The sequence below is a fragment of the Xanthomonas sp. WHRI 8932A genome (assembly GCF_035012785.1).
Taxonomy (GTDB): Bacteria; Pseudomonadota; Gammaproteobacteria; order Xanthomonadales; family Xanthomonadaceae; genus Xanthomonas.
On sequence record NZ_JAYGQQ010000006.1, the window covers coordinates 288358 to 346028 of the forward strand.

39 protein-coding genes, 1 tRNA gene, 4 other RNA genes and 1 pseudogene (1 of these 45 running past the window's edge) are annotated in these 57671 nt (G+C 65.1%); 26 read left to right on the top strand and 19 right to left on the bottom strand.

Translation table 11 applies throughout. The annotated features are described in order from the left end of the window. Positions 1 to 282 precede the first annotated feature (282 nt). The 3 genes from VC212_RS12025 to VC212_RS12035 form a co-directional block, all read right to left on the bottom strand. Positions 283 to 2076, bottom strand: coding sequence for an acyl-CoA dehydrogenase C-terminal domain-containing protein (locus tag VC212_RS12025; RefSeq protein ID WP_323514878.1), 1794 nt, complete (start codon positions 2074 to 2076; stop codon positions 283 to 285). Between the two features lie 37 nt (positions 2077 to 2113). Continuing rightward, a complete protein-coding gene (locus tag VC212_RS12030) occupies positions 2114 to 2587 on the bottom strand; it encodes an LEA type 2 family protein (protein ID WP_323514876.1) in 474 nt (157 codons plus the stop codon). 124 nt (positions 2588 to 2711) lie between these two features. Next, positions 2712 to 3248: a lipocalin family protein gene (locus VC212_RS12035; protein ID WP_115528325.1), complete on the bottom strand. Its 537-nt coding sequence runs from the start codon at positions 3246 to 3248 to the stop codon at positions 2712 to 2714. A gap of 180 nt (positions 3249 to 3428) precedes the next feature. Between VC212_RS12035 and VC212_RS12040 the strand changes: the two genes are divergently transcribed. Both VC212_RS12040 and VC212_RS12045 read left to right on the top strand, forming a co-directional pair. After that, positions 3429 to 3504: transfer RNA gene (locus VC212_RS12040), tRNA-Phe, on the top strand. Positions 3505 to 3777: 273 nt separating this feature from the next. Further along, positions 3778 to 4077 (top strand): hypothetical protein, encoded by a 300-nt coding sequence (locus tag VC212_RS12045; RefSeq protein WP_115554035.1) that lies wholly within the window; start codon positions 3778 to 3780, stop codon positions 4075 to 4077. A gap of 79 nt (positions 4078 to 4156) precedes the next feature. On the opposite strand, the pseudogene VC212_RS12050 reads toward VC212_RS12045, so the two are convergent. After that, positions 4157 to 4383: pseudogene (locus tag VC212_RS12050) on the bottom strand (endonuclease); the annotation flags it as partial. A gap of 310 nt (positions 4384 to 4693) precedes the next feature. Next, entirely contained in the window at positions 4694 to 6055 is a 1362-nt protein-coding gene (locus VC212_RS12055) for a S41 family peptidase (RefSeq protein ID WP_323514874.1), read from the bottom strand. A 521-nt stretch (positions 6056 to 6576) separates the two neighbouring features. Here VC212_RS12055 and VC212_RS12060 point away from each other — a divergent pair. Next, positions 6577 to 7140, top strand: coding sequence for a hypothetical protein (locus VC212_RS12060; RefSeq protein WP_323514981.1), 564 nt, complete (start codon positions 6577 to 6579; stop codon positions 7138 to 7140). A 13-nt stretch (positions 7141 to 7153) separates the two neighbouring features. On the opposite strand, the gene VC212_RS12065 is transcribed toward VC212_RS12060, so the two are convergent. Continuing rightward, positions 7154 to 7828, bottom strand: a complete 675-nt coding sequence (locus tag VC212_RS12065; protein WP_055851577.1) for a methyltransferase domain-containing protein — start codon at positions 7826 to 7828, stop codon at positions 7154 to 7156. Positions 7829 to 8143: 315 nt separating this feature from the next. Between VC212_RS12065 and VC212_RS12070 the strand changes: the two genes are divergently transcribed. Next, on the top strand, positions 8144 to 9766 hold the full coding sequence (locus VC212_RS12070; RefSeq protein ID WP_323514873.1) for a hybrid sensor histidine kinase/response regulator: 1623 nt from the start codon (positions 8144 to 8146) through the stop codon (positions 9764 to 9766). Between the two features lie 141 nt (positions 9767 to 9907). On the opposite strand, the gene VC212_RS12075 is transcribed toward VC212_RS12070, so the two are convergent. The 7 genes from VC212_RS12075 to VC212_RS12105 form a co-directional block, all read right to left on the bottom strand. Beyond that, positions 9908 to 9983, bottom strand: a non-coding RNA gene (locus VC212_RS12075) — sX9 sRNA. A gap of 160 nt (positions 9984 to 10143) precedes the next feature. Further along, positions 10144 to 10578 (bottom strand): DUF6691 family protein, encoded by a 435-nt coding sequence (locus tag VC212_RS12080; RefSeq protein WP_323514872.1) that lies wholly within the window; start codon positions 10576 to 10578, stop codon positions 10144 to 10146. Next, complete coding sequence (locus VC212_RS12085) at positions 10575 to 11015, bottom strand: YeeE/YedE thiosulfate transporter family protein (protein WP_323514871.1); 441 nt, start codon at positions 11013 to 11015, stop codon at positions 10575 to 10577. The genes VC212_RS12080 and VC212_RS12085 overlap by 4 nt, the downstream gene beginning before the upstream one ends. A gap of 1 nt (position 11016) precedes the next feature. Beyond that, on the bottom strand, positions 11017 to 11373 hold the full coding sequence (locus VC212_RS12090; RefSeq protein ID WP_311240433.1) for a metalloregulator ArsR/SmtB family transcription factor: 357 nt from the start codon (positions 11371 to 11373) through the stop codon (positions 11017 to 11019). A 212-nt stretch (positions 11374 to 11585) separates the two neighbouring features. Beyond that, positions 11586 to 11661, bottom strand: a non-coding RNA gene (locus VC212_RS12095) — sX9 sRNA. 112 nt (positions 11662 to 11773) lie between these two features. Beyond that, a complete protein-coding gene (locus tag VC212_RS12100; RefSeq protein ID WP_323514869.1) occupies positions 11774 to 12049 on the bottom strand; it encodes a DUF3658 domain-containing protein in 276 nt (91 codons plus the stop codon). 120 nt (positions 12050 to 12169) lie between these two features. Beyond that, positions 12170 to 12448, bottom strand: coding sequence for an oxidative damage protection protein (locus VC212_RS12105; RefSeq protein ID WP_055851591.1), 279 nt, complete (start codon positions 12446 to 12448; stop codon positions 12170 to 12172). An 85-nt stretch (positions 12449 to 12533) separates the two neighbouring features. Here VC212_RS12105 and VC212_RS12110 point away from each other — a divergent pair. Beyond that, a non-coding RNA gene (locus VC212_RS12110) (sX9 sRNA) lies at positions 12534 to 12609 on the top strand. A 3-nt stretch (positions 12610 to 12612) separates the two neighbouring features. Here VC212_RS12110 and mutY read toward each other — a convergent pair. The 4 genes from mutY to VC212_RS12130 form a co-directional block, all read right to left on the bottom strand. Then, positions 12613 to 13686 (bottom strand): A/G-specific adenine glycosylase, encoded by a 1074-nt coding sequence (gene mutY, locus VC212_RS12115; protein ID WP_323514868.1) that lies wholly within the window; start codon positions 13684 to 13686, stop codon positions 12613 to 12615. An 84-nt stretch (positions 13687 to 13770) separates the two neighbouring features. Beyond that, entirely contained in the window at positions 13771 to 14034 is a 264-nt protein-coding gene (locus VC212_RS12120) for a hypothetical protein (protein ID WP_323514866.1), read from the bottom strand. 1 nt (position 14035) lies between these two features. Continuing rightward, positions 14036 to 15673 carry a signal recognition particle-docking protein FtsY gene (gene ftsY / locus VC212_RS12125; protein WP_323514865.1) on the bottom strand — a complete coding sequence of 546 codons (1638 nt, stop codon included), beginning with the start codon at positions 15671 to 15673 and terminating at the stop codon, positions 14036 to 14038. Between the two features lie 185 nt (positions 15674 to 15858). Continuing rightward, on the bottom strand, positions 15859 to 16575 hold the full coding sequence (locus VC212_RS12130) for an AraC family transcriptional regulator (protein WP_082473564.1): 717 nt from the start codon (positions 16573 to 16575) through the stop codon (positions 15859 to 15861). Positions 16576 to 16735: 160 nt separating this feature from the next. Here VC212_RS12130 and VC212_RS12135 point away from each other — a divergent pair, with 160 nt between their 5' ends. From VC212_RS12135 to VC212_RS12195, 13 genes are all read left to right on the top strand, one after another. Beyond that, positions 16736 to 17674 (top strand): proline racemase family protein, encoded by a 939-nt coding sequence (locus tag VC212_RS12135; protein ID WP_323514864.1) that lies wholly within the window; start codon positions 16736 to 16738, stop codon positions 17672 to 17674. Further along, positions 17674 to 18903 carry an FAD-dependent oxidoreductase gene (locus tag VC212_RS12140; RefSeq protein ID WP_323514863.1) on the top strand — a complete coding sequence of 410 codons (1230 nt, stop codon included), beginning with the start codon at positions 17674 to 17676 and terminating at the stop codon, positions 18901 to 18903. Before VC212_RS12135 ends, VC212_RS12140 begins: the two co-directional genes overlap by 1 nt. Beyond that, entirely contained in the window at positions 18900 to 19145 is a 246-nt protein-coding gene (locus VC212_RS12145; protein WP_104616364.1) for a 2Fe-2S iron-sulfur cluster-binding protein, read from the top strand. Before VC212_RS12140 ends, VC212_RS12145 begins: the two co-directional genes overlap by 4 nt. After that, complete coding sequence (locus tag VC212_RS12150; RefSeq protein ID WP_323514862.1) at positions 19138 to 20451, top strand: FAD/NAD(P)-binding oxidoreductase; 1314 nt, start codon at positions 19138 to 19140, stop codon at positions 20449 to 20451. The genes VC212_RS12145 and VC212_RS12150 overlap by 8 nt, the downstream gene beginning before the upstream one ends. Then, positions 20448 to 21356: a dihydrodipicolinate synthase family protein gene (locus VC212_RS12155; protein ID WP_323514861.1), complete on the top strand. Its 909-nt coding sequence runs from the start codon at positions 20448 to 20450 to the stop codon at positions 21354 to 21356. The genes VC212_RS12150 and VC212_RS12155 overlap by 4 nt, the downstream gene beginning before the upstream one ends. A 191-nt stretch (positions 21357 to 21547) precedes the next feature. After that, positions 21548 to 23143 (top strand): aldehyde dehydrogenase family protein, encoded by a 1596-nt coding sequence (locus tag VC212_RS12160; RefSeq protein ID WP_323514859.1) that lies wholly within the window; start codon positions 21548 to 21550, stop codon positions 23141 to 23143. Then, a complete protein-coding gene (locus VC212_RS12165) occupies positions 23140 to 24339 on the top strand; it encodes a Xaa-Pro peptidase family protein (RefSeq protein ID WP_323514857.1) in 1200 nt (399 codons plus the stop codon). Before VC212_RS12160 ends, VC212_RS12165 begins: the two co-directional genes overlap by 4 nt. A 115-nt stretch (positions 24340 to 24454) precedes the next feature. Beyond that, a complete protein-coding gene (locus VC212_RS12170; protein ID WP_323514856.1) occupies positions 24455 to 26272 on the top strand; it encodes a DUF885 family protein in 1818 nt (605 codons plus the stop codon). After that, positions 26269 to 28134: a DUF885 family protein gene (locus tag VC212_RS12175; protein ID WP_323514855.1), complete on the top strand. Its 1866-nt coding sequence runs from the start codon at positions 26269 to 26271 to the stop codon at positions 28132 to 28134. Before VC212_RS12170 ends, VC212_RS12175 begins: the two co-directional genes overlap by 4 nt. 64 nt (positions 28135 to 28198) lie before the next feature. Further along, positions 28199 to 29785, top strand: a complete 1587-nt coding sequence (locus VC212_RS12180; protein ID WP_055851632.1) for an APC family permease — start codon at positions 28199 to 28201, stop codon at positions 29783 to 29785. Continuing rightward, positions 29775 to 32123, top strand: a complete 2349-nt coding sequence (locus VC212_RS12185; protein WP_323514854.1) for a DPP IV N-terminal domain-containing protein — start codon at positions 29775 to 29777, stop codon at positions 32121 to 32123. The genes VC212_RS12180 and VC212_RS12185 overlap by 11 nt, the downstream gene beginning before the upstream one ends. Before the next feature lie 83 nt (positions 32124 to 32206). Beyond that, positions 32207 to 33760 carry a DUF5597 domain-containing protein gene (locus VC212_RS12190; RefSeq protein ID WP_323514980.1) on the top strand — a complete coding sequence of 518 codons (1554 nt, stop codon included), beginning with the start codon at positions 32207 to 32209 and terminating at the stop codon, positions 33758 to 33760. 92 nt (positions 33761 to 33852) lie between these two features. After that, positions 33853 to 34149: a hypothetical protein gene (locus VC212_RS12195; protein ID WP_115513263.1), complete on the top strand. Its 297-nt coding sequence runs from the start codon at positions 33853 to 33855 to the stop codon at positions 34147 to 34149. Between the two features lie 520 nt (positions 34150 to 34669). On the opposite strand, the gene VC212_RS12200 is transcribed toward VC212_RS12195, so the two are convergent. Next, a complete protein-coding gene (locus VC212_RS12200; protein ID WP_323514853.1) occupies positions 34670 to 35764 on the bottom strand; it encodes a DUF5694 domain-containing protein in 1095 nt (364 codons plus the stop codon). Between the two features lie 326 nt (positions 35765 to 36090). After that, a non-coding RNA gene (locus VC212_RS12205) (sX9 sRNA) lies at positions 36091 to 36168 on the bottom strand. Between the two features lie 452 nt (positions 36169 to 36620). On the opposite strand from VC212_RS12205, the gene VC212_RS12210 reads away from it, so the two are divergent. The 8 genes from VC212_RS12210 to VC212_RS12245 form a co-directional block, all read left to right on the top strand. Continuing rightward, complete coding sequence (locus VC212_RS12210) at positions 36621 to 38978, top strand: Tat pathway signal protein (RefSeq protein ID WP_323514852.1); 2358 nt, start codon at positions 36621 to 36623, stop codon at positions 38976 to 38978. Positions 38979 to 39512: 534 nt separating this feature from the next. Then, the gene (locus VC212_RS12215) at positions 39513 to 42329 is read left to right on the top strand and encodes a TonB-dependent receptor (RefSeq protein WP_323514979.1); all 2817 of its coding nucleotides are present in this window, start codon (positions 39513 to 39515) and stop codon (positions 42327 to 42329) included. 459 nt (positions 42330 to 42788) lie between these two features. After that, a complete protein-coding gene (locus tag VC212_RS12220; protein WP_323514850.1) occupies positions 42789 to 47189 on the top strand; it encodes an Ig-like domain-containing protein in 4401 nt (1466 codons plus the stop codon). After that, on the top strand, positions 47186 to 48778 hold the full coding sequence (locus tag VC212_RS12225; protein ID WP_323514849.1) for a family 43 glycosylhydrolase: 1593 nt from the start codon (positions 47186 to 47188) through the stop codon (positions 48776 to 48778). The genes VC212_RS12220 and VC212_RS12225 overlap by 4 nt, the downstream gene beginning before the upstream one ends. Positions 48779 to 48941: 163 nt before the next feature. Next, the gene (locus VC212_RS12230; protein ID WP_323514847.1) at positions 48942 to 51236 is read left to right on the top strand and encodes a DPP IV N-terminal domain-containing protein; all 2295 of its coding nucleotides are present in this window, start codon (positions 48942 to 48944) and stop codon (positions 51234 to 51236) included. Positions 51237 to 51335: 99 nt separating this feature from the next. After that, on the top strand, positions 51336 to 53090 hold the full coding sequence (locus tag VC212_RS12235) for a DUF6055 domain-containing protein (RefSeq protein ID WP_323514846.1): 1755 nt from the start codon (positions 51336 to 51338) through the stop codon (positions 53088 to 53090). A gap of 598 nt (positions 53091 to 53688) precedes the next feature. Beyond that, positions 53689 to 56577, top strand: a complete 2889-nt coding sequence (locus VC212_RS12240) for a TonB-dependent receptor (protein WP_323514978.1) — start codon at positions 53689 to 53691, stop codon at positions 56575 to 56577. A gap of 160 nt (positions 56578 to 56737) precedes the next feature. Further along, a protein-coding gene (locus VC212_RS12245) for a glycoside hydrolase family 127 protein (RefSeq protein ID WP_323514845.1) crosses the window boundary here: on the top strand, positions 56738 to 57671 show its beginning. The gene runs 1442 nt beyond the window's last position; 934 of the gene's 2376 nt are visible here — the first part of the coding sequence; the start codon lies at positions 56738 to 56740; its stop codon lies off the right edge, out of view.

A 57671-nucleotide genomic window follows, 5' to 3' on the forward strand; every position in this document is an offset into this window, starting at 1 on the left:
GGCGCGACGCCTTGCTGATCGGTATCGACTCATCGCGGCCAGGTCCGCTCCTACGACAGCGGCAGAATCCCGCGATGTTTACTCGTAGGAGCGCGCCCGGGCGCGACGTCTTGCCGATCGGTACTACCTCGTCGCGGCCAGGTCCGCTCCTACGACAGCGGCAGAATCCTGCGCCTGTTTACCCGTAGGAGCGCACCTGGGCGCGACGCCTTGTCGATCGGTACCGCCTCATCGCGGCCAGGGCCGCTCCTACGACGGCTGCAGCCCTCGATGTGGCGTGGCTCAGGCTTCGCCGAACAGCTCCGCTTCCAGCGTCATCAGCGGGGCGGCACCGCTGCGAATGGTGGCGGCGTGGGTCAATGTGCGCGGCAGGATGCGGGCGAAGTAGAACCGCGCAGTCTCGCGCTTGGCACGCTTGAAAGCGTCGCTGTGTGCGGACGCATCGGCCGCCGCAACGCTGCGGGCCCACCAATACGCCAGCACCACGTAGCCGGAATAGAACAGATAGTCGTAGCTGGCGGCGCCCAGTTCGTCCGGATCACGTGCGGCGCGGTCCAGTACATCGCGGGTCAGCATGGCCCACTCGCTGCACTTGTCGCGCAAGGGCTTGATGAACTCGGCCAGTGCGGCATTGCCTTCCTGCGCATTGGCGAAGGTTTCCACATCGGCCAGGAATAACTTGAGCCCGGCGGCCTGGCTGGCGGCGGTCTTGCGGCCGATCAGATCCAGCGCCTGGATGCCGGTGGTGCCTTCGTAGATGGTGGTGATGCGCGCGTCGCGGGCCAGCTGCTCCATGCCGTATTCGCGGATATAGCCGTGGCCGCCGAAGCACTGCAGCGCGTGGTACGTATTTTCGATCGACCATTCGGTCTGGCAGGCCTTGGAGATCGGGGTGAGGAAGCTCACCAGGGTCTCGGCATCGGCGCGTTCCTGTTCGCTGCCGCCGCGGTGCGATACATCGACCAGGCTGGCCGCATGCAGCGCCAGCAGGCGGCTGCCTTCGGTCAGCGACTTGATGGTCAGCAGCATGCGCCGCACGTCCGGGTGCACGATGACCGGGTCGGCCGGCTTGTCGGGGAATTTGGCGCCACTGAGCGCGCGTGACTGCAGGCGCTCGCGGGTATAGCGCAGGGCGTTCTGATAGGCGCGCTCGGACAGGCCGATGCCCTGCAGGCCCACGCTCAGGCGCGCGGTGTTCATCATCGTAAACATGGCCTGCAGGCCTTTGTGCGGCTGGCCGACCAGATAGCCCTGCGCGCCTTCGAAGTTCATCACGCAGGTCACCGACCCCTTGATGCCCATCTTGTGTTCGATCGAGCCGCAATGCAGCGCATTACGCTCGCCCACGGTGCCGTTGCGGTCCACCTTGAACTTGGGGGTGACGAACAGCGAGATGCCCTTGGCACCGGGCGGGGCGTCGGGCAGTTTGGCCAGCACCAGATGCACGATGTTGTCGGTGAGGTCGTGCTCGCCGGCGGTGATGAAAATCTTGGTGCCGGTGATGGCGTAGCTGCGGTCGGCATTGGGCTCGGCGCGGGTCTTGAGCAGGCCCAGGTCGGTGCCGCAATGCGGCTCGGTCAGGCACATGGTGCCGGTCCAGCGGCCATCGATCAGCGGCTTGAGGAACACCTCCTGCTGCCAGGCTTCGCCATGCTGGCGCAGCGCCTCGGTAGCGCCGTGCGAGAGCAGCGGGAAGTTGCCCCAGGCCAGGTTGGCTGCGTTGATCATTTCGCTCAGCGGCACGCCCAGGGTGTGCGGCATGCCCTGGCCACCGAACTCCGGCTCGGCAGTCAGGCCGTTCCAGCCGCCTGCCACGAACTGGTCGTAGGCCGCGCGGAAGCCGGGCGGGGTGGTGACCGCGTGGGTGCTCTTGTCGAACGCGCAGCCGATTTCATCGCCGACGCTGTTGAGCGGCGCCAGCACCTGGGTGGTGAAGCGGCCGGCTTCTTCGAGCACCGCGTCGATGATGTCGGCGCTGGCGTCGCCATAGCCAAGCCGGGCGAACAAGGCTTCGGCGCCGAGCACGTCGTGCAGGGCGAAGCGGAAATCGGTCAGTGGGGCGTTGTAGCTGCTCATGCGGGATCCTTCGAAGCGGATGCGGGAGGCGTGCGCGTCAGCGCAGCACGCCGTTGAGGCCGGGGGCCGGGCTGAGCGTGTTGCGCGATTCGACCGCGAACTCGCGTTGTTTCTTGTCCTGCGGGGTGGCCCACACCGTGCCCTTGAGCGAGTACGGCAGCGAGCGGCCGCCGGCGAGCACATCGGCCACGGTGATGCGGCCCAATGACGTTGGCTGCAGGGTGACGGTCACCACGTCGGCGGTCTCCGGACCGATCGAAATCCCCACCGCCTGGTCGAGCTTGCCTGCGACTTGGTCGCTGGCGGAAATTTCCAGCGCCACGCGCTCAAACTGCATCGGGATGCTGCTGTAGTTCTGCAGGCGCAGATCCACCGACCAGGAGCCGTCGGCACGCACGGTCAGCTGCTGGATGCTGGCCGCCGGCTCGGACACGCGGCGGACCGCGCCACCGCAGGCGCTTAGCAGCAGGCCGCAGGCCAGCGACACGATCAGAAGGCGATAGGCACGCATGTAAGTGGGTCCTTGGCGGGTGTAAGGCGGCGCCAAGAATACTACGCAGTACGGACGCTGCCTCACGGCTGGCGTGGACGCTGCGCCGTCGGTCAGCCGGCGCGCCAGCTCACAGCAAGCCAGCTCACAGCAATGGCGCGGCAACGATCAGTGGCGACAGGTCGTAGCCCATCTGCGTGGCCTGCACCTTGAGCTGCTCGAACTGCGCGCGCGGCATCTGTGGCGAGCGCGACAGGATCCACAAGTATTTGCGATCCGGCTCGCCGACCACCGCCCATTGATAGTCCGGGTCGAGCGCGATCACCCAATAGTCGGCCCATACCAGCGGCAACCAGCTCAACCATTCGGGCGCAAAGCGCACCTGCAATTGTCCGGCGTGGCCGTCGACCGGCTTGGCTACGCCGTCGGCCTGGGTCAGGCTGCCATCGGCGGTGCGGCAGCCATTGCGCACGCCGATCAGGCCGTCGTCGCGCAAGGTGTAGCTGGCGGTGATGTCGCTGCGGCACTTCTTCTGGAACGACACCGGCAGGTGCGCGATTTCATGCCATTGCCCGGCATAGCGCGAGATATCCAGCTGTGCCACCGCACGCACCGGTTGCTGCGCAACCGCAGTCAGTGGCAGCAGGACGAGCAACGACAACAGCAGGCGGGGCAGGCGCATGACGATCTCCGGTTGACGCGCGCAGGCTAGGCCATCGCCCCCGCCGCGCGGCGTGAACCGGCGCAAGAAACGTAGCGCCCCACGCAGCGCTGCAACAAAGTTCGTCACAACGCTTGCCCAAACTGCGGCTGCTCGCTATGATGCGCGTCCTCGCAACGCTGGCAGCAGTGTTGGGTTAGTGGCCGAGTAGCTCAGTTGGTAGAGCAGGGGATTGAAAATCCCCGTGTCGGCGGTTCGATTCCGTCCTCGGCCACCATTTGTTCAGTCTCGCAGCGCAAGTGGGTTGTTCCTTCGCGCTGCTGGCGGCTCAAACGCCTTCTCTTCGATGTTATCCAGTGTGCACCGCGCGCCAATGGCCTGCCGTGTTGCTGTGTCGGTCGCCAACTGCTCCGGCGCTTTGCGAGCGAGTATTGGCATGCGTTGCTGACCTCTTTCTGCGCTTAGTGCAGCGGTGTTGCGTTGGCCTCTTACCGGCTGTCGGCGGATCTTTTCCACGTCATCTTCAACTCGGTGTGGCGATACTTCGCGCATGACGCACAAGACACTTCGACGCACCTTGATCCATGGGTATTGCGGTGAATTCCGCGTGGAGACGATGGAAAGTCAGGCGCCCGGTGAGACGCTGTGGCGGTCGACTGCATTCGTCTATCACCGCGACCGTGCGGCACCGATCGCCACCATCGAAGCGGCGGGCGAGGGCGACTATCGAGGCGATGCGCGCGAGCAGGCGTTGCGGGTGGGGTCCTGTCTGGCGGATTTTCTCGATCCGAAGGAGTACCGCGCCTGCGAAGTGGAGCTCACCAACGCGCCGTCAACCGGCGCGGGTTGATCCTGCCCAGTACCTGCAGCGCCCCGTCGCGTGACTGCCAGCTAGAGCAGCGCCTAGAGCAGTGCCACGCAACGCAACGCAGATGCGTTTCCAGCCCTTTGCGCAGAATCCTGTAGCGATCGTGGTCAAATTCGCCGGGCGCCGCCTTACAGGTTCGTGCGGCCTCCAGTGAGGCGGTGCTGCTCGGGTAGTGCCACTGCCGCAGCACATGAAACTGGGTCAGGTGCGCGGCGTGTTGCTTCAGTGCAACCGTCTCTGGAGTGGCCACGCCGCCTGTTCGAGATACTGAAGCGCCGCGCGCTGACGTTCTGTGTGATGGCGACGGCATGCATTCGGGTGCAAGTCATGTGGCCGCCGATTGATGGGTGCGTGCGCTTATGCCTGTCTCCCGTGCAACACACCCGCGTGCTTGTACGCGATCCCAGCGTCGCCAGGACGTCGTCAAGAACGCAGGCAGCGAAGCATTGGCAGTGGTTGGGCATCGTAGCCGCCGGTGAAGCATCCGCGGTTGTGTTGCTGCAGTCAGTTCATTGACTGCTCCCCGCGATCGATTCAACGCTGCATCATCGCCATCAGCGGTTATGTGCTTACCGGCGTGTATGGAAGAGGCGGGCAATCACTTGATTACTCCGGCGGCCACCAGGCCGCGCCGTAATAGACCATGGCCGCCATCGCTCAAGTCCGCCGCATCGATTACAAGCGGCACATCTGGCACCACGCCAATGGACTGGGTTGCGAAGGGATGCGTTCGGCTTGGGTGAAAACCGTCTGCCACCACGCGATCGACGAGTGTGGCTTCATCCATCTCGCCAGCGCGCAGGGTTTCCGTCGGATCGAAGATGTAGAAATTTTCGCTGACAAGCGCGCGATATCCGGAATCGCCCAACGCAACACCCTCGCTTTGCGAATCCCGGCCGCCGCCGGCACCGATGGTGCGCTCGCCCATGATCGTGGCGCCGCTGGCCCACAGGTAGGTGGCCAGCAATTCGCCGGCCGATCGGGTGCCTGCATCCACCAGCACAAGGAGCGGCTTGTGCGACGCGACGCTGCCGCAGCTGGCATCGTCCTGCAGCGCTTCCAGGCGCACGATTTCCGGCGTTCCCGACGCGCTCATCTCGTAGGTCTTCACTGGCTTGCGTCCGGTGAGTGCCCAGGCGAATCCGCGCACTTCGCGTGCGAATCCGCCCATGTTGCCGCGCAAGTCGATGAGCATGACATCCGAGCGCGCTGCAATGGCATCGTAGCGACCGATCAACTCCCGGGTCACTGCACAAAACCCCGCCAACATGGGCGCGTCCGGGTCGTTTGTCTCTGCAGTTGCAGCCTCCCTGGCTTCCGCCGCCGCAGTGAACGTAGCGTTGTACTGCGGCGCAAACGCACCCAGACGAATGCTTCCCACCCGGGTGCTTCCGACCTGCACAACCTCGGGCAGATCAGGCGCGTCGACTGCGGATGCCAGCGTGCGCGCCAGCTCCTGGGTCATGGGCTGATAGGGCAGTGCGACCTGGCGCGGCGCCTGCGCGGACCTCTGCACGCGCAGGGTAACTGTCTTGCCGGCACCGGCCACCTGATGCGCCGCCGGCGTGCCGAGTGCGAGCGACAGCGCAGCTTCCGCTTGTCGCGCGCGCGTGTTGCCGCCGAACGTCAGGTCCGCTGCGTTTTTCAGCCACGCCGACGTGGGTGTTCCGTCGATTTGCAGCACCTTGTCGCCTTGCGCAAGGCCGGTGATGCGCGCATCCAGGATGCGCCACACGATCATGTGACCATCGCTTGAGGTTCTGAACAGAACGCCCAAGGTCTCTGTCTTACCGGCCTTCGCCCCGGTGAGCGCGACGTGCTGATCCGCGAGGCCGACAAGCCGTCGCGAAACATCGCTGGCTGTCGTTTCCGGCGCAAGTCTGGCGCTTGCCGCCCATGCGTCAGCGCTGCCCTGCACATCTTCGGGATGCGTGGCGCGGTAGCGCTCGACGTACTTCAACGACGGGTAGTGGGCACGCAGATACGCATCGAGTTCTTCGGCCGACGCTGCGGCGCAAAGCAAGCATGTCGAGAGCGCGAGACAGGCGATGAGTCGTTTCATGGAGTTCCTGAAGTGCGGTGCACGGCTGCTGCCGGGCGGGGTGAAACCCGCTTTGCGCGCCTGCAGCCCGGCTTCGCCTGCGTCGATGATAAAGCGCTGATGCGTGGTGGAGGGGTGCTATCCGGCACCGTGACCTCTGGCGCGCGATGTCGGAGGCATCCAGGCAGCAACGTCTTGCAAGAATGCGGCTGAGCGCTGTCGTGCGGGAGTTGTGGCCGTCGGTGGCGTGGTAGGTACGCGTGACTGTCCGGTCCTGCGCGGTATCGATGCCGTCATCGTCATCGAGCGTGTGCTCGCACCGCATGCCATCGCGCGGCTGCAAGGATTGCCGGCTATGCTTGCGTGCTCGATGCAGACCAGATGAGGGAACGGCCATGACAACCCGATGCTGGTGGTGGGCGGCGGCAATGGCAATGGCAATGGCAATAGCGCTGCCAGCTGGCGCCGCCACGCTGCCCGCAGGTGCTGCCAAATGGGTGCCTGTCGGGCAGGCGGTCATTGCTGTGGCCAGTGCGGATCTGACTGGCGATGGGCAACAGGACTACGTGGTTGCCTTACGCGCCGCGACCGAAGATGCAACGCGCTCTGGCGATCGCGCTGCGCCGCCGCGCACGTTGCTGGTGCTGGTGGCGACCGCTAGCGGCTTCGTGGAGGCGGGGCGCAACACGCGGGTGATCTTCAAGGCCGACGAGGGTGGGCAGTGCGATCCCTTCCTGGATGCGGAAGATGGGTTGGTGGCGACCGGCAGATTTTTTACCGTGCAGAACGGCGTGTCGTGCGGGCAGCATTGGACCGACTACATCACCTTCCGCTACGACCGCACACGCCGTGCATTTCTGTTTCACAAGCGCGTGATCGAAGCCTGGGAATTGAATACCGACGACGCGCCCGACGCCGATGCGCTGCGCCTGAGCGAGCACAAGGAGATCAAAGCCGATCCGCGCAAGCCGGTGCTGTTGTCCGACTACACGCCTGCGCCGTGACGGTGCGCTGCCCTCACGCGTCTGCCGGCCACCAGTTGTCCATATTGCGGCGATAGACGAACAGACGCGGCGCCTTGGCCACCTGCGCCGATGCCTGGCGTTCCCCGGCGATCAGCGAGAACCCGATATCTGCCAGCATGCGCGAGAGCGCGTTGGCATTGCCGCGGCCAGGGTCGCTGATCACGATCTCGCAGGACGGCTTGGCCAGCCCCGGGATCAATTTGGCCAGCATGGTGGCGTGGCGGGTTTCGTAGAGCACGTCGCTGGCGATGATCATGTCGAACTGGCCCATGTTCGCTGCGCCCGCATCCCAATCTAGCCGGCGATAGGGCACCGATTCCAACGCGTTGAGCGCTGCGTTGTACGCCAGAAACACTTCTGCCAGCGGGTGATGATCGCTGGCCACCACGTCTGCGCCGCGTTTGCGCAACACCAGGCTCGCCAGGCCCAGGCCGCAGCCGAGTTCCAGAATGCGCTTGCCTTCCACCGGGCGCGTGGCCATCGCTTCGGCCAGCAACTGTCCTGCCGGCCACACCTGGCCGAACAGGCTCCACTGCGCCGAAGAAATGCCGGCGTCGGCGGCAGCGTCGTCGGGGTCGGCAAATTGTTGTTTGTCCGCCAATGCGCGGATGACGTAAGTCTGCTGCCCGAAGGTCAACTCGTGAATCTGGGTCTGATAGCCCGGCATGGTGGCGTCGCATGATCGCCAGGCGTGCGCGCCGGCGTGGGAGGAGGCGCGCACGACGCAACCGACACGGCGGGACGACGGCGCAAGAGCTGCAAACTGCCAGGGCATGCTACGGCAAAACAGCGTGGGCGCGTGCCCGTCTTGGCCGACATCGGCGTGCTGCGTTAAGCGGCTGCGTTGCCCGCCTACGCAGGGCCACTGCATTTGGTTGCATCGACGAGCGCAGCCGTACCGGAAAGGCTCATCGATGTGAGGGATTAGCTCACTGCGCCCAACTAAACTATCCCCCGGGAATGGCCCCGCGGAGACCATCACTTGAACGATACCCGTCACGGAGAGCTACGGGCGCCTCATATCAGCGAATCTCGCAGCCTGCCTGTAGAGAAGCATCGCTCGGATATCTTTTTTGCCGCCGTGGAAACCACGCGGATGCCGATGACGGTCACCGACCCGCATTTGCCTGACAATCCGATCGTGTTCGCCAACCGGGCGTTCCTGGAAATGACCGGGTATTCGGCCGAGGAGATCATCGGCAACAACTGCCGTTTTCTGCAGGGCCCGGAGACCGATCCGGCCAGCGTGCAGGACGTGCGCGAATCCATCCAGCACCGCCGCGAATTCGCCACCGAGGTGCTGAATTACCGCAAGGATGGTTCGTCGTTCTGGAACGCCTTGTTCGTCTCGCCGGTGTTCGACGACAAGGGCAACCTGGTGTATTTCTTCGGCTCGCAGCTGGACGTGAGCCGTCGCCGCGACGCCGAGGACGCCTTGCGCCAGGCGCAGAAGATGGAAGCGCTGGGGCAGTTGACCGGCGGCATCGCGCACGATTTCAACAACCTGCTGCAGGTGATGTCCGGGCATCTGGAAGTGATTCAGATGATGGCATCCAAAGCGGGCGCCAACGCCGAGCGTATCGCCTTCAGTGCCGAACATGCCGCGACCGCAGCGTCCAAGGCAGCCATGTTGACCCAGCAATTGCTGGCGTTTTCGCGCAAGCAGAAACTGCGTGGCCGGGTGGTCAATCTCAATGGGCTGGTGTCGGGCATGAACAACATGGCCGAGCGCGCGCTGGGTGGCGGCATCAGCCTGCGGCAGTCGCTCGAAGACAGGCTGTGGAATTGCCAGATCGACACCACGCAGGCCGAAGTGGCGTTGTTGAACGTGCTGATCAATGCGCGCGATGCGATGGCGCAGTCCGAGCGCAAAGAAGTGACCGTGCAGACCCAGAACGTGGAGGTCACCAGCCACGATCTGGCCATGTATCACCAATTGGCGCCGGGCCGCTATGTGAGCATCGCCGTCAGCGACACCGGTGCGGGCATGCCGCCTGACGTGGCCAGCCGCGTCATGGAACCGTTTTTCACCACCAAGGACGAGGGGCAGGGCACGGGGCTGGGGTTGTCGACGGTGTACGGCTTCGTCAAACAGTCCGGCGGCACGGTGCGCATCTACAGCGAAGTCGGCGAAGGCACCACGGTGCGGCTGTATTTCCCGGCATCCAGCGAGTTCGAGAACGACCTGCAGTCAGTCAAGAGCCGTGCCATCGACAAAGGCGGCAACGAGACCATCCTGGTGGTGGAAGACAAGCAGGACGTGGCGGTGGTGGCCAAGATGTTCCTGGAAAATGCCGGTTATCGCATTCTGTCCGCCTCGAGCGGGCGCGAGGCGATCGAGTTGCTGGAACAGCACCCGGATGTGGATGCGCTGTTTACCGATCTGATCATGCCCGGTGGCATGAACGGTGTGGTGCTCGCACGCGAAGCGCGCCGGATGTTGCCCAAGATCAAGGTGCTGCTCACTACGGGCTATGCCGATGCCAGCATTCAGCGCACCGATGTCGGCGGCGCAGAGTTCGACGTGGTCAACAAGCCGTACACGCAGAAGGAATTGCTCAAGCGCATCCGCATGTTGCTGGATGGGCCGACTGGCGTGGGCTGAGCGCGTTGTCGTATCGGGTGGCGCTGCTGTTTTGCGGTGGCGTCACCGATGCGCGATTGGGATTGCCGATTGGCTGCTGCTTGAAGGCCGCGATTGCTCTGGCAGCGTCACCGTGGAAACTGCGCGGACGCCAATAAGAGCGGCTAACAAAACGTAGCGAGCAGTCGTCAGGTGGGTGTGGACGGCGCGGAGGAACCGGAGTGTACGGGTGGTACATGAGGATTCCGAGCACCGGCCGCGCCCGCCTGGCGGCTGCACAGTAGTTTTGTTAGCTGCTCTAAGCGTGCCTTGAATCGCGGGCGCCAATGCATGCAAGCGCGGGCAGTGGTTTGCATCGCGAATGGCCGGCGATACAGCCGCAGCGGCGAGCGGTGCGATCAGCGATGCAGATCAGGCTCGGCGTGCCGTCGATAGAGCAGGTGCAGGCGCATGCCGATCAGCATCGCCAGCACGAACGCCAGGCTGGACGGCTGTAATGCAGCCGCGCCGAGCAGTGCGGGCGCCGGGCAGAGCCCGACCAGCCCCCAGCCGATGCCAAACAGCGCGCTGCCCCACAGCAGTGAAGTGTCGATCTGCCGCTGGGCGGGCAACTGCAGCGATGCACCGCGCAGTGTTCGACCACGCCGACGCGCCCACCAGAACGCAGGTGCCGCGACACCGATGGCGCCGAGCATCACCAGCGCAAGCGATGGGTCCCAACGACCGGCGACATCGAGAAAGCCCAGCACCTTGTCCGGATTGGCCATGCCTGAGAGCAGCAGACCGATCCCGAAGATCAGCCCGGCGATCGCGCTGCTGACAACCCGATTCACCAAACGCCCCGCAACGTGGCGAGCAAGGCATGCGTGGCGATTGCCATGCCCATGAACACGGCGGTGGCGACCAGCGAGCGGCGGGCGCCGCGTGCGATGCCGCACACCCCGTGCCCGCTGGTACAGCCGCCGCCAAGACGCGCACCGAACCCCACCAGCAGGCCTGCGCCGAGCAACAGCCACCATGCCGCCTGCGGCTGCATCGAAGGCAGCGGCCGCACGATGGCCCACAGCGGCACGGCACTCAGCAACCCGACCACGAAGGCGCCGCGCCAGCTGCGTTCGTCGTGGTTCTGGCGTTGCAGCAGGGCGCCGACGATGCCGCTGACGCCGGCGATGCGTCCTTCGAATAGCATCAGCCAAGCAGCAGCCAGGCCGATCAAGCCGCCGCCGGCCAATGCGCTCAACGGGGTGAAGTTGCTCCAATCGACGACCATGTCAGTTTGGCTCCGCGGCGCCGCAGACGCTGGCATACAGGGCCTGCATGACCGCCAGCACGTCAGTGCTGGCGAGGTGGTAGTAGATGTATTTGCCCTCGCGACGGGTACTGACCAGGCCTTCGTCGCGCAACACGCCCAATTGCTGCGAAAGCGTGGGCTGCACGATGGCAGTGGCCGCATGCAGCTCGCCGACATTGCGTTCGCCCTGGGCCAGTTGGCAGAGCAACAACAGGCGATCTTCGTTGGCCATGGCCTTGAGCAAGGTGCAGGCGCGCCCAGCCGACGCACGTAGGCGCTGCATGCTGTCGGGATCGGCGCGGAAGCGTGGCAATGCGGGCGTGGCGTGGGTCGGCATGTCTGACAATATATGTAAAAATATAATGTCTGGCAATAGATTGTGAGGGTCTAACGGCGTCGCAGGCCGCGTTCCAGAGTCCCGAAACCCCGAGGTGCCGGACCAGCAGAGGTCGGCAATGCATGCAGGCCGCGCCTACACCGCCAGTTGGCACGCGCGCGGCGCCAGGGGCGAGCGACCTTTGCGGCACCTCGGTCTTGGGGATTTGGAGCTGCTCGCAGAACATCGCGGGCAGTCGTCAGGTGGGTGTGGACGACGCGCAGGAGCTGCGGTGGACGCGTGGGACATGCCGCATCGCGCACTGGGTGCGCCCGCTTGGCGGTGAGCGCAGGCGTGCTGCTAGCTACTCTTGGATACCTGAAGCAGCGCGCTGCACGACGCATTGCCTAACACGGACGCCTCAGCGTGCGTGCGGCGAATGCGCAGCAAGGCGCACCTCGCTATGTCGCCAGTCGGTGATATCGCCCGCAGCCTCAAGCCGACCGCTGCGAACAAGGTAGGCAATGCGCTGCGCAACGTGGTCTGCCGCGTCCTCGACATCGGCCAACTTCAACTGCGCGTCAGTGAGCGCTCTGGCAATGATCATCGCGACCTTCTGCCACTGCGCGTCGATAGCGTCGGTGACAAAGGCATCGATTGCGTGCAGCTCAATGCTGGATGGGCCAGTGCGTGTCATTGCGAATCACCATTGCAGATGTCCGGAGCATCGCCGCAGGATGCGTGATCACGCATTCCGGCGATCGACTGCCGACATCACTGCCAATCTCCAATCCCAAATTCCCAATCTCGGAACCAACTATTCCTCGCCAAGCGGCGCCACATACCCTTCGGGCTTGTCGGCATTGCGCTCGAACAGGAACTTCTGCAGCTCGGTTTCGAGAAAGGCGCGATGCTTTGGGTCGCGCGGCGAGAGCCGGTTTTCGTTGATCAGCATGGTCTGGTGCGCCAGCCATGCCTGCCACGCGGTCTTGCCGATCTGCGCGAAGATGCGCTGGCCGAGTTCGCCGGGATACGGCACAAAATCCAGGCCGTCGGTGTCGCATTGCTGGTACTGGCAGAACACGGTGCGGGACATGCGAATTCCTTTGAGGCGTGCTTAAGAGTAGCTAACAAAACTGCTGTGAAGCCGCCAGGCGGGCGCGGCCGGTGCTCGGTGCGGCATTTACCACTCGTACACTCCGGTTTCTCCGCGCCGTCCACACCCACCTGACGAGTGCTCGCTACGTTTTGTCAGCCACTCTAAAGCGTGTCGAGCAACTTGCGGATCGGCGCCGGCAAGCCCAGCGAGCCGAGATCGGCGCGGGCGACCCAACGCAGATCGTCATTGTCGCGCACCGCCGCGCGCAGTGCGACCTTGCGCAAGCGCAACGGCTGCAGATGCAGGCGGTAATGGCTGAAGGTGTGCACGATCGGCGCCATCTCTTCGGCGCGTTCGTAGTCGCCATCCAGATGCGTGGCGAACCAGGCGCGCATGCCGCTGTCGGTCTCGGCTTGCGGCAGCGTCCATAGCGAGGCCCAGATGCCGGTGGGCGGGCGGCGCTGCAGCAGGATCTCGCCGTGCGCGTTTTCCAGCAGCAGGGCGGTCGCTTCGCGCTCGGGCAGCACCTTGCCCGGTTTGGGCGTGGGCAGCGCCTCCACCAGACCCTCGCGGCGGGCAACGCAGGCATCCTGCAACGGGCACAACACGCAGGCTGGTTTGGCACGCGTGCAAAGCGTGGCGCCGAAATCCATCTGCGCCTGGGTGTAGTCGGCCAGGCGGCCGTCGGGGACCTGCGCAACATGCGTTGTCGCCAGCTGCCATAGCTGCTTTTCGACCGCCGGCAGGCCGGGGTAGCCGGCAATGCCATGGAAGCGCGTCATGACGCGTTTGACGTTGCCATCCATGATGGGAAAACGGTCGTTCCACGCCTGACTCAGGATCGCACCGGCGGTGCTGCGGCCGATGCCGGGCAGCGCGAGCAATGCATCGAAGTCGCGCGGCAGCTCGCCAGCGTGCAAGGCGACGCACTGTTTGGCGGCGGCATGCAGATTGCGCGCCCGTGCGTAGTAGCCCAGCCCGGCCCAGTGCGCCATGACCGTGTCGTTGTCGGCTGCTGCCAGATCGGCAAGGGTCGGAAAACGTGCAACAAACTTCTGGAAGTACGGAATGACCACCGCAACCTGGGTCTGCTGCAACATGATTTCCGACAGCCACACGCGATACGGCGCGCGTGGATGTTGCCAGGGCAGATCGTGGCGCCCGTGGCCGTCGAACCAGTGCAACAACGGGGCGACGAAAGCGTCAGCGGATGAAGCGGCGAGATCTGCGGGCATGAGGTCTGCTGGCAAAGGGAGGCGATGAACGGCAATGGTGTCAGCACGGACACCGGGACGACCGTACGCTGTGGTGGGGCCCGATCACTGCAGCGGAAACGCAAGTCCGACCAGGCATTGCTCGCAGAAGAAGCCTTCATCGCCAGGCCAGTGCGGTTCTGCTGGTGCATGGTAAGCAACCACCGGTGCATCGACGTGGGCTTGTGCGCGTAACGTCGCAGGCAAGGGCTGGGCGAACTCCAGCACCTGTTTGGCGCGCGACCAGCCGTGCGACACCTGCTGCACCGTGCAACCTGCCTGCAGTGCCTGTGCGCACAGTGCTTGCAGATGCGGGCAGGGGTCTTCCAACTCAGCTGCCCAGCGCTTCCGGCAACAGTGCGTCGACGAAGGCGACCGGGTCGAACACGCGCAGATCTTCCGGGCGTTCGCCGATGCCGGCAAAACGGATCGGAATATTGAACTCGCGCGCCAGCGCGAACACCACGCCGCCCTTTGCGGTGCCATCGAGCTTGGTCACGACCAGGCCGGTGACGCCGACTGCCGCATGGAACTGACGCAGCTGCGAAATGGCGTTCTGGCCGGTGGTGCCGTCGATCACCATCAGCACTTCGTGCGGCGCGGCGGCGTCGATCTTGCCGAGGACGCGGCGGATCTTGCCCAGCTCGTTCATCAGGCCGGTCTGGGTGTGCAGGCGGCCGGCGGTGTCGGCGATCAAGACATCGGTGCCGCGTGCCTTGGCGGCCTGCAGGGCGTCGAACGCCACCGAGGCGGCATCGGCGTTTTGCCCCTGCGCAATCACCGCCACGCCATTGCGATCGCCCCAGGCCTGCAACTGCGCCACGGCAGCGGCGCGGAAGGTGTCGCCGGCGGCCAGCATCAGGCTGTTGCCTTCGTCCTTGAAACGCTTGGCCAGCTTGCCGATTGTGGTGGTCTTGCCAACGCCGTTGACGCCGACGGTGAGCACCACGAACGGTTTGACCGAACGGTCGATCACCAGCGGTTTGGACACCGGCTGCAGCAACGCGATGAGATCGGCGCGCAGCGCCTTGAACATGGCCTGGGCATCGGCGAATTCGCGCGACTTCATGCGCTTGCGCAGGCCTTCGATCAAGGCGGTGGTGGCGCCGATGCCGACATCGGCGGTGATCAGCGCGGTTTCGATCTCGTCGAGCAGATCGTCATCGAGCTTGGGATTGCGCGAAAACAGGCCGCCGAAGCTGCGTGCGAAGGTGCTGTTGCGCAGCCGCTCGCGCCAACCCGGCTTGCCGGCCGGTGCGGCAGGCAATGCGTCGTGCTGGCCGACGATGCTGTCGGTGTCCTGCGTCGCTGGCGCCGGCCTGCTGACGATGACCGGTGCAGTCACCAGCGGCGCAGCGCTTGCGGCAAGAGGCGTGGACGCAGTGGGTGTTGCGGCGGGCGGCACCACCACGGGCGGCGCCGCGACCGGCAGGGCGGCAGCGGGTGTCGCAACAACAGGAGCCGCAACAACCGGTGCCGAGACCGAGGGTGTGGCACTCGGCGACAGCGTCGCAGGTTGCGCCGGGGCAGCGACAGGCGGCGTTGGTGCAGACTGCGGTGGCACAACGACAGGCACCACTACCACCGGGGTCGGCGCGGCGGGCGCGGCAGCCGGTGCCGGGTCCGGCAACGCCTGCAGGGCGGACGGCGCAGGAGGCGTGGGCGCGGCGGGCGCGCTCGGCACAGCGGCAATGCTCTGCGCCTGGCCGGTGCGGGCGGCGATATCGCGTGCAAGCGCCTCAGTCGGTGTCGCTGGCGTGGTGGTTTCGGCTATCGGTGCAGGCACGACCGGCGGCGCGGCGGCAGGCACTGTGCCGGACTGCGCAGGCGGCATGGCCTCGATCGGCGATGCGGGCGTGGCGGCCGATGGCGCGGCGGGGAATGCGGCTGCCAGTTCTTCCAGGCTATAGCGCGAGGTCCGCGAGCTGTCGGGCGTGGTGGGCTTGTTGCGGCGGAAAAAGCTGGCCATTGGCAACGCAGTAGGGGAAACCCGGAATTCTATCATCCGGGTCCCGGCTCACCTTGACGCGCCCTTCAGCGCCGCCCTGTTTCAAGGGGACCAAAATGCGCTGCGGCGGGGCGCTCAATCCTGCCGAATTCTGCATTTGTGCCAGCTGTGTGTCAGCACCCGATTACAGCCTGCAACCGGCGCTCTTACAACTGGCCCTTGAGCGCGCGGTAATCGCGCGGGGTCATGCCGACGGTGGCCTTGAACTGGCGGGCGAATGCGCTCTGGTCGGCAAATCCGCAGCGTTGGCCGATGCTGGCGATGCTGTCGTCGCCGTACAGCAGGCGCATGGCCGATTCGATGCGCAGCTTGGTCAGCAGTTGCTGCGGGGTGACCTGGAACACGCGACGGAAGTGCCGCTCCAGCTGCGCCACCGAGAGCCCGGCCAGATCGGCCAGCGCCTGCACGCGCAGGTTGTCGCCGAAGTTGGCCTGCATGTGTTCCATCACCTGGCTCAGGCGCTCGTAGGCCGAATGCCGGCTATCGGGCTGGCCCAGATCGCGCGAAATCCCCACCACGCCGATCACTTCGTTCGCCTCGCACAGCGGGCGTTTGAAGGTCAGGCACCAGCCGGGCAAGCGGTTGGGATACAGATGCACTTCGAGCTGGTTGTCGATGAGTTCGCCCAGCAGCACGCGACGGTCCTGCATCATGTAACTGCCGCCCAGCGGCAACGGAAACACTTCCAGCGGCGAACGGCCGATGATCTCGCTGCGCAGCTTGCGCCCGAGCCGGCGCACCAGGGTGAGGTTGCAATGGGTGTAGCGGCCCTCGCTGTCCTTGATGAAGAACACCACGTCCGGCAGTGCATCGAACAGCGTCTGCATTTCCAGCGCGGGAAGGTTGAGGTCCATCAGGGTCATGATAGCGGTCACGATTTGACGGCTGCACGGTGGTGCAACCCAGGCTTGATCCTAGCGTAAACGCATGGCTGTGAATCAGGTTGGCGATTGTGCAGATTTCCGCATTTTCACTTCGCATTGAACGCTAGTCGTCCAAGGGTCGGCAATGGGAGCATGAGCCATGCACACCATCGACGTCATCGACTCCCATACCGCCGGCGAACCCACCCGCGTGGTCCTGGCCGGCTTCCCTGATCTGGGCGATGGCGACCTGGCGCAGTGCCGCGAGCGCTTCCGCCAGGACTTCGACCACTGGCGCAGTGCGATCGCCTGCGAGCCGCGCGGTTCGGACACCATGGTGGGCGCGCTGCTGTTGCCGGCGCGCGACCCTGCCGCCTGCACCGGGGTGATCTTCTTCAACAACGTCGGCTATCTGGGTATGTGCGGCCACGGCACCATCGGGGTGGTACGCACGCTGGCCGAGCTGGGGCGCATCGCGCCTGGCCAGCACCGCATCGAAACCCCGGTCGGCACCGTGGGCGTGGAACTGGCCGAAGACGGCACGGTGTCGGTGGACAACGTCGAGAGTTATCGCGCCGCCGCCGGTGTGGAAGTGGACGTGCCGGGCCATGGCCGGGTGCGTGGCGATGTGGCCTGGGGCGGCAACTGGTTTTTCATCACCGAGCAGTCGCCGTGCGCGCTCGATCTGGCGCACCAGCGCGAGCTCACCGCCTACACCGAGGCGATCCGGCTGGCGCTGGAAGCGGCCGGGATTACGGGTGAGGCGGGTGGTGACATCGACCATATCGAAGTCAATGGCGCTGCCCCCGATGGCAGCGGCGTGGCGCGCAACTTCGTGCTGTGCCCCGGGCTGGCCTATGACCGCTCGCCTTGCGGCACCGGCACCAGCGCCAAGCTGGCCTGCCTGGCCGCAGACGGCAAGCTGGGCGAAGGCGAGCGCTGGGTGCAGCAAGGCATTCTGGGCAGCGCGTTCGAGGGCAGTTATCGCCTGAGCGGGCGCGGCATTGCGCCGCGCATCAGCGGGCAGGCGTTCATCACCGCGCGGTCGCAGTTGATCATCGACCCGGCCGATCCGTTCGCCTGGGGCATCGTGGCCTGATGCAGGTGTCGCCGCCCGCGCCGGATGCTGCGTTGGCTGCGCCGTCGAGCGGCTCGGCTGCGGTGTTACTGCATGGCGATGCCAATGGGGATGTCAGCCAATCTGCTTCCTCCACGCGGCGCAGCTACGACCTGATCGTGATCGGCGCCGGCATCGTCGGTGCCGCCTGTGCGGAAGCTGCGGCAGCCGAGGGCTTGCGGGTGGCGATCGTCGAGCCGGGGCCGATCGGCGGTGGTTCGACTGCGGCGGCGATGGGACACCTGGTGGCGATGGACGACGATCCGGCCGAGCTGGCGTTATCGGCGTATTCGCTGAGCTTGTGGGAACGTTTTGCGCAATTGAGCGAGGCTGAGTTCAGTCGCTGCGGCACGCTGTGGGTGGCACGCGATGCGCGCGAACTGGCAGCGGTGCCGGCCAAGATCGCGCGGCTGGCGGCGGCCGATCTGCACGCAGAGGCCATCGATGCGCAACAGCTATATGCCCTGGAACCGCAGCTGGTGCCCGGGCTGGCCGGTGGCATGCGGGTGCCTAATGAAGCGGTGGTGTATCCGCCGCGGGTGGCGCGGCACCTGGTGAGCCTGGCCTGCAAGGCCGGTGCGCAGCTGTTTGCCGGCCGTCAGGTAACCCAATTGCAAACGCAGGGCGTGCGTCTGGACGATGGCCAGCTACTGTCCGGGCCGGTGCTGGTCGCCAGTGGTGTCGCCCTTCCGCAGTTGCTGCCCGAGCTGGCGCTGCGTCCGCGCAAGGGCCATCTGGTCATCACCGACCGGCATCCTGGCTTGATCCGGCATCAACTGCTGGAGTTGGGTTATGCCGATTCGGCGCATGGCGCCGACGACATCAGCGTGGCCTTCAATGTGCAGCCGCGGCCGACCGGGCAGATTCTGATCGGCTCGTCGCGGCAGTTCGGCGAAAACGACCGCGCGCTGTCGATGCCGGTGCTGCAACGGATGTTGCAACGTGCATTCGCGTATCTGCCCGTGTTGCGCGAGCTGCAGGCGATCCGGGTATGGACCGGCCTGCGTCCGGCCACCCCGGACGGGCGCCCGTATCTTGGGGCGGTGCCCGGCCGGGCCGATGTGTGGGTGGCAGCGGGGCATGAAGGGCTGGGGGTCACCACGGCGCTGGGGAGCGCACGGGTGATCGTGGACAGCCTGCTCGGGCGCACGCCGGCCATCGACCCGGCGCCGTACGCACCGGCGCGCGCAGTGCAGGGCGCCGCGGCATGAGCGCCACGGTTCGCCTGTATGTGGATGCGCAACCGGTGGACGTGCCGGCCGGCGCCAGCGTGGCGGCAGCGGTGGCGCAGGCCACGCTGCAATTTCGCCAGTCCAGCAGTGGCCAGCCGCGGGCACCGTTATGCGGCATGGGCGTGTGTTTCGAATGCCGCGTGCGCATCGACGGCATTGCGCAGCAACGCGCGTGCCTGGTGGATGCACGTGACGGCATGCAGGTGCGCACCGATGGCTGAGCGCGTGCTGCATTTCGATGTGCTGGTGATCGGTGCCGGCCCGGCCGGATTGGCTGCCGCGCAGGCAGCCGCTGGCCATGGCGCACGGGTGGGCGTGGTGGACATGCAGCCGCGTGCGGGCGGGCAGGTGTGGCGTAGCGACGTGCACCACGGTGCGCCGGCCGATGCGCGCGCGCTGTTGCGGCAGGTGCAAGGCAATGCCGCAATCAGCCTGCTGACGCGCACGCAGATCCTGCTGGCCCAGCCGGGCTGGTTGTTGGCCGATGGTCCGGACGGCACGCTGCAACTGCATTACGCCGCGCTGGTACTGGCCACTGGCGCGCGCGAATTGTTGTTGCCGTTTCCGGGCTGGACCTTGCCCGGCGTCACCGGCGCAGGCGCGGCGCAGGCGCTGGTCAAACAAGGCTGGCCGGTGCGCGACAAGCGCGTACTGGTGGCCGGCAGCGGGCCGTTGCTGCTGGCCAGTGCGGCCACCTTGCAGCGCCATGGCGCGCAGGTGCTCGGCATCCACGAACAAACCAGTGCTGCAGCGTTGCGCACCTTCGCCGCGAAGTTATGGCGCTGGCCGGGCAAGGCCGCTCAGGCGGTGGCGCTGCGGCTGCAATTGCATCGCGTCGCCTATCGCGCCGGCAGCATCGTCGTGGCCGCGTATGGCGATACGCAGTTGCGCGAAGTGGAGCTCGATGGCCCGCATGGTCGCACCCGCGTGGCTTGCGACCAACTCGCCGTGGGCTATGGCCTGGTACCCAATACCGAGCTGGCGCAGCTGCTGGGTTGCCAACTGGAACCCTGCGGCGCGCATCGACAGATCCAGGTCGATACCTTGCTGCGCACCAGCGTCGTGCAGATCTTCGCCGCTGGCGAAGCCTGCGGCATCGGCGGACGCGATTGCGCGTTGGTCGAAGGTGCGATGGCCGGGCATATGGCCGCCGGCGCACCCGATCACGCACTGCAGCTGCAGCCGCGTCGGCGGGCCGCACGCGGGTTTGCGCAGCTGTTGCAACAGCAATTCGCACTACATCCACGCATCCGCACGCTGGCGCAACCAGACACGCTGGTCTGCCGCTGCGAAGACGTGCCGCTGTGCGCGCTGGACGACTTCGACGATGCACGCGACGCCAAGCTGGCCTCGCGCTGCGGCATGGGCGCCTGCCAGGGCCGCATCTGCGGCAGCGCACTGGCCGAACTGGGCCGTTGCCCGCCCGATCTTTCCACCGACGCCGGCCGCCGGCCGCCGTTGTTCCCGGTCCGCCTCGCGGCGCTGGCCGACTCGTTCACTTCCGACTCGCAAGGGAATCATCCATGAGCATTGCTGCGTTCTGGCACGGCGTGTTGCCGGCCATCACCACCCCGTTCACCGCCTCCGGTGAGATCGACCACGACTTCCTCGGCAAGCACGCCAACCAGCTGGTGGATGCCGGCTGCACCGCGATTGTGCCGCTGGGCTCGCTGGGCGAAGCGGCCACCTTGAGCGTGGACGAAAAACTGGCGGTTCTGCGCACCCTGGTCACTGCCTTGAACGGCCGCGTGCCGGTGGTGCCGGGCATCGCCAGCCTGGCCACCGGCGAAGCGGTGGCGCTGGCCAAGGCGGCCAAGGAGATCGGATGTGGTGGCTTGATGGTGCTGCCGCCGTACGTCTATTCCACCGACTGGCGCGAGATGGGCGCGCATGTGCGCGCGGTGATCGGCGCGACCGATCTGCCGGTGATCCTGTACAACAATCCGGTGGCCTACAAGACCGATTTCGGCCCGGCCCAGATCGCCGAACTGGCCGCCGAATTCCCCAACCTGCAGGCAGTGAAGGAATCTTCCGGCGACGTGCGTCGCTTCGCCGCGTTGCAGGAATTGCTAGGCGATCGCCTGGCGCTGCTGGTGGGCATGGACGATGCCATCGTCGAAGGCTTGAGCATGGGCGCCAAGGGCTGGATCGCCGGCTTGGTCAATGCCTATCCGAAGGAATCGGTGCGCCTGTTCGAACTGGCGCGCGATGGCGGTTATCCGGCTGCCAAGGAGTTGTACAACTGGTTCTTGCCGCTGCTGCGCCTGGATACCGTGCCCACCTTCGTGCAGCTGATCAAACTGGTGCAGGCAAAGGTCGGCCTGGGCAGCGAGCATGTGCGTGCGCCACGGCTGGTCGTGGCTGGCGCCGAGCGCGAAGCGGCGTTGAAGGTGATCGATCATGCGATTGCCACCGCACCTAAGCTGTCCTGATGCCGCAGGCACCGTGACGCTGCGCAACACGCCGGTCTGTCAGCGTGTTGCGCAATCACGTCGCCGTGTGCGCAGCGACGTGTGCTGATCGATGCGGATGTCGCGTTTGATACGGCATCCGCATCGGCCCCTTGGTCGGCCGCTGCCGCACGCTGCGCACAGGTCGATTCCATGCAATTGAAGGTGCCGCAATGAACGAGACGATCCAACCCATCCTGCTGGCCGGCCAATGGCAGCCCAGTCACGCGGCGACGGGCAGTTTCCGCGCCGCCAACCCCGCCACGGGCGAGGCGATCGGGCCACTGTTTCCGGTCAGCAGTGCCGACGATATCGAAACCGCGCTTAGCGCCGCGCAAGCAGTCGCCGCCGAGCTGGCCGCCGCGCCGGCCGAGCGGATTGCCGCATTTCTGGACGCATACGCCGCTGCGCTGGATGCCGACGCCGACACCCTGGTCGCACTCGCGCATGCAGAAACCGCATTGCCGGCGCCCACGCGTTTACGTGGCAATGAGCTGCCGCGCACCAGCGGCCAATTGCGCCAGGCCGCAAACGCGGTGCGCAGCTACAGCTGGACCAACCCCATCATCGATAGCGCCGCCGATCTGCGCTCGCATCTGGCGCCCTTGGGCAAGCCGGTGCTGGTGTTTGGCCCCAACAATTTCCCGTTCGCGTTCAACGCGATTGCCGGCAGCGATTTCGCCTCCGCCATTGCTGCGCGCAACCCGGTGATCGCCAAGGCGCACCCGCTGCATCCGGCCACCAGCCAGCGCATGGCGCAACTCGCGCATCAGGCACTGGTGGGCTCTGGTTTGCCGGCGGCGGCGGTGCAGTTGCTGTATCACTTCGACAACACCGTCGGCGTGCGCCTGGCCGGCGATACGCGCCTGGGCGCGATCGGGTTTACCGGTAGCCGCGCGGGCGGGCTGGCGTTGAAGGCCGCGGCCGATGCGGCCGGCGTGCCGTTCTATGCCGAGCTGTCCAGCGTCAACCCGGTGTTTCTGTTGCCGGGCGCGCTGGCCGAGCGCGGCGATGCGCTGGCGCAGGAATTTTTTGCCTCGTGCACCTTGGGCAGCGGCCAGTTCTGCACCAATCCAGGCGTGGTGGTGGTGCCGCACGGCGCGGCGGGCGATGCGTTCGTTGCGGCCACCAAGGCGCATTTCGACGCGGCCATGCCGATGGTGCTGTTCTCGGCTGCAGGGGTCGATGGCGTGCAACGTGGAGTAGCGAGCTTGCGCGCTGCCGGCGCCGCGGTGCTGGCGGGCGGCCACACCGGTGAGGACGGCTACCGTTATGCGCCGACCCTGTTGAGCGTGGAGGCATCGGCATTTCTCGCCAACCCGCATGCGCTGCAGACCGAGGCATTCGGCCCGGTGAGTCTGCTGGTGCGTGCGCAGGACAGTGCGCAGATGACGCAACTGGCCGCCGCATTCGAAGGCAACCTGACCGGCACGCTGTACCGTGCTGTCGATGGCAGCGACGATGCGACATGGCAGGCCATCGCACCGGTGCTGCGTGCGCGGGTAGGGCGCTTGATCAACAGCAAGATGCCGACCGGCGTGGCGGTCAGCGCCGCGCAAAACCACGGCGGCCCGTTCCCGAGTACCGGACATCCAGGCTTCACCGCGGTGGGCATGCCGGGCGCGATTCGCCGCTTTGCCGCCTTGCACAGTTACGACGCCGTGCCCGATGCCTTGTTGCCGCCGGAACTGCGCCAGCACAATCCGGGCGGTGTCGCGCGGCTGGTCGATGGGCAGTGGAGCACCGCCGACTTGGGAGCGGGCACATGAGTACGCAGATCGGCGGTCTGTCGCTGGAACAGGCGCGCGCACAACTGGCGCCCTGGGCGCAGCGCGCCGCGCCGATCGCCGCAGACGAGTACGCGCAGCGCATCGAACGCGCACGCGGGCTGATGCGCGCACATGGTGTGGACGCTTTGTTGATCGGTGCCGGCACGTCCTTGCGCTATTTCACCGGCGTGCCGTGGGGCGCCAGCGAGCGGCTGGTCGCCGCGTTGCTGACCCTGGACGGCGACCCGGTGCTGCTCTGTCCGGCGTTTGAGGAGGGCTCGCTGGACGCGGTGCTGCAGGTTCCGGTCGCCAAATATCTGTGGGAAGAACACGAAGACCCGTACGCGCTGGCGGTGCAGGCGATGGACGACCGCCATTCGCACGCACTTGCATTGGACCCGGGCATCGCCTTCGCCGTGCACACCGGCTTGCGTGCGCATCTGGGCACGGCCATCCGCGATGCCGGCGCCATCATCGACGGCTGCCGCATGTGCAAGTCGCCCGCCGAGCTGGCGCTGATGCAGCAGGCCTGCGAGATGACGCTGCTGGTGCAGCGGCTGGCCGCGGGCATCGCGCACGAGGGCATCGGTACCGATCAGCTGGTGCGCTTCATCGACGAGGCGCATCGCGCGCTGGGCGCGGACAACGGCTCGACCTTCTGCATCGTGCAGTTCGGGCATGCCACGGCGTTTCCGCACGGCATTCCCGGCGTGCAGCACTTACGCGAAGGCGAGCTGGCGCTGATCGACACCGGTTGCACCGTGCAGGGCTACCACTCGGATATCACCCGCACCTGGAGTTACGGCGCGGCCAGCGATGCGCAACGGCGCATCTGGGACCTGGAGCAGGCCGCGCAGGCGGCGGCATTTGCGGCGATCCGCCCGGGCGTGGTCTGCGAGGCGGTGGATCAGGCCGCGCGCACCGTGCTGGAAGCGGCCGGGCTTGGCCCGGATTACCGGCTGCCGGGGTTGCCGCATCGCACCGGCCATGGCTGCGGTCTGGCCATTCACGAGGCGCCGTATCTGGTGCGCGGCAACGCGCTGCCGCTACAGCCGGGCATGTGCGCCAGCAACGAACCGATGATTGTGGTGCCTGGCCAATTCGGCGTGCGGCTGGAAGACCATTTCTACGTCACCGATGCCGGCGCGCAGTGGTTTACGCCGCCGTCTATTGCCATCGACCAACCGTTTGCCTGAGCCCGCACAAGCAAACGAACCGTAGGAGCGCACCCGGGCGCGATGGGTATTCCCGAGAGAGCCGGTCGCGCCCGGGTGCGCTCCTACCGCCGTCCCTGCATCTTGGAGTTACTGCATGAAGCACCTGCGTCCTGTCGCCATCGGCCTGCTTGCAGCCGCGTTGTTTACCGCCTGCAAACCGGCGCCTTCCACGCCGTATCGTCCGGCCGCCACTGCGGCAGCCGTACCTGGCGAACAGGCAGCCAAGGCCTTCGATGCGCTGCTGGACACACAGTGGCAATACCAGCTGCAGCACAGCCCCGAGTTCGCCAGCATCATCGGCGACAAACGCTATAACGACCGCTGGAGCGACTACTCGCTGGAGGCCGTACAGGCCGACCGTAGCGCCACCGCCGCGCTGCTCACGCAATTCGAAGCAGTGGATGCCAAGGCGCTGGATGAGCAGCGTCAGCTCAGCCTGCAGATGATGCTCGGCCAGTTGCGCGACAAGCTCGAAGGCATCGATCTGAAGACCTATGCGATGCCGCTGGAGCCGATCGGCGGCATCCAGCTGGCGCTGGCCGGCTATGGCGATGCGTTTTCGTTCGAAAACGCCAAGGATTACCAGGATTACATCACCCGGCTGCAGGCGATCCCGACCGTGATCGATCAGGTCATCGCGGCATCGCGGCAGGGCGCCAAAGAGGGCCTGGTGCAGCCGAAATACCTGCTGGAGCGCCTGCCCGAGCAGATCGACAAGATCGCGGCACTGACCGGCGAGCAGAGCCCGTTCGCCTCGCCGCTGAAAAAGCTCGATGCCGCGGTGCCGGCCGATCAACGCGCTGCGCTACGCGCACAACTGCTTGCGGCGATCGATCAACAAGTGCGTCCGGCCTACGGCAAGCTGGCAGCATTCGTGCGCGACGAATACGCCGCACAGGGCCGCAGCTCCGAAGGCATCTGGTCGCTGCCCGATGGCGAGCGCCGTTATCGCTACGCCATCCATACCCAGACCACCACCGACATGGCGCCGGAGGAGATCCATCAGATCGGGTTGAAGGAAGTGGCGCGCATCGAAGGCGACATGGCGGTGATCGCCAAGGCGCAGGGCTTTGCCGATCTGGCCAGCTTCCGCAAGGCGGTGGAGACCGACAAGCGGCACTTCGCCACCTCCGGCGAGCAGATCCTGCAGCAGTACCGCCAGTACATCGCCGCGATGGAGCCGGAGCTGCCCAAGTTGTTCGGACACCTGCCCAAGACCGCGCTGGAGGTGCAGGCGATGCCAGCCTTCCGCCGCGCCGCGCCGGGCGCCGAATATTGGCAAAGCAATCCGGAAGGCACCAAGCCGGCCATCGTGAAGGTCAACACCAGCGACTTCGCCAGCCGCACCTTGATCAACATCGAAACCACCGCCTATCACGAAGGCGTGCCTGGCCATCACCTGCAGATTTCGCTTGCGCAGACACTGCCATTACCGCCGTTCCGCCAGCAGGCCGGCTACAACGCCTATATCGAAGGCTGGGCGCTGTATGCCGAGCGCCTGGGCAAGGAGATCGGTTTCTTCAAGGACCCGTACAACGACTACGGCCGCCTGTCCGGCGAGTTGCTGCGCGCCAATCGCCTGGTGCTGGATACCGGAGTGCATTACAAGCGCTGGAATCGCCAGCAGATGGTGGATTTTTTCCACGCCCATCCGTCCGACGACGAGCCCAGCATCCAGTCCGAAACCGACCGCTACATCGTGTGGCCGGGGCAGGCGCTGGGTTACAAACTCGGGCAGCTGCAGATCCTGGCGCTGCGTGCCGAAGCGGAAAAAACACTCGGCGACCGCTTCGATGTGCGCGCCTTCCACGATGCGGTGCTCGGTGGTGGCGCAATGCCGTTGGCGATGTTGCAGCAACGCGTGCGGCAGTGGATTGCGCAGGCCAAGGCAGCGCCGGAGGCACGCCAATGACGACCAGCACCGTGTGGCGCGCCAGCGCATTGAGTGTCTTGATTGCAGCCGGTGTGGGTGGCACCGCATTGCAGGCGCAGGCCGCAGCACCCGCATCAGCCACGCAAGACAGTGCAGCAGCGCGCTTCAAAGCGCTGTACACGCGCGAATGGCGCTGGCGCCAGGCGCAGCTGTCCGGCGCGGTGGATGAAGACAACCAGGCCACGCAAGACAAGCAGTCCGATCATCTGCCCAAGGTCGATGTGGCCACGCAGAACCTGCGCACGGCGTATTGGCAACAAGCGTTGAAAGCGCTGGATGCGATTCCGGCAGCGCAGTTGTCGGCTGACGATCAGGTGAGCTACCAGGTGTATCGGCAGCAACTGCAGGTGCTGCTGGACCAGCAACGTTTTCGTGCATGGGAAATGCCGTTCAACAGCGACTCGGCGTTCTGGAGCGACCTGGGCTTCAGCGCGCAGGCCACGCTACGCACGCGCGATGACTATCAGCGTTATCTGAAAATGCTGGCCGATATCCCGCGCTATTTCGCCGAGCACACCGACAATATGCGCGCCGGCCTTGCGCGCGGCTTCAGCCAACCGAAGGTCACCTTGACCGGGCGCGACCAGTCCATCGCCGATGTGGTGCAAGCCAGTGGCGAGGCCAATCCGTTCTACGCACCGTTCAAAACCATGCCGGCCACGCTGCCGGCGGACGTGCAAGCACAGCTGCGTGCGCAGGCGGTGGCAACCATCAACGCACAGGTGGTGCCGGCGTATGCAGCGTTGCTGGACTTCATCCGCACCGAGTACCAGCCGCGTGCGCGCACGACGCTGGCCGGGGAAGCCTTGCCGGATGGCCAGGCCTATTACCGCGCGCAGATTCGCGAATTCACCACGCTGGAGCTGAGCCCGGACCAGATCCATCAGATCGGTTTGCAGGAAGTCGCCAAGCTACGCAAGCAGATGGACGCCACCATTGCCGAGAGCGGCTTCAAGCCACCGGCCGGGCAGGCGGTGTTCCCGGCGTTTCTACACTTTCTGCGCACAGACCCGCAGTTTTATGCCAAGACGCCGGAAGAACTGCTCAAGCAGGCGGCATGGATCGCCAAGCGCGTGGATGCCAAGGTGGGCGATTACGTCGGCCGGCTGCCGCGCCGCCGTTTCGCGATCGAACCGGTACCGCCGGAGCTGGCGCCGTTCTACACCGGTGGCCGCGGCGGTCCCGGCATTTATCTGGTCAACACCTACAACCTGCCATCGCGGCCGCTGTACAACCTGACCGCATTGACGCTGCACGAGTCCTCGCCCGGCCATGCCTTGCAGATGCCGCTGGCCGCAGAAGCGCAGGGGCTGCCGGCGTTTCGCCGCTATAGCTATATCTCGGCGTATGGCGAAGGCTGGGCACTGTATTCGGAGTATCTGGGCCAGGAAATGGGCATGTACGAAACGCCCTATGATCGCTTCGGCTATCTCACCTACCAGATGTGGCGCGCTTGCCGGCTGGTGATCGACACCGGGATCCACCACAAGGGCTGGACGCGGCAACAGGCGCAGGCGTATCTGCGCGACAACACCGCGCTGAGCGAGCACGAAGTCACCACCGAGGTGGATCGCTACATTGCATGGCCCGGGCAGGCGCTGTCGTATTACCTGGGCGAGCTGAAGATCCTGGAGCTGCGCCGCAAGGCCGAAGCCGCACTGGGCGAAAAATTCGACCTGCGCCATTTCCACGATGCGGTGCTGCAGACCGGCTCGGTGCCGCTGCCGGTACTGGAAGCGCGCGTCGCGCGTTTCATTGCCGACGGTGGCGTGTCGCCGTATCCCGACGACAGCGCAGCCGAGGCCTCGGCAAGCGATGCTTCGGCGGCAGCCGATAATTGATGCATGACCACCACGCGTGCGGCATTGCCGCAGTAACTGCGCTTTCCACTCTTTGGGGCGACGTATGACAACACACGGTGCGACCACGCAAGGCAAGTTCCACAAGCGACTGAGTCTGACTGACCTGACCTTTATCGGCCTGGGTTCCATCTTCGGCTCGGGGTGGTTATTTTCCGCAAGCCATGTGTCTTCGATCGCCGGGCCGGCCGGCATCCTGTCATGGATTCTCGGCGGCATTGCGGTGTTGCTGCTGGGGCTGGTGTATTGCGAGCTCGGCGCCGCACTGCCGCGCGCCGGCGGGGTGGTGCGTTACCCGGAGTATTCGCACGGCGCCTTGCTGGGCTCGTTGACCGGCTTCATCACCTTGATTGCGTTTTCCAGCCTGATTGCGATCGAGGTGGAAGCCGCGCGGCAATATGCGGCAGCGTGGTTTCCGTGGCTGAGTCAGCCAGGCAGCAGCCATCCCAGCGTGTGGGGCTGGTTGGTGCAGCTGGCCTTGCTGCTGCTGTTCTTCGTGCTCAACTACTTCAGCGTCAAGACCTTTGCGCTGGCCAACAACATCGTCAGCATCTTCAAGTTTCTGGTGCCGATCCTGGTGATCGTGCTGCTGATGAAGCACTTCAACGCAGACAACCTGAGCGTGCATGGATTCGCACCGTCGGGCATGGCCGGGGTGGAAGCGGCGATCTCTGCCGGCGGCATCATCTTTGCGTATCTGGGGCTCACCCCCATCGTGTCGGTGGCCAGCGAAGTGCGCGACCCGCAGCGCAATATTCCCATTGCCTTGATCCTGTCGGTGGCGCTGTCCACGGTGATCTATGTGCTGCTGCAACTTGCCTTTCTGGGCAGCATTCCGGCAGCACAACTGGCGCAGGGCTGGAGCGGCATCGACAAGGCATTTTCGCTGCCGTATCACGACATCGCGCTGGCCTTGGGCATGGCATGGCTGGCGGCGCTGGTGATCTGCGATGCGATGGTCTCGCCCAGCGGCACCGGCAATATCTACATGAATGCCACGCCGCGCGTGGTGTATGGCTGGGCACGCAGCGGTGGATTTCTGCCGGTGCTGACGCGGATCGACCCGGCGTCGGGGATTCCGCGTCCGGCGTTGTGGTTGAGCCTGGGCCTGTCGATCTTCTGGACGCTGCCGTTCCCGTCATGGGAGACGCTGATCGGCGTGGTGTCGGCGGCCTTGGTGCTGAGCTATGCGGTGGCGCCGGTGACGGTGGCCGCCTTGCGGCGCAGTGCGCCGGACTTGCCGCGGCCGTTCTATGTGCGCGGTTTGACGGTGTTGGGGCCGGTGTCGTTCATGGTGGCGGCGTTGATCGTGTACTGGTCCACCTGGCCCACCTTGTCGTGGCTGCTTGGCCTGCAAGTGCTCGCCTTTGTCCTGTACGTGCTGTACCGGTTGCCATCGCGCGAGGGCAGGGCGCGCTTGCTGCGGCAGGTGCGTGCGTCGCTGTGGTTGATCGTGTTTTTCGTATTGGTGATGGCGGTGTCGTGGGCCGGCACGTTTGGCGGCCACGGCTGGATCGCGCATCCGTTCGATACGCTGAGCGTGGCGGTGATCGCGTTCTTCATCTATCACTGGGGCGCACGCAGCGGCCTGCGCAGCGACGAACTGGCATTGGAAGAAGACGATGGCGAATGACGCCTGGCGTCATGCATGGATAACGCAGGCGGCGGGCGTCATCGCCGCCTGCATGCTGTTGCTTGCGGCCACTGCGCAGGCGGCGCCCAGTGTGGCCGATTACCAACGCTCGCTCGGCTTGCGCGCGCGCTGGAGCACGTTGACCCAGAACGTCGCCTGGCCAGCGCAATGGCAGGACGACAGCACGTTCTATTACCGTAAGACCGTGCCTGGCGGGTTCGCCTTCATCCGCGTGGACGTTGCCACGGTGCACAAGCAGCCGGCCTTCGACCAGGCGCGCGTGGCGCAGGCGCTGCAAGCTGCCACTGGCGTCGCCTATACGGCGTTGGCGCTGCCGTTCGAGCAGTTTGTGTACTCGCAGGAAGGCACGCGTGCAGACGGCGCGATCGTGTTCGCCATTGAGGACGCTGCGTGGCGCTGCACCTTGACCACGTACCAGTGCGCGCCCGACGCCCCCGGCCGGCAGCCGCAGTTGCAGCAGCGGCCGCGCGGCTTTGGCGTGGTGCGCGACCCGGACGTAGCGGCCGATACCACGCCGCGCCGCTCGCCCGACGGGCAGTGGGAGGCGCTGGCCGATGGCTGGAATCTGGTCGTGCGTCGGGTGGCCGATGGCCACCTCGTGCAGCGTACCGACGATGGCCGAGCCGAGGATTACTTCGATCCGGAAAGCATTGCCTGGTCGCCCGATTCGCAGCAGTTGGCGGTGTATCGGGTGCGGCCGGGTACTGCACGCCGGGTCACCCGAGTGGAGGCCGCGCCGGCCGGACGTCTTGAGCCGGTGTTGCACACCCAGCTGTATCCCAAGCCGGGCGATGCGGTGGATGTGGAAAGGCCGGTGCTGCTGGCGGTGGATGGCACACGGCGCGTGGTGGACAACGCGTTGTTCCCCACACCGTATTCGTTGTCGCCGCTGCAGTGGCGGGCGGATGGGCGCAGTGTGAGCTTTGAGTACGTGCAACGCGGGTTTCAGCGTATGCGCGTGATTGCGATCGATGCCGCCACAGGGCAGGCGCATGTGGCAGTGGGCGAGGACGCACGCACGTTCGTCTATGCCGACCGCAGCTTTCGCCATGAGGTGGATGCGCATGGCGACCAGATTCTGTGGATCTCCGAGCGCGACGGTTGGCGACATCTGTATCTGTACGACGGCCACAACAGCACCATCATCGAGCAGGTCACCCAGGGGCCCTGGGTGGTGCGCGATGTACTGAAGGTCGACGATGCGCAGCGCCGCATCTGGTTCACTGCCAGCGGTATGGATGCCGGCAAGGACCCGTATGACCGCCAGCTCTACAGCGTGGATTTCGATGGGCGCAACTTGACGCGATTGACCACCGCCGATGCCGATCACGACGTGGCGATTGCAGACGATGGCCGGCACTACGTCGATGTCTACTCGCGCCCGGATCTGCCGCCGGTGATGGAGCTGCATGCCATCGACGGCCGGTTGTTGCAGCAAGTGGAACACGGCAACATCGATCGGTTGCTTGCCGCAGGCTGGCGTGCGCCGGAAACTTTCGTCGCCAAGGGCCGCGACGGTCGCACCGACATCTGGGGCATGGTGGTGCGGCCGCGCGATTACGACCCCCACAAAAAATACCCGGTGATCGAAAACATCTACGCCGGCCCGCACGACTCGTTCGTGCCCAAGACATTCTGGCCGTTCGGCTATCACTCCGGCGGCGACAAGCAGATCGGCATGCAGGCGCAAGCGGATCTGGGCTTCATCGTGGTGATGATCGACGGCATGGGCACCGCCAACCGCTCCAAGGCCTTTCATGATGTGGCGTGGAAGAATCTGGGTGATTCCGGATTCCCCGATCGCATCGCCTGGCATCGTGCACTGGCGGCCAAAGATCCTTCTTACGACATCAGTCGCGTCGGTATTTACGGCGCTTCTGCCGGTGGGCAAAGCACCTTGGGCGCGCTCGAACGCCATCCGGACTTCTACAAGGTGGGCGTGGCGTTCGCCGGTTGCTACGACAACCGCATGGACAAGATCAGCTGGAACGAGCAGTGGATGGGGTGGCCGGTGGATGGTAGCTATGCCGCTGCCTCGGGCGTGGCCAATGCGGGCAAGTTGCAGGGCGACCTGCTGCTGATCGTCGGCGAGCAGGACAGCAATGTAGATCCTGCCTCCACCGCACAGGTGGTGGATGCCTTGATCAAGGCCGGCAAGGACTTCGACCTGCTCAACGTACCGGGCGGCGAGCATTCGGTGGGCCGCTCCAGCGGGCCGATCGATTATGTGCAGCGCCGCCAGTACGACTTCTTCGTGCGCCACCTGCTCGGGCAGCCCACGCTGCATTGGAATTCATCCACCCCGGAGGCCCGCTGATGCTGTTTGCCCGTTTATCCGCCATGCGCCGGCGTGGCCGCGCGGTTGCCTGCCTGTGTGTGCTGTCGTTGCTGGCAGGTGCGATGGCACCGGCAGCGTGCGCTGAAGAAATGCCACGCTTTGTCAGCCAGAACGGCCGCCATGCGGTCTTTGTCGATGGTGCGCCGTATACGATGTTGGCTGCGCAGTTGCACAACTCCAGCGCGTGGCCGGCGGTGTTGCCGCAGGCACTGGACGACGTGGTCGCGCTGCATGCCAACACCGTGGAAGCACCGGTGTATTGGGAGCAGTTCGAGCCGGCGCCGGGCCGTTTCGACACCACCAATGTGGATGCATTGATCGCCGGCGCACGCAAGCGCGGCCTGCGCGTGGCACTGCTGTGGTTCGGCAGCTGGAAGAACGGCCAGATGCATTACGTGCCGGAGTGGATCAAGCGCGACGAGACCACGTATCAGCGCATGCGCGATGCCAATGGCGAGCCGGTGGATGTGCTGTCGCCGCATGTGGCTGCCAATGTGCAGGCCGATGCGCGTGCGTTCACCGCGTTGATGCAGCATCTGCGCAAGGTCGATGGCGACCGCCACACGGTGATTCTGGTGCAGGTGGAAAACGAACCCGGTGCCATCGGCACGGTGCGCGACCACGGCCTGGCCGGCGAGGCGGCATTTGCGCAGCCGGTGCCTGCAGCAATCGCACAGGCGCTGGGCAAGCCGCAAGGTAGCTGGCAGCAGCTGTTTGGTGCCGATGCAGCGGAAGCCTTCAATGCGCATGCCACCGCCGCATACATCGAGCAAGTGGCCGCGGCCGGCAAGCGTGCGTATCCGCTGCCGCTCTACGTCAACACCTGGCTGCGCTACAAGGGCAAGCGCTACCCGGGTATGGATTACCCGTCCGGCGGTGCCACGGTGAATGTGTTCGCACTGTGGCGCGCGGCCACGCCGTCGATCGACTTCATCGGTACTGACATCTACACCAGCGACTACAACGAGTACACCAAGGTCATCGGCCAGTACGCGCGGCCGGATAATCCGGCCTGGGTGTCGGAGACCGGCTTCGAAGCGGCGACGGCGCCGTACCTGTTCCATGTGCTGGGGCAGGGCGGGATCGGGTTTTCGGTGTTCGGCATGGACGGCAACCCGGATAGCGACGCCAATCGCGCTGCAATCGCTGCGCATGCGGCCAATTTCAGGTTGTTGGCGCCGCTGCAACGCGTGCTGGCGCAGGCCGCCTTCGACGGACGGCTGCAAGGCATTGCCGAGCAGCCCGGCATGCCGCAACGCACCCTGCGCTTTGGCGATTGGCAGGCCAAGGTGTCGTTCGGCGCGCCGTTGTGGGGCGATGCGCCGGCGATCCTGCCGGGCAACGACGATCACGGCGGGCGGCTGCTGGTGGCGCAGCTGGGGCCGGAAGAGTTCTTGGTCACCGGCATGGCCGCGCGCATTGAATTTTTCCGCGAAGCGGCCGATAACCGTCATGGACAACTGTTGCGGGTGGAGCAGGGGCGGTATGTCGACGGGCGCTGGCAGGTGGAAAAGCAGCTCAACGGCGACCAGACCGACTACGGGCTCAACTTCGGCCGCGGTGGTCCAACCAGCCAGGAACCGGTCGTGCTGCGGGTGCGCGTCGGTTCTTACTGAGTCTTGCTGATCGTGTCGTTGCCGCCCTTCGCATGCTGTCTGCAACGCGTGGGGCCTTGTTTGCATCCACTCACCGCCACACCGGAGCCACCATGAGCATCAGCAGCATCGCCAGTTCCGGAATGCAGGTCGCCGCGCTGCGTCAGCAGGTGGCCGCCAGCAATGTGGCCCGCCAACCGGTAGAGGGCAGCCCGCGTCAGGCTGTCGCGGCCAGCACGCAAGCCAATGGTGGAGTGTCGGCCAGCGTGGTCGATGCGTCGTCCGATCCGTCGGCTCCGGTCACTGATCTGGTCGACGGGCTATCGGCGCGCAACGACTTCCAGGCCAACGCCGCTGCGCTACGTCGTTCCGACGAGATGTTGGGTAGCTTGTTGGACGTATTGAGCTGAGAGCTCGGAGTGGAAGACGGCCGTTGTCGATTTAATGCACGGCTGCCCGTTTGATGCCGTGCTTGGCGACACTTGTCTGCCACTTCGCTGCAGGGCCCTTACCCACCCACCATCGCGGGACACGCCGCAAGTACGCCCCTGTAGGCGCTTACGCGGCATCCATGCCGCGTAAGGTCCCGCGACGGTGGGCGGGCAAGGACCAATCAAGAGTGTCGGTGTGCATGGTGCAAGCAATGCATGACGCCTGCGTTCGCATAATGGCGCGTTTTGTCATCCTTCCAACGCAAGTAGATCAACGGCCACGTTTGTAAGAAAGTAACCTGGTAACTCTGCTTGCAAGAAAGCAACCGATTCACTCTCTGGTGCGGTGTTCTCACCGATTGAGGGACCGTGTGGCGGCATGGATGCGGCCACCGAGCCTACATGGAGGTACTTGCGGCGTGTCCCGCGAGCGGTGAGGGCACCGCGCCCTCGACTGACTAGGCTCCTGACTTAGAGCGTCATGCTGAAGTCGTTTTACTCACTTCCCCTCATTGCCCAACACCTGCGCTGCATCGACGATCTCCACGCCCTGTAGCTGTCCCAGGAAATTATCGAACCAGGGCTTGTGCGTGGCGCCCACCACCGCCAGCACGCGTGCGCCGGGTTGGTCGGCAAAACTGGCACGCACGTTGGACACCATGCGCAGGTTGCGGATTTCCCAACCGGACACGTAGCGATAGCCGTAGTGTTGCGGCGACTTCTCGCTCAACGCCGCGCGGAAGTCCACATCGATCGACAACTGCTGGTTGGCCGGCAGGTTGATCGCGCGGTACAGCTCCAACAGCTTGCCTTGCTGCGCCAGCTGTTTTTTCTGCGCGAGCATGGTGCTGGCGCGCGGGGCGGCTTTTTCCCAGGCCCCTTGGACGGCAGTGCCATAAGCAGCCGGGTCGTCCACCTGCACGTTGTCGCCGGTGTGATCGTCGACCGGGTAGACGCGCTGCAGGCCCAGCCGTACCGCCAGCGGCACGGAGATCAGGCTACTCTCGTCCTGGCGCTGTTCCGCAGCGCGCAGCCGCGCGACGAGCGCTGTATCCAACCCATCTCCAGCGCGTTGCTCTGCCTGCGCAAGCTGCAGCCACTGCACCAAGGCAGACAACGGATCGCCCGAGGCCAGAAACACTGCAGCCAGCTGCCGTCGCTGCGCCGGCGTCGGCATGTTGGGCCAGCTCTTGAGCGTTGCACGTACCTTGCCGATGGCGGTGGGCACATCCAGGCCGGTCGCACGTGCTGCGTCGTCGACCTTGGGACAATAGGCCGCACTGTCTTCCGGCAGATACACCGTGGGATTCCGCCGCATCAGATCGCAGGTTTCGCCCGACAGATCCTCCGTCGTGATGATGGTCGGCTTATAGGCCGCCAACCGGTCCAGCAATGGTTGCAGCCGTGCTGCACTGATGTCGCTGCCTTCTGGCAACTGCGACAGGTGCACGCTGCCAAGCACCAGCACCTGGGTGCGTGGCGCGGCCATGTCCGCATCCAGTTGCGACAGGTCCACGTGTGCCTGCGCGATGCCCGGTGCGATGAGCGTCAGCAACGCGAGGCACAGCCGGCGGGGGCGCAGCAGGGCGGTCAAGACGGGTGCTGCGACGGAACGCGACGCTACTGCGTCGACGCCGTTCGAGGTGCAAGGTACTGGTGGCTGCATGACGGTCCTTGTACGTAATCGCATCCGCGCTGCCGCAAGCGCACCCTGCGGCAGTAGATGTGCAGCGAGTGTGGCCGATACCGCAGGCATCCAACCCGGCCGGAAAGTCATGCCGCCAAATGGCAGGGGGTCCTGCGGGCATGCACTGCGTCATGCTTGCTCGATGCTGGAGCATCGACCGCAGGTCGCTTCAAACGCCGGCTGCAGAACTCGATGGTCACGTCTGGCAAGTCTTGACGACATGCGCTGAGAGTGGCTACCAAAACGTCGCGAGCAGTCTTCAGATGGGTGTGGACGGCGCGCTCAGAACCGGAAGGTACGGAGTGGTACATGCCGCACCGAGCACCGGCCGCGCCCGCCTGGCGGTGAGCACAGTCGTTTTGTTAGCTGCCCTAAGCTGCGTGTCGACTGCTAGCGCTTCGTGCACATCGCCTGCGCAAGAACCGCACCGCGACACCGGCAGTTTGCGGTGATCGATGTGGTTTATCCATCGTCGGCATACATTATCGATTGCGATTTAGCGCAGCCGGAACCCATCAGCTATGCGGCATGCAAGATGCCAGGGAGCCAAGCAACGCAGCCAGTCCGCCGGCGCCACTGCATGCCTCAGATCTTGCAAGGGCCCAGTGTTGCGCGCATGCCGTAAGGCCGCAGCAGCCACCACCGCGCACATGCCAGTGAATCGGTCTGTATGCAGATTTCCGCACCCGCGTCGGATCACTGCCACAAGACGTGGCGGGTGCATGCGCGCAGGATGCGGTTACGACCACCCAAGGGCACGACGATGGACCGGAGAACCTTTCTGCGGCAGGGCATGGCAGCGACCGCGGCCGTGGGGGCCGGCGCTGCGTTGGCGGGCCACGCGGTGTCGACCAGCGCGGCGGCGCCACCTGCAGCATTACGGCCGCGCCTGGAGGCATTGCCTTCAGCCGCGCAGGTGGGCAGCAAGCTGTGCAGTTTTGAGCACCTGCAGCAACAGTGGACTGTCTACGAGCAGCTCGACGGCTCGCAGGGCCAACTCACGTTGTGGACCGATAGCGGCATGCTGCGCTTGGACAAACGCACCGAAGCTGCTTACCCGGCGGCAGGGGCGCCGTACTTCGGCATGCCGTTGGCACAGGTCGCCATGGCCGACGCCGACCTGCTTGCTGATCGCTTGCTGCGTGAGGGCGACCCGGACGAGGCGCAGGTGCGCGATGTCGCACCACCGCCGGCGTCGTTGCTGGACCCCAAGGACAACGGTGGGCGCTGGCCGTGGACCACGTTTGTTGGCACGCGCGAAGCATTGGACACCATGCCGATCTTGCCCAACGGCCGCAGCCGCACCTCGCGGCCGGAACATGCCTTCACCGAACTGGGCGAGGAGGCGCTGATCAAACGGCGCGAAGAAGGCATGCTCGGTGGCTGGATGCCGGCGGTGCGCAAGGTGATGCGCCGCGAGGGCGAGGCCGATGCGTGGTACGACGTGCTGGTATTCGCCGATGTGCGCGCGCCCGACCGCTTCGTGGTGCAAACCTGGCACCGCACCATGCAGGTCCGCGGCGGGCAGATCGTGGCGGTGCACTACACGCACAGCTATCCCGCATTCGGCACGCTGCGCACGCCGGCCACCGCGGAGCAGTTCTATGCGGCGCTGATCGATTTCGCGGCGTATTGGCAACAGGCATTGGACGGCACGGTGCAGGCGCAACTACCCGATGCCAGTTGGAATGACATGGCGCAATTCGCGTTCGCGCGCGAGCTGGTGGTGCGCCCGGGGGGCGATTACCCGAAGTACGGCGCGGTGGAGCGCGACTACTACGGTAACGAGTACGACGGCTTTCAGGACACTTTTACCAGTTCGCTCTACGCCAATCTGGAATGGGGCCGCTTTGCTCAGGCAGCTGCGGTACTCGACAACTATTTCGATGCGTTCGTGCAGGACGATGGCCTGCCGAACATGCGTGGGCCGGAGGTGGGGCAGTTCGGTCTGACCTTGTCGTTGCTGGCGCGCTATCTGCGCTATACCGGCGATGCGCTGCGCTTGCGCCGATTGCTGCCCAAGATTGCGGCCACCGCGCAGGTGTTGTGCGCGTTGCACGATCAGGCATTGGCATTGCCGCGCAATGCGTCCGGGCACGGCCTGCTGCATGGCTGGAACGAGTCGGATGCGTGCCTGTTTCCCGATCCATCGCTGTGGTGGAAGCCGTATTACGCCAACAGCGCGCTGACCATTCGCGGGTGGGAGGACATCGCGCAGGTCTGGAGCACGCTCGGTGGCGATGCGGCACAGGCAAGCCAATGGCAGCGCCGCGCGAAGCAGTTGCGCACACGGCTGGAAGCCAGCCTGCGTGCCAATGTGCGCCGCGATCTGTCGCCGCCGTATGTCGGCCCGCTGCCGGGCACCAAGTTGACCTTTCGGCAATCGCTGCTGCAGGAAAAACCCAGCGAGCAGCAGTGGCCGCATCGCGCCTATGCCGAGTTGCTGCAGGCCGATGTGTTGCCGGACGACCTCGCCCATCTGGTGATCGACTGCCTGCGCGGCCACGGCGGCACCAGCATCGGCGTGGTGGCCAATATCGCGCCACCGGAGCCGGGTAGCCGCGATCTGCTGGGGTTTATTTCCTACGGGTATGCGCAACAGCTGCTGCAGCTGGATCGCATCGAAGAGTATCTGTTGTTCGTCTACGCGCACCGCTATCAGGTGCACACGCGTGGCAGCTGGACGGCGGGCGAAGTCAGTGGCATCACCGGCGGCATGCCGTTGTTCTGCATGCCGGCGCAGATGACCATCCCGTTGTTGTTGCGCTGGATGCTGGTCAGCGACGACAGCGCGGGCGAGCAGTTGTTTCTTGCGCGTGCAGTGCCGCGTGCATGGCTGGCCAGCGGCGAGGCGGTCGGTATTGCTGCGGCGCCGACACGTTGGGGCACGGTCACACTGACCTTGCGGACCGATACCGCTGCACGCCGTATCGATGCACAGGTGCAACTGCCCGAGCGCGCTCCCAAGCGCACCTGGCTCACGCTGCGTGCGCCAACCGGCACGCGATTGCAACGCGTACTGGTCGATGGACAACCGGCGCGTCTGCAAGGCCCGCATGCAGATCGGGTGGCGCTGTCGTACGGCATCGCAGCGGTGCAGGTACAGGCCTGGTACGTGTGACGCACGTCGCTGCAATGCCGTCATCGACACGCGGCGCGATCTGAGCGCGTCGATCGACATCGATCGCCGTCTACTCCGCTAGCGGTAACAAGGTTATTTTTGAGGGCGTGTGCAGTGGTCTTGCCATCACGCTGGGCGTGAAGCGAGCAATCCTGAGACCGCGCTGCCATCAGGCGCGTGCATGCGATTCGGCATGTATCAGGTGTACGCGATAACCGCTTGCCATGTGTCACCGTGCTTTGTGTCGAAATTATGGCAAAAGCATGTGAATTTCCGCACGAGTGCCGGATAAATTCGTCAAGACGCCAGCGCGGCATTGTCGCAAGCTTTTTTTGCGTGGCCTGCAATTCTTGGTCGCGTGCTCTCAGGGGGAGAGCAGCAACGTCGCCGTCCTGTCTGGCCAGTTGCCGTTTCGTACGGCAGTTCGCTGGTGTCGTCTTTGTCGTGATCGATCTCTCATCTTGCGCTGTTGCAGTGCGGCTTGGCCGTGCGCGCAGGTTGGCCGTTGTCCCCATGAAAGCACAAGGAATTCCGATGTCGCCCAGCTGCTCCGCCATGCTGTCGCAGTGCCTCGTTTCCAGACGTCACCCGTTGGTCAAGGCGATCGTCCTGGGCTTGTCCATCGTCGCCGTGCCGGCGCTCGCACAGCAGCGCAGCGCCGACGACGATGTCACCCAGACCCTGGATCAGATCAACGTCACCGGCACCCATCTGCGCCGCGTGGATGCCGAGACTGCCAGCCCGGTCATTGTGGTCGACCGGCAGCGCATCGAAGATAGCGGCAAGAGCACGCTCGGCCAGTTGCTGCAACAACTCCCGGCCATGTCCGGCTTCATGCCGGGCCCTGCGCTCAACTCCGGTTTCAGTCATGGCCGTGCGCTGGTGTCGCTGCGCAATCTGGGGCCCGAGCGCACGCTGGTGCTCGTCAACGGCCACCGCATGGCCGGACCGGCCAGCAGCGTGGCGTCGGCACCGGGCGTGGACGTCAACGCCATTCCGGCCTCGATGGTGGAGCGGGTGGAAGTGCTCACCGATGGTGCCTCGTCTGTGTATGGCTCCGATGCGATCGGCGGGGTGGTCAACATCATCCTCAAGGACAAGTACGACGGCTTTGCCGCCACGGTCGATTACGCCCAGAGCACGCATGGCGATGCCAATAGCCGCACGCTGGGCCTGGAGTGGGGCAAGACCTGGGACCGCGGCGGGGTGATCCTTGGGCTCAGCCGCAATTCGATGAATCCGGTGTTCAACCGCGATCGCAGCTATGCCGCCAGGGCGGTGGAGTTTCTCGACGGGCAGGTCAGTGAGATCCGTGGCGGCAACACGCGCGTATTCCTGAGCGACGGACGCAGGCTGACCCCGGCCGACGGCGTGCCGCCCGGACCGGTCGACGCTACTGCATTCCGTCCTTACCAGCCTGCGACAGACAGCTACAACGTTTACGACGCGCAATACCTGATCACCCCGATAGAACGCACCAACGCCTCGCTGCACGGCAGTTTCGAATTCACCCCGAACGTGCAGGGGTATATGGACGTGTTCTGGACGCGCAGCAAGACCACCTCGCGGTTGGATGCGTTCGGCATGGAGATGCAGGATGCGGCCAGCAATTACTACAACCCGTTCGGCGATCAGCTGGACCGTTATCTGCTGCGCTCCACCCAGGCCAATACGCGCGTCTATACCGCGACGATGTTCCAGACCAATATCGTGGCCGGCCTGCGCGGGCGCGTGGAAGGCACCAGTTGGCAATGGGATGCGGCGGCAGGCTACGCACGCTACAAGGACACATTGGTACGCACGGGCTTCTCCATCACCTCGGCGTTGAACAACGCCACCGGTGCCTCGTTTCTGGACAGCGATGGGGTGATCAAGTGCGGCGCGCCCGGTGCGGTAATCGCCGGCTGTACGCCGATCAATATCTTCAACCCCAGCGATCCGGCCACCATCGCGGCGCTACGCGGCACCCAGCGGCCGGTGGATCTGATCGACGAGAGCCAGATGCGTTTTGTCGACATCAGCGCCAACGGCGATCTATTCAAACTCCCCGCCGGTGCTGTGCAGGCAGCGGTGGGTCTGGTCTATCGCACCAACAAATTCGCACAGGGCACCACCAGCGAGGTGGCCGCCGCCGATGCCGACGGCAATTGCGATTACAACGACGGCTGCATCCTCCGGCAGGGCCGCGACGAATCGGTGCGCGAGGCCTATGCCGAATTGCTGGTGCCGTTGCTTAAAGACGTGCCGTTTGCCAGCAGCCTGAATCTCAATCTGGGCTCGCGCTATTCCAAATACGATGCCTGGGGCAACACGACCAACAGCAAGGTTGCCATCGAATGGCGGCCGATCGCTAATTTGCTGGTGCGCGCCACCGGCTCGCAGGTATTCCGCGCGCCTGCGCTGGGCGATCTGTATGGCTCGCCCTATAACGCGGTAATCGACACCACCGGCGATTTCGAGGACCCATGCAATGGCTATGCCGGCGCCGCGCCCAATCCAGCCTGCGCCAATGTGCCCAACGATGGCAGCTTCACCAATACCGCGCAGTTCAACGTGGTGACCTCCGGCGCCAACAATCTCGGCTTCCAGCTCAAGCCGGAGCGTGGCCGCTCCTACAACATCGGGGTGGTGTACGACCCCGACCAGGTGCGCGGCCTGTCGCTCAACGTGGACAGCTGGCGCGTGGTGCTGGATGACATGCTGTCTGGCGTTGGCGAGCAGCAAGTGGTCAACGATTGCTTCGATGGAAGCGAAGCAGCGTTCTGCCCGCTGATCCAGCGCGACGCAGCCGGGCAGCTGACGCGCGTGTCGGTACCGTTCGCCTACAACAGCGGCAAGGTGGATATCCGTGGCTACGATGCGGGCATCCACTACACGCTGGCCGATACCGCGCGGGGTAATTTTTCTGCCGGTCTGGATGCGACCTTCTTTTCCGATTTTCGCTTCGCTGGCGAAACGCACAACTACGTCGGCGAAAATTCCAGCTGGGGCAATATGCCGCGCTGGCGCGCCGTGGCCAATCTGGCCTGGGACAAGGGCCCATGGCATGCGAGCTGGAACACCCGGTACCTGGGTCGCACCGTCAACGGCAGCCAGTACGACAACTTCTGCGCCGACACCAATGCCGATGGCAGCTGCCGCTATTTCCCGATCGGCTCGGTGGTTTATCACAACGTTTCGCTGAGCCGCAAGCTGGCGTCCTTGCACAGCACGCTCGCCTTGGGCGTGGACAATCTGGGCAATCGCACACCACCGCAGTTTTACAGCTACTCCAACGCAGCCAATACCGACGCGACCACCTACGACACCTTGGGTCGCTTCTTCTGGAGCCGGTTGCGTGTGGAGTTTTGAGCGCGACACGCGGCGCCGGTATCGCGGTGGAGCATTCCCGCCGCCGATGGCGGGCGCCGTGCAGCACGCCTGCACTAAGCACGCCTGCACTAATCACGCGAGGTTCGTATGTCCGCGGCACGCTTCGCATTCTTGCAACGTGCTCTGTCGTAGGCGCCTATGCTGACCGGCTGCCGGCGCGTCGAGAGAGCAGCCGCGCAGTGGAGGCACTGCCGAGGCGTGCAGCGGTGAACGAGATGTGGCGAGAGGTCTTCAGCGGAGCGTGCACGGTGCGGAGGAACCTGCATGTCCAAGTGCTCCATCTGCACCGAGCATCGTGCGCGCTTGCCTGGCGGTGAGCGCAGTCGGTGGGGTGGTCGCTCTTCTTTCAGCGCATGGTGGTCGCAGCAGCGGTGTGGTGCGTGCCGCTGCTCGCAGACAGACCATTCCGATGCCCCGCACCTTGCAGAGAGCTGCTCCATGCGTCGTTCCTTTTTGATGACATTCGTGTGCCGGCATAGACGCTGGTTGCGCGCCGCGCTGCGATCCGGTGCGGCCGCCGTGTTCTGCGCGGGTACAGTCGTTGGCATGCCCGTGGGCATCGCCAAGGACATGCAGCAGCCACCGGTGGCCCTGGCCAATGCGGCGATCGGCAATCCGCGTTTTCATGGGCTGGAGCATCCGCTGCCCGACAGCGGCGTGGCCTTCGCACCTGGTGGGCAGCTGGCGCGGATCTACGCGGCCGATCGCGCGCGTGGGGCAGGGCAGGCCGCGGGCAACGATTTCTGGATCGATCGCATGCTGGTGCGCGAAGGCACCGGTGGCGGCTTCGATGACCAGAACGACTGGCTGTTTACGCGTGGGCGCGCGGCGTTTCTGGCCACGCATCACCCCGAAATTCCCGGCTTCGTCGGCCAGGTGGCGTACTGGCATACCACCGACTACGACGTGCTGTTGCGCATCCTTTCCACGCAAGGCGAGCGCGCGGTGCAGTGGATCGAGCGCTCGCAACAGCGTCGCCAGACGCCCAGCTATTTCAGTACCGTGTTCGAGGATGCCAACGCGGGCGTGCGGATGCGCCTGGTCAAGTACATCACCGAGCAGAATGTGGCGGTGGCCAGCATCGTGCTGTCCAGCCTGGACGGTGCGGCGCATACGTTGTCGGTGCAGGCGCTGTCGCCGTTGGCGCAGCATGCCGATGGCGATGCGTTGACCGGCGCCTTCGAAGCCTACAACGCGATCACGACAGTGTTTCCACGCTTGTCCGGCGATGGCTTTCGGGTGGATGGCAAACAGCTGGTGCGCGAGGTGGCGGTGCCGGCCAGCGGCGAGGCACCAGCGCTGAAACTGCAACTGGGCCTGCTCACACACGAACTGCCGCAGGCGCAGGCCGAGTACGCCCGTATCGCCGTGCAGTCGCCGCAACAGGCCTACCAGGAGCACGTTGCCAACTACAACCGCTGGTGGGTGGACAACGTGCCGTATCTGGATACGCCGGATGAGAACATCACCAAGAGCCTGTTCTACCGCTGGTGGACGCTGCGCTTCAATTTTCTCGACGCCAACGTGCCGGGCAACGATTACCAGTTTCCGGTCGCCATCGAGGGTGTGCTGGGCTACAACAACGCCATCGTGCTGACCACCGGCATGTTCCTGGACGATCTGAAATATCTGCGCGACCCGAGCTACGCGTACGGCAGCTGGCTCAGCGCAGGCGAGACCGCGGGCGGCGGCAAGTACACCGACAATCCCGGCTCGCCGGAAAACTGGTCCAACTCGTACGCGCAATACATCACCGCCGCCGCATGGCGCGCGATGCAGCTGCATGGCGGCCCGCCGGCACTGGCCGCAAAACTGGCCCGCTACGGCAGCGGCGATGTGGACGGCGTGCTGGCTGCCTACGATCTCAACCACAACGGCCTGATCGAATACGACTGGGCGGCGATGACCGGCAATGATGCCGATGCGGTGTCGTTCGACTGGGCGGCCAAGCACGGCGAAATTCGCATGGATCGCACCGAGAGCGCTTACGTCTATGCCAACGCGCAGGCAGCGGCGCAGGCGGCGCAACTGGCCGGCGACAGCGCAACCGCGCAATGCATGCAGGCCACCGCGCAACGCATTCGCAAAGCGGTGCTGGAGGTGTTGTGGCAGGACCACAGCGACAGCGCCGACTCGGTGGGCCTGCACGGCGAGCTGCTCAAACATCGCCAGGCCAAGGGACCGCGCCTGCCGGTGGACTGGAAGGAAACCAACAACTACTACCCCTTCAGCGTGGGGCTGATGCCCAAGCAGGGCGATGCCGATCACGACCCCAAATATGCGCGCGCCTTGCGCTTGTTTGCGGATGCAGCGCAATACCCGCTGTTTCCGTTCTACACCGCCAATCAGGTCGATCTGCAGGCGCGCAGCAGTGGCGCCGATGCGGGCAGCAATAATTTTTCCACCATCAACGCGACGGTTGCATTCCGCCTGCTCGGCGAGGCGCTGCGCGATTACCCCAGCCCGTTTCTGAGCGCGCAGAGCTACCGCACGCTGCTGTACTGGAACGCATGGGCGTCCTACATCGACGGCGACAGCCGCTATCCGGATCAGAACGAATTCTGGGCCAAGGGCAGCGCCAGCAATGGCGGCAAGATCGCGTACCGCTCGTGGATTCACCACACCCAGCTGGGTGCGACAAATTTCACCATGATCGAAGATGCGATGGGCCTGCGTCCGCGCAACGACGACAAGATCGAGCTGTATCCCATCGACATCGGCTGGGACCATTTTGCCGCCGACAACCTGCGCTACCGCGATCGCAATCTGAGCATTGTCTGGGACCGCGATGGGCGCCATTACGCGGGCAGTGCACCACAGGGCTACAGCGTCTATCTGGATGGCACGCTGGCGTTTCGCGTGGACCGGCTTGCGCATGTGATCTACGACCCGGCCAGCGGGCAGGTGAGTGCGGCGCCCGATGCGGTCAATCGCAACGGCATGGTGCAGGTGCTGGAGGCGCACCCGGCGCAGCTGGCGTCGATGGCGCAGGTGCCGATCGCTGCGGATGCGCGCATCGCCGAACTGCTGAGCAAGGCCGGCGTGGATGTGACGCTGCCGGCCACTGCCAACCACAACCTTGCACAAGGCGCACAGGTCACTGCCAGTTTTGCTGCGCCAGGCTTTGCCGCCGCTGCGGCGGTGGACGGCAGCACCGCGAGTACGCCGTTTTGGGGCACTACCGGCTCGCCGTCTGCCAGTGACTGGATCGCTCTGGATCTGGGCCGGCCCCGGCAAGTGGATCAGGTGGTGCTGTATTTCTATCGCAGCTCCTCGCCTGGCGGCCAGCAGCATGGCTTTGCGTCCGGCACCTATCCCGGCTATGCCGCGCCGTGGATCTACGTCGTGCAGTACCAGGATGGTGGCGGCAACTGGAAGACCGTTCCCGGGCAGGTGCGCGATGCGGCGATCGCCGTAGGCAACCGCAACCGGGTGCGCTTTCCGGCGCTGCGTACGCAGGCGCTGCGCGTGCTGGTGACCCATGCCGGCAGCGCACGCACGGGCATCAAGGAACTTCAGGTGTTCGACAGCGGCCTGGCAGCGCCTGCGTTTGCCGGCAACGCGCCGCCGCAGGTGCAAGCGTGGCAGCTGGACGATGCCGGTGCGGGTGCCGACGGCGCGGCGATGGTGAACGGCCGGGTCGGCGATGACGGCTTGCCCAACGTAGCGTTGCAGGTGCGCTGGCAGATGCTGCAAGGCCCGGAAGGGGGCGATGCGGTATTCGCCGATCCTGCCGCGCTGCAGACCGCAGTGCGCTTTACGCGCCCGGGTGCGTACACGGTGCGGTTGGCGGCCAACGACGGCGCGTTGGACGGTCATGCCGATGTGCAGCTGCTCGCGGTCGCCGCGCCGGTGCTGCAGCGCGTGCCATTGCACGAACTGGCCACGGTCAGCGCGCAACTTACCGGCGCGCAGTACCGTGTGCAGGCGCTCAACGACGGCGTCATTCCCGCGGCGGGCAGCAGGCCGAAGGGCAGCCGGCGCTGGGGCAGTTACGGCAGCGAGCAACCGGCCACGCTCTGGCTGCAGTACCAGTGGCCGCGGCCGGTGCGCCTGTCGTCCAGCACGCTCTACTTCTGGAACGACCAGCCCCGTGGCGGGGTGGCCGCACCTGCCAGCTGGACGCTGCAGGCATTGCAGGACGGCCACTGGCACGACATCGTCGCCGACGGCGGCTACCCGATTGCCACCGCTGCGATTGGCGCGGCCAGCACGGCCCGCTTTGCGCCGGTCATCACCACCGCCGTGCGTGCGGTGCTCAGCACTCAGTCCGGCGCCGACGGGCGCATGCCCATCGGCGTGGACGAATGGCAGGTGCACGCAGAGGTGCCCACGCGCGTGGAGGCAATCGATCTGCGCACCGCACCCGGCCAGCTGCCGGTGTTGCCGCAGCAGGTCGACGCTTTCTTTGCCGATGGCAGCGTTCTGCCGGTGGCGGTGCAGTGGCCGGATTTGCCGCTGCAGCGGCTGGGCAGCGAAGGTGCGGTGGAGCTGCAGGGGCTGGTGGAGGGCGTGCTTCCGATCAAGGCCACGGTCTGGGTGCGCGCCACGCCGCCAGCGCAGATCAACACCGTGCAGGCTTTGCCCGAAGTAAGTGCTGTGGTGGGGCAGGCGCCCACGCTTCCGAGCGTTGTGAGCGTGCAATACAACGACGGCTCGCGCGAGCGCTTGCCGGTGCAATGGCCGGCGCTGGCGCCCGCGCGTTACGCGCAACCTGGGCAGATCGGCCTGACCGGCACCGCGCAGGGGAGTGCGCCCACCGGGGTGGTGTCGGTTCCGCTCAGCGTGCAGATCAAGGCGGCCAGTACGCCGGCCCAGCGCCAGGGATCGACCCCATGACCGGTAGTGTCGCCCGCATCTTGGCGCTGGCCGCTGTGTTGTCGCTTGCTACGGTTGCCGCGCTGGCGGCCGACGCCGTGCCACCGCAGGGCGTGCAGCTGCATGCACCGGGCAACCCGATCCTCGCCGACGGCAGTACCTATTCGGCCGACCCGGCACCGCTGGTGGCCGATGGCAAGCTGTACATCCTGGCCGGGCGCGACACCGCGCCACCCAACCGCAACGATTTCGTCATGCCTGGTTGGCAGATGTTCGTCAGCAGCGACCCGGCCAGCGGGCAGTGGACGCATTACCGCGACCTGCTACGTCCGCAACAGGTGTTCGCCTGGGCCGACAAGCGCTATGCCTACGCCGCGCAGATCGTGCAGGGGCCCGATGGCCGCTATTATCTGTATGCGCCGGTACAGCAGCGCAAAGCGCCCAATCCGGATCCGTTCGCGATCGGCGTGGCGGTTGCCGACAGTCCGCTTGGTCCGTGGACCGATGCCCATCCACAAGGGCCGGTGGTGTCGCAGTCGGTGCCCAACCGCAACGCCATCCAGAACATCGACCCCACCGTGCTGGTCGACGACGATGGCCGCGTGTATCTGTACTGGGGCACGTTCGGCGCGCTGTTCGGGGTGGAGCTGGAGCGCGACATGGTGACCTTCAAGGGGACGCCGGTAGCGGTGGAGACGCTCGACGGTTACTTCGAAGCGCCCTGGCTGTTCAAGCGCAACGGCACCTACTACCTGGCGTATGCGGCCAACAATGCCGGCCGCGATTCGGCATGTACGCCCACGCTGTATCACGCGTGCATCGCCCATGCGAGCGCGCCGACGCCGCTGGGGCCGTGGACCTATCGCGGCATCGTGCTGCCGCCGGTCTCCTCGACCACCTCGCATCCGGGCATCGTCGCCTTCAAGGGGCAGTGGTATCTGGTCTATCACACCGCCGATGCGCAGGGCGGCGGGCATTTCCGTCGCAGCGTGGCGATCGATCGGTTGCAGTGGGACGACAGCACGCAGCCGGCCAGCATCCGCACCGTCGTCCCCACCCGGCGCCCGCAACCGGCGCTGCCGCCACAGCGCAATCAGGCGCCGTCCGCCGTTGCCACTGCGTCCAATGGGCCGCAGATTCCGCTGCAGTACTGGATGGCCGCGCTCAACGATGGTGTGGTCAAGGCCAATCCGCTGCCGCCGCAGCTATGGGGCAGCTGGACGCCAGACAATCCGCCGCAGCAATGGATTCAATACAGCTGGGCGCAGCCGGTCACGCTGGACGGTGCGCGCGTGATGTTCTGGGCCGACCATCCGGCCGGCGCGCAGATCGGTGTGGCGCCGCCAGCGCGCTGGCACCTCGAATACCGCCAGGGCGCGCAATGGCATCCGGTGCAGTCGCGCGATCGTTACGGCACCCGCACCGATCGCTACGAGGCGGTGTCGTTTGCAGCGGTCACCACGCGCTGCGTGCGTCTGGTGATGGATGCCTCCGGCGGCCCGGACAGTTATGCCGCGCTTGCCGTGCAGGAGTGGGAAGTGCTGGCACCGCAGCCGCAACGTCTGCCGGTCGCCGGTGATGCCGATAGCAGCCGCTGCGATGCGCCGTGAGCGTAATGACCCAACCACAATGAGGCTTGCAGTGCGCATGATCCCTAAGCTATTTTTCCGTTGCCCCGCGCTGCTACGGTCTGTTGCGATGTGGCCGTTGCAGTTGGCGTTGGCGGCCGCGTCCATCATGCCGGCGGCGGCATCCACGCCCGCATCTGCAGCGATGCCTACGGCCTCAGCGACCTCGAAAGCGATGCCGACATCTGCGTCCGCAGCAGCCCCCACTGCAGCGGATTACACGCGTGCGCTCGGTCTGTCGCAGCACTACGCGTCGCTGGTCGAGCACGAGCCCAGCATGCCGACGTGGGTCGATGCCGGGCACTTCCTGTATCGACGCGGCGTTGCCCGCACCGGTCAGCCGCCGGCCATCGAATACCGCATGGTGGATGCCGCCAGCGGCCGCAACACGCTGGCGTTCGACCATGCACGTCTGGCGGCGGCATTGACCAAGGCCGGTGCGGTCGCTGTGGATGCAGCGGCGCTGACGCTGCAGGCGCCCACGTTGCAGCAGGACCGTTTGGCCTTCCAGCTCGCCGGCGTCGGCTGGCAATGCACGCTGTCGCGCTATGCTTGCGTGCATCTGCACGACCGCGATGCGCCGCCGGAATCGATGGACATGCGGCTTCCGCTCGTGCAGGGCGAACGCAACGTCAAGCTGTCGCCCGATGGACGCTGGCGCGCCTGGATCGAACAGGCCAATGTGGTGATCGCGCCCGCGAGCGGCGGTGAGCGCAGCGTGCTCAGTCGCGATGGCAGTGCCGACGATTACTACGCGCTGGATAGCCTGGTGTGGTCGCCGGATTCGCAGCATCTGGCGGCGTATCGGGTCAAAGCGCCGCCGCCGCGCATCGTCTACTACATCGAATCGGCACCCGCCGACCGCGTGCAGCCCAAACTGCACCAGCAGATCTATCCCAAGCCGGGCGATGTGTTGCCGGTGATGCAGCCGGTGCTGTTCGATGTCGCCACGCGCGCGGCGCATCCGGTGGCGATGACGCTGCTGCCCAACGCCTTCACCTTGAGCGAGATGGTGTGGTGGAAGGACAGCCGCGGTTTCACCTTCGATTACAACGCACGCGGGCATCAGCTGTATCGCGTCATCGAGGTGGATGCACGCAGTGCCGCCGCGCGCACGCTGATCGAAGAAACCTCGCCCACCTTCATCGAATACTCCGAGCTCAGCGGCGAGCACGAAGACGGCGGCAAGCATGCGCGCCGCGATCTAGCCGATGGCGCGCAGATCGTGTGGGCCTCCGAGCGCGATGGCTGGGAGCATCTGTATCTCTACGATGGCCGCACCGGCGCGGTGATCCGTCAGCTCACCCACGGCGATTGGGTGGTGCGCAAGCTTGACTACATCGACGAGGCAGCGGGGCAGCTGTATTTCAGCGCCTCCGGCATGCAACCTGGCGAAGATCCGTACTACCGCCACGCGTATCGCATCGGCCTGGATGGCAGCGGGCTGACCGCGTTGACGCCGCAGCAGGCCGACCATGCCGTGCAGTATTCGCCGGATGGGACATGGTTGCTGGATCTTTACTCGCGCGTGGATCTGGGCCCGGTGCTGGAGCTGCGGCGCAGCACCGACGGCAGCGTGGCACGCACCATCGAGCGCACCGATCTGAGCCGCCTGCAGGCGGGCGGCTGGCAGGCGCCGTTGCCGTTCCATACGCCAGGGCGCGATGGCAAGACCGAAATCTGGGGCGTGATCCATCGCCCGCAACAGCTGGATCCGCAGCAGCGCTATCGCGTGGTCGAAGACATCTATGCCGGCCCGCAAGGTTCCTTCGTGCCGAAAAGCTTCACCACCCGGGTGCCGCCGCTGACCGCGCTGGGGTTTGCGGTGGCGCAGATCGATGGGATGGGCACCAATAATCGCGCGCGCGCCTTCCACGACGTGGCCTGGCGCAATCTCAAGGACGCCGGTCTGCCGGATCGCATCGCCTGGCACACCGCCGCGGCCGCGCAGTACCCGTGGTACGACATCCGCGGCGGCGTCGGCGTGTACGGCACCTCGGCCGGTGGTCAGAACGCGTTGGGCGCGTTGTTGTTCCATCCCGAGTTCTATATGGCGGGCGTGGCCAATTCCGGCTGCCACGACAACCGCATGGACAAGATCTGGTGGAACGAGCAATGGATGGGCTGGCCTGTGGGGCCGTGGTATGCCGAATCATCCAACGTGGAAAACGCCGCGCGCCTGCAAGGACATCTGCTGCTGGTCACCGGCGACATGGACATGAATGTCGATCCCGCCAGCACCTTCCAGGTGGCCGATCGGCTGATCAAGGCAGGCAAGGATTTCGACCTGCTGGTGGTGCCGGGCGGCGACCATGGTGCCGGTGGCAGTTACGGCCGCCGTCGGCTACTGGATTTTTTCGTGCGCTGGATGCAGCAGGCACCAACGCCTGAGTGGAATCGCACATCGCCCGACACAGCCGTCGCGCCGCCACCCGCGTGATTGCACGCGCATGCCGCGGTCTGCGGGATCGTGTGCATGCGTCGAGCACACCTGTTACCTCAAAGTCCGCCATTCCGGCGTGGCTTGTTGGAGAATGTCATGCAACATCGAACACGCGTCATCGCCAACGCGATTCTGGCAACCGCCTTGTCGGCAACGCTACCTGGCATCGCCGCGGCGGCGGAAACAGTGGGGTGTCAATCGCGTTCCAACGATGCGCCGTGGGGCGCCGCCCAGCCATTACGCACCTGGACGCCGAGCGGCGGTTCGGCCGCATTGAACGCGGTCGGCGCTGCCGAGGGGCCGCCCTTCCAGGCCAGGTTGGTCACTGCATTTGGCGAGGATTCGGCGGTATCGGTGCGATCGGTGGTACTGGAATATCCCGATGGTTGCCGACGGCGTTATCAGCTGCCGTCTTTCGCGGCGTCGGACCGGCAGTACGTCGCCACCGTTGCCAAGGCGCATCCTGTGCGCGTGGATCGGCGCACCTATGTCACCGCCGCCGAGCCGGACACGATCACCGCCGCGATGCTGGCGAATGGATCTGCGAAAAAATACGAAACCCAACACTTCGCCTTCTGGTACGGGGTGAAGACGGCTGGGGAGAGTTACCGCGATGTGGCCAAGCGCGGCGTCGCGTGGACGACCTTCGTCAACCAGAGCGCTGCCTGGTTCGAAAAGGTCTGGCAAATGAATGCCGATCTGCTGGGCGCACCGATGCCCTATGCCGGAGTAACGACGCCCAAACGCATCAATGTCTACCTGTGCGGCACCGGGCTGCCCTATGCGCAGGGCGGCGATCTCACCGAATGCGGCGCCAGTGCCGGGCAGGCGATCGGGGTCTCGTCGTGGGCGCTTGGATACGGTTCGCACTCGGTAGCGCATGAGTTCGTGCACACCTTGCAGTACTACAGCGGCGGTTACCGCGATCTGCAGGCCGCTGGTTGGTTCTGGGAAACCCACGCCAACTGGAGCGCGTTCCAGACCGGGCGGATGGACGATTCTGCAGTGGCGTACTACCAGTCCAATCTTGAGAACGGGCCGCTGTTTCCGGAGAGCCGCTACGGCGCGCATCCGTTGTTGATGTTTCTGGCCGAAGCCGATGCAACCCGTTCGCTGGTCTGGGACATGTGGCTGAAAAATCAGCGTAATGCCGCTGGCGATACCGTGGAAATGCCGATGCAGACCGTGGTCCGCCTTGGTCAGCAACAGGGCGTGTTTCCGCAGGGCTTTCGTTCGTTTGCCGATTTCATGGGGCGCTACGGTGCGCGGCTTGCCGCATTCGACTTCCTCAGCCAGAAGGCCTTGCTCGACATCAGCAAGGACCGCGCCGCCGCCAAGCGCTATGTGCCGTTGAAGGCATTGGCCACGCGTGGCCGGTATGCCTCCTCACCGGAGCGGCCGTTGAACATCTATGGCACCCATGTCATTCCGCTGACACCGCAGACCGGAGCAAAAACAATCAGCGTGAGCCTGCAGGGAAAGACCGCTGCCGACCAGGCGGCGTGGCGTTTTACCCTGGTCAGTGTAGATGCGCAGTCCCGCCCGACCTATGCAGCACTGGCGGCAGTGGAGGCGACGGCAAGCAGCACAGTGAGCTTGGCGCTGCCGGCGGACGCCAAACAGACTTATCTGGTCGTCACGGCCACGCCGTATCGCTACAGCATCGTGCCGACCATCGTCGAACAGTTGGCAGGCAAGAAGCCGGTGCAGTTTCCGTACGAAGTCAGCATCGCCGGCGCTACGCCGCTGTCGGGTTCGGCCAGCACCTGCTCGGCCTATACAGGAACCGATGGGCTGGATCAGAACTGGAACACCAACGGCCATCGTATTGATGAGACCGCATGCAGATGAGGCGCTGATGTTGCAGCGATAAGCGTCCCCGACGGCAGGTCCACGCTCTGGACCTGCCGTCGGCGTATGCCAACACAGCAACTGTCGCGAGCGCGCGTCAGCTGGGTGCGGGCGGCGCTGCGAAGCCGCCCTGGACGCACGCTATGCAGCACTGCGCATCGTCGTGCTGGTCTCGCGGCCCCAGACGTTGCGGTGGTTGCTCTCGATGTGCGGCAGGCGACACCAGCACGCCGAGGTGGCACAGCGCTGCCTGCACGCACACCCATGCGCATGGCAACCATGCTGTTTTCCGCATGCACGGTCGACAAATGCGACAAGACGTAGCGCCTGCGCACAGGCACATTGTGACCAGCTGATGAAACTGGAGCGCATGGGCGACTCCATGAACGAACCAACCTCCATCGGATACCACGCGTGGTTGCGCGATCGAACCTGATCGCGCGCGTTGATGGATGTCTGCGTCTGCGGTACGGCCATGGCGAAGGATTTCGTCGCGGTGCCTGTCTTCCATCTGTTCTGACCCGCACTGGCGCATACCGGTACGGGCGTGTGTTGCCCGTCGTTTAGCCACTTTTCAACTCAGGAGCCTTGCATGTCGATGTCGTCGCTGCCCATTCCTCGTCGCACCGTGACCAGGCCGCGCCCGCTGCCCAGCATGCTCGCCACCGCGTTGGTGCTGGCGCTTGCCGCAGGCACGGCGGTTCCTGCACATGCGCAACAGGCCGGCAACGGCGACGCGACGCAGACGCTGGACAGCGTGGTCGTCACCGGGTCGCGGCTACGCCGTGTGGACACCGAAACCGCAAACCCGGTGGTCACGGTGAGCCAGGAACAGATTGCCGCAACCGGCAAGGCCACAGTGGGCGACCTGCTGCAGGAACTGCCATCGATCGCCGGCAACGCCACCAACCCGTACACCAATAACGGCGGCGGCACCGGTGCCTCGGCGATTTCGCTACGCGGCCTGGGCGACAAGCGCACCTTGGTGTTGGTCAACGGTATCCGGCTTGCGTACAACGACGTCAACGCCATTCCGACCAGCATGATCGAGCGCATCGAGGTGCTCAGCGACGGTGCCTCTGCGGTATACGGTTCCGACGCCATCGGTGGCGTGGTCAACTTCATCCTGCGCACGCACTTCGACGGTGTGCAGTTCAGCAGCGACTTCGGTACCAGCAGCGAGCGCGATGGCAACCGGCGCAACTTCGCACTCACCGCCGGCAAGACCTGGGAGCGCGGCAGCCTGATCGGCGGGCTGTCGTACCACAACATCGACCCGGTCTCGGCCGGTGCGCGCGACTACTCCAAGGACGCGCTGGCACTGACCGATGGTGTGCCGGTGAAGCAGGGGTCTTCTGCCACACCCACCGGCACGGTCAACTTCAACGATGGCTCGGATCAGTCCAATCAGCTTCGGCAGGCCAATGGCTGCGCGCGGGTCACGCTCAATGGCGGCGTCAGCGGTCGCGCCGGTCCAGGCGATTTCCACTGCTATAACCCCAGCGCCGATTCCTACAACTATCAGCCGTTCAATTTGTTGCAGACCCCGCAAAAGCGCACCAATGCCTTCCTGCTAGGCACATTTCGCTTCAGCGACAGCGTGGAGGGGTACGTCAACACCTGGTTCAGTAAAACCGAATCGGCCTCGATCATCGCGCCGATTCCGATCTTCTCCAACGGCGACAACATCCTGGTGTCGTCGCAGAGTTACTACAACCCGTTCGGCGTCAACTTCGGTACCGACCGCACCACCGGTACCTCGTACAACGACCTCAATACCCGCGCCACGGTGCTGGGCAACCGCAGTTATCAATACAACACCTACAACTTTCAGATCAGCCCCGGCTTGCGTGGTCGCTTCGGCGATAGTTCCTGGCAGTGGGATGCAAACTTCAACTATGGCAAGGTCAAGCAGAAGTCGATCAATAACGGCTTTCTGGACTATGCCGCGTTCAATCAAGCCATCGGGCCGTCTTTTTTGGACAGCGACGGCGCAGTCAAATGCGGCAGCGCAGGCGCGGCGATCGCTGGCTGCACACCGCTCAATTTCTTCAACCTCAACGACAGCTCCAACCTGGCCACCTTGCAGGGCATGGTGGTCAACCCGATCGTGACCAGCGTCTACACGGTCAAACAATTCGAAGCCAATGCCAACGGCATACTATTCGACCTACCCGCCGGTGCGGCCAGCCTGGCGGCCGGGCTTTCGTATCGCAAAGAGCGCTCCACGACGGCATCCGATGTGCTGTGGACCGGCGACGAAAACGGGTTGTGCGGGGTGATCGAATACTGTTCGTCCACATTGAGCGGCAGCTTCGACGTCAAGGAAGCCTATGCCGAAGCGTTGTTCCCGCTACTCAAGGATCTGCCCGGCATCAACGCGCTCAATATCACCCTGGGTACGCGTTTTTCCGATTACAGCTCGGTGGGTAGCAAGACCAATAGCAAGGTGTCGCTGGAGTATCGCCCGATCGAGAATCTGCTGGTACGCGGCACCGTCTCGCAGGTGTTTCGTGCGCCCAACATCAACGAGCTGTATGCCGGCGTGGCAGGCGATGCGGCCACCGTCAACGACCCCTGCAACGGCTACACCGGCGGCAATACCGTGGCCTGCGCCAATGTGCCCACTGACGGCAGCTACCAGCAATCGGACGGGCAGGTGTCGGGCAAGGTGTCCGGCGCGGCAGTGGCGGGCTATCAACTCAAGCCGGAAACCGGCAAGTCGTACGATGTGGGCCTGGTTTACGACCCGCAGTGGATCGATGGCCTGTCGATCAGCGCCGACTGGTGGCGTATCGATCTGGAGGACACCATCACCACCGTCTCCGCGCAAACGGTGCTCAACCAGTGCTACGCCAACTCGGCAAGCGCGTTCTGCGCGTTGATCCATCGCAACGGCAACGGCACCATCAATTACATCGCCGAGCCCACCGTCAACCTGGGCAAGCTGTGGGCCAAGGGCATGGACTTCAATCTGACCTATCGGCTGCCATCCACGCCGTGGGGCAACCTCACCGCCGGCCTCAACGGCACCTATCTCACCCGCTACGACGTGCTGCCCGATACCACCGACCCCAGCTCGGTCACCATCCATAATGTGGGCCGCTACACCCAGGCATACGGTAACTTCCCACGCTGGCGCGCGCTGGGCACGGTGAGTTGGGCGTTGGACGACTGGAGCGCCACCTGGCGCATCCGCTATGTCGGCAACACTGCCATCGGTAACTCGGATCCGGACCAGAGCCTGTCGGCCGATTCCAGCCAGCCGACAGTGGTGCGCAACATCGGCGCCTACGTCTACAACAACCTGCAGCTCGGCTATAACGTGCAGCCCTGGCATACGCGCTTCGAAGTGGGCGTGGACAATATCGCCAACAAGCAGCCGCCGCTGTATTACTCCAATAATGTCGGCAACGCCAATACCGATGTGGCCACCTACGATCTGCTTGGCCGGTTCTACTGGGCGCGCGCGACGGTGAAATTTTGAGTGCGGCCACATCGACTGCGCTGTCTGATCGCAGTGCCGCTGCCCGGTTCGATCGGGCAGCGGCAGACCATGTGACGGAGGCGCTCTATATCGTGACTGACGGCCTGGCCTGTAACGGCCCGCGCAGTCTGCAAGTAGCGGCAGGAGCTAAGCTGACCTCATGACCGAGCCATCCAACACCGAGCGCACCACCGAGCATGCGTTGACCCTGTCGCGCCGGCGTTTTCTGGCCTGGAGCAGCCTGGCAGTGGCGGCGGGCTTTCTGCGCTTCCCTGCCGACGCCAGCGCCGCGCAGCCGGGCAGCATGCGCGCGGTGCCGCTTGCCCAGGTCCGCCTGACGCCCTCGCTGTTTCTGGATGCGCTCAATACCAATCGCCGCTATCTGATGCGGCTGCAGCCGGACCGGCTATTGCACAACTTCGTGCTGTACGCAGGCCTCGACCCCAAGGCGCCGTCCTATGGAGGTTGGGAAGCGGACACCATCGCCGGCCATACGCTCGGCCACTATCTCAGTGCGTTGGCGTTGATGCATGCGCAAACCGGTGATGCGCAATGCGCCACGCGCGCGGCGTATCTGGTTAGCGAACTGGCGCGTTGCCAGGCGCATGCAGGCGATGGCTATGTGGCCGGCTTCACCCGCAAGAACGCGGCAGGAAAGATCGAAAGCGGGCGCGCGGTGTTCGATGAGCTTAAGCGCGGCAAGATCGACCCCGCACCGTTTTATCTCAACGGCAGCTGGGCGCCGCTGTATACCTGGCACAAGCTGTTCGCCGGCCTGCTCGATGTGCATGCGCACTGCGGCAATGCACAGGCGCTGCAGGTAGCGGTGGGGCTGGGTGGTTACCTGCAAGGCATCTTCGCAGCGTTGGACGATGCGCAGCTGCAGAAAGTGTTGTCTTGCGAATTCGGCGGCCTCAACGAATCGTTCGTCGAGTTGCATGTGCAAACCGACGATGCGCAGTGGTTGGCACTGGCGCAGCGGCTGCATCATCACGCCGTGCTCGACCCACTGATCGCCCAGCGCGATGAACTGGTCCACCAGCATTCCAATACCAATATCCCCAAGCTGATCGGCCTGGCCCGCGAGTACGAGG

What these genes read in the sequence shown, in the direction of transcription:
- VC212_RS12100 (WP_323514869.1), bottom strand. Translation starts at nt 12,049, where the DNA reads ATGACACGCACTGGCCCATCCAGCATTGAGCTGCACGCAATCGATGCC.
- VC212_RS12195 (WP_115513263.1), top strand. Translation starts at nt 33,853, where the DNA reads ATGAGCATCAGCAGCATCGCCAGTTCCGGAATGCAGGTCGCCGCGCTG.
- VC212_RS12190 (WP_323514980.1), top strand. Translation starts at nt 32,207, where the DNA reads ATGGCACCGGCAGCGTGCGCTGAAGAAATGCCACGCTTTGTCAGCCAG.
- VC212_RS12215 (WP_323514979.1), top strand. Translation starts at nt 39,513, where the DNA reads ATGTCGCCCAGCTGCTCCGCCATGCTGTCGCAGTGCCTCGTTTCCAGA.
- VC212_RS12230 (WP_323514847.1), top strand. Translation starts at nt 48,942, where the DNA reads ATGCCTACGGCCTCAGCGACCTCGAAAGCGATGCCGACATCTGCGTCC.
- VC212_RS12090 (WP_311240433.1), bottom strand. Translation starts at nt 11,373, where the DNA reads ATGCCGACCCACGCCACGCCCGCATTGCCACGCTTCCGCGCCGATCCC.
- VC212_RS12240 (WP_323514978.1), top strand. Translation starts at nt 53,689, where the DNA reads ATGTCGTCGCTGCCCATTCCTCGTCGCACCGTGACCAGGCCGCGCCCG.
- VC212_RS12160 (WP_323514859.1), top strand. Translation starts at nt 21,548, where the DNA reads ATGAACGAGACGATCCAACCCATCCTGCTGGCCGGCCAATGGCAGCCC.
- VC212_RS12035 (WP_115528325.1), bottom strand. Translation starts at nt 3,248, where the DNA reads ATGCGCCTGCCCCGCCTGCTGTTGTCGTTGCTCGTCCTGCTGCCACTG.
- VC212_RS12220 (WP_323514850.1), top strand. Translation starts at nt 42,789, where the DNA reads ATGCGTCGTTCCTTTTTGATGACATTCGTGTGCCGGCATAGACGCTGG.
- VC212_RS12130 (WP_082473564.1), bottom strand. Translation starts at nt 16,575, where the DNA reads ATGACCCTGATGGACCTCAACCTTCCCGCGCTGGAAATGCAGACGCTG.
- VC212_RS12150 (WP_323514862.1), top strand. Translation starts at nt 19,138, where the DNA reads ATGGCTGAGCGCGTGCTGCATTTCGATGTGCTGGTGATCGGTGCCGGC.
- VC212_RS12155 (WP_323514861.1), top strand. Translation starts at nt 20,448, where the DNA reads ATGAGCATTGCTGCGTTCTGGCACGGCGTGTTGCCGGCCATCACCACC.
- VC212_RS12025 (WP_323514878.1), bottom strand. Translation starts at nt 2,076, where the DNA reads ATGAGCAGCTACAACGCCCCACTGACCGATTTCCGCTTCGCCCTGCAC.
- VC212_RS12065 (WP_055851577.1), bottom strand. Translation starts at nt 7,828, where the DNA reads ATGCCGGGCTATCAGACCCAGATTCACGAGTTGACCTTCGGGCAGCAG.
- VC212_RS12060 (WP_323514981.1), top strand. Translation starts at nt 6,577, where the DNA reads ATGGCAATAGCGCTGCCAGCTGGCGCCGCCACGCTGCCCGCAGGTGCT.
- VC212_RS12170 (WP_323514856.1), top strand. Translation starts at nt 24,455, where the DNA reads ATGAAGCACCTGCGTCCTGTCGCCATCGGCCTGCTTGCAGCCGCGTTG.
- VC212_RS12235 (WP_323514846.1), top strand. Translation starts at nt 51,336, where the DNA reads ATGCAACATCGAACACGCGTCATCGCCAACGCGATTCTGGCAACCGCC.
- VC212_RS12140 (WP_323514863.1), top strand. Translation starts at nt 17,674, where the DNA reads ATGCAGGTGTCGCCGCCCGCGCCGGATGCTGCGTTGGCTGCGCCGTCG.
- VC212_RS12105 (WP_055851591.1), bottom strand. Translation starts at nt 12,448, where the DNA reads ATGTCCCGCACCGTGTTCTGCCAGTACCAGCAATGCGACACCGACGGC.
- VC212_RS12085 (WP_323514871.1), bottom strand. Translation starts at nt 11,015, where the DNA reads ATGGTCGTCGATTGGAGCAACTTCACCCCGTTGAGCGCATTGGCCGGC.
- VC212_RS12030 (WP_323514876.1), bottom strand. Translation starts at nt 2,587, where the DNA reads ATGCGTGCCTATCGCCTTCTGATCGTGTCGCTGGCCTGCGGCCTGCTG.
- VC212_RS12165 (WP_323514857.1), top strand. Translation starts at nt 23,140, where the DNA reads ATGAGTACGCAGATCGGCGGTCTGTCGCTGGAACAGGCGCGCGCACAA.
- VC212_RS12185 (WP_323514854.1), top strand. Translation starts at nt 29,775, where the DNA reads ATGGCGAATGACGCCTGGCGTCATGCATGGATAACGCAGGCGGCGGGC.
- VC212_RS12175 (WP_323514855.1), top strand. Translation starts at nt 26,269, where the DNA reads ATGACGACCAGCACCGTGTGGCGCGCCAGCGCATTGAGTGTCTTGATT.
- VC212_RS12225 (WP_323514849.1), top strand. Translation starts at nt 47,186, where the DNA reads ATGACCGGTAGTGTCGCCCGCATCTTGGCGCTGGCCGCTGTGTTGTCG.
- VC212_RS12210 (WP_323514852.1), top strand. Translation starts at nt 36,621, where the DNA reads ATGGACCGGAGAACCTTTCTGCGGCAGGGCATGGCAGCGACCGCGGCC.
- ftsY (WP_323514865.1), bottom strand. Translation starts at nt 15,673, where the DNA reads ATGGCCAGCTTTTTCCGCCGCAACAAGCCCACCACGCCCGACAGCTCG.
- mutY (WP_323514868.1), bottom strand. Translation starts at nt 13,686, where the DNA reads ATGCCCGCAGATCTCGCCGCTTCATCCGCTGACGCTTTCGTCGCCCCG.
- VC212_RS12045 (WP_115554035.1), top strand. Translation starts at nt 3,778, where the DNA reads ATGACGCACAAGACACTTCGACGCACCTTGATCCATGGGTATTGCGGT.
- VC212_RS12180 (WP_055851632.1), top strand. Translation starts at nt 28,199, where the DNA reads ATGACAACACACGGTGCGACCACGCAAGGCAAGTTCCACAAGCGACTG.
- VC212_RS12135 (WP_323514864.1), top strand. Translation starts at nt 16,736, where the DNA reads ATGCACACCATCGACGTCATCGACTCCCATACCGCCGGCGAACCCACC.
- VC212_RS12145 (WP_104616364.1), top strand. Translation starts at nt 18,900, where the DNA reads ATGAGCGCCACGGTTCGCCTGTATGTGGATGCGCAACCGGTGGACGTG.